Genomic DNA, 57,671 nt, shown 5'->3' with positions numbered 1-57,671 from the left:
ATCGCTTCTTGAAGTTCATCCGCCTGATCGAACGGTTTGCCGACCAACTCGGAGAGGCTCAGCACTTCACGCTCCGCGCGGGAGATTTGGGCTCGAACGCCTGCCTCGGCCTTTTCCACGCCCTCGCAGAAGTTCTCCATGCGCGTGACTGCGCCTGAGCGCGACAACGCTTCCATCCGGTGCTTGTCGCCGTCGGGCATGGTCATCACATAGAACTCCGCGTCCTGCCAATAAGCGAATTGGAACTCAAGGCCACGATAGGTCAGGCTCTTTGGCGTGCTCAACGCCGAGATATGAGCATCAATGCCGTCCATCGCCTCCATGACTTCCTCTTTGGTGTGCAGTTGTTTGCCATCAAACACACCCAGCACGGCTGCCGCGTCCCGCGCAGCTTTCAACGCCTCTTGCACGGCTAGATCCTTCGGGCCGTAGACGTTGACATAGTTGCGATTGGAGTTAAGCCGAGATTGCAGCAGGAACTGACCATCACGATGTGCGCGCTCCAGATTGCGCAGCTTCTTCACCTCATTGGCGAGCTGTGTTTCCTTCAGGATCAGCGGATTGCCGCTGGCCGCAGCTTTCATATCAGCAGAATTCGAGGCCTCGGTTGTGACGTCCTCGATCTCATTGACGCCCACCGTGTAGTTGCGCAGTTGCTCGATGCCTGAGGCCTTGTGCTCAAGCAATTGCCAGCGCCGCGTGTCATACGTCTGCGACGTGGCATACCGGTACACGCCCAACTCGAAGCCATCAGGATCACGTTCGTAGAGCATGTTGCCGCGTCGGATGCCTCTGCCTTCACGCTGTTCCAGGTCCGAGGGACGGTAGGGTGCGTCGATGTGATGCAGGCCTACGATGCGCTTCTGTACGTTGGTGCCGGCGCCCATCTTCGGCGTGGAGCCAAAGAGAAAACGCACGTCGCCCGCGTTCGTGCGCTTGAACAGCGCATCCTTTGCCTGCGGCGTGTCGTGATCGTGAATAAACTCGATCTGCGACTCAGGTACGCCGCGTGCGATCAGCTTGGCCTTCATGTCGTCGTAGACCGAAAAGCCCGTGACACCCGTGGCGCCTTCGATGTCAGTCAGTGAGAACTCCACATCGGCGGCATCGCCCTCCACGTCCAGCGAGTGTTCGTTCTTGTACTCCTCGATCTCGTCCTCGCCGATCGGGCGCGACTGCTCGCGCATGTCCAGCCAGCGCTCCGTGCCGCCTTCCTGCTGCACCAGGCGCGCAAAGAACTCGTGCGCGTCTTGCTTGCTGTCCAGGCCTTCCTTCATGAGCTGGCCCGTGGTCGGGTCGTACATTGAGAAAGTCCGCTCATTCTTGCGCCCGCTGGAGGTAAGAAAGTACGCCAGACCCTCATAGTCTTTGGGCGCGTGGAACGTGCCCTTCTTATGCGTGAGCGCTCCTGCCTCGTCGCGCACGTAGATGCGCTTCTCCTTGCTGGCCATCTTCGCCTTGGCCGACAGCGGCACCGACAGATCGCAGAAGACGAGCTGCGTGCCTTTGTCCGCCTCCCATTGCTTCCACAGGTCCATCATGTTGTCGATGGCGTGGTTGATCTTGCTGTTGGGATCGTCCGGCGCCGCTGGATCGATGAGGCGATAGTCCAGGCCTGCCTTGTTGGCCAAGCCCGTCAGTGAAAGCGCATTGACCTTGCCCTTTGTCTCCCGCGTGAGTTGCCGCAGGTTCTCGAACTGGCCAATGATCGACTTCGGGTCGATATGCATGACCGGAGTGATTGCCGAGAGCGCCGTCATGTAGGCGGCTTCCTCTGCCGTCTCGTAGCGCCGGCTGCCACGGCGAACGATGTCACCGTCTTGCTGCTGCATCTCGAACTTACCGTCCTCGACTGCGACGATGTTAACCGGCATGTCTGGATCAAGGCTCAGCTCGAAACGGATGTTGCCGTCCTTATTGCGGGCGATCTCCGGGACGCCAAAGAATGCCTCTTGCAGCTTGGAGCGCGGCACCACGATGTTCTTGGGCTTGCCACCCGCGAGCTTGGGCACCGGGAAGACTTTGCCGCGCGCAAGCTCTTGCGCCTTGAGATCGTTGAGCGTGACCACATCGGCGAAGCTGCGATACTCGCCCATGAGCGAGCCCAGGTTCTTGAACTTCGCGAAGCGCTGCGACAACCGATAGCCCGTGCCTGAGGGCGCGACCTCGTAGACGTTCTGCACATCGCCGTACTGCTTGGCCCACGCATCAAAGACGTGCAGGCCTTCGGCCTTGAGCTTGTTGTACTGCAGATACCGCTGCACCGTGAACATCTCGGCCAACGAGTTGGACACTGGCGTGCCCGTCGCATGAATCAGCGGAACGTCCTCGCCGTAGGTGTTCTGCAGCCATCGGGTCTTGACGAACAGATCGAAGGCCTTGCCGGAGCCTGCCGGATTGCCCAGTCCCGCCACGCGGTTCATCTGCGTATTGAAAAACAGATTCTTGAACTCGTGGGCTTCGTCGACCTCAAGACCGTCAATGCCCAAATCGGCCATATCCACGACCTTAGTCTTGTCGCCGGCTTTCTCCTTGAGCCGTGCGACCTTGGCTTCGAGATTGGCCTTGATCTTTTCCATGTCGCGGATCACGTGGCGATCGCCACGCTCGCGCTTCATGTCCTCAATGGCGCCGCTGATGTCGTCAACCTGTTCGCCGATGACCTGCATCTCGGCACCGGGCGGCAGGGGAATCTTCTTCAACGCGGAATGGCCAATAATCACTGCGTCCCAGTTCCCCGTCACGATCTTGGAAAACAGTCGCTCGCGATTCTCCTTCTCGAAGTCCTGAGGCGTGGCCGCCAGCACGTTCGCGCCGGGATAGAGGCGATAGAAGTCACTGCGCCATTGCAGTGTCAGGTGGTTGGGCACCGCCAGCAGAGGCTTGTTGCAGATGCCAAGCCGGCGCATCTCCATGAACATGGCAATGCTCTCGTAGGTCTTGCCGGCGCCGACCACGTGGTCCAGCAACATGGTGCGGCTCTGCAGGCCGCGCCAGACCGCATTTTTCTGGTGGCCAAGTAGCTCGATGGCCGGGCTCATCCCAGGGAACGTTAGGTGCGAACCGTCGAACTTGCGCTCAACCGTCCGGTTGAAGCGTTCGTTGTAGATGCCGGCCAACTCCTGCGCCCGTTCTGGATCGCCCCACAGCCATGACTCCCAGTGTGATTTGATCTTGTCGGCCGCTTGCCGTGCCGCTTCGGTCTGCTCCTCGTCGGTCACGTACCGCGTCTGTCCATCTACTTCCACCGGCTTTTTGACCTCTGGAGCGCGGCTGTTCATCGCCAACCCTAGGATGTCGATGGCGCCCATCTTGGGTGTGCCGAACTCGTTGTTGTTCTTGGCAAAGTTGATACCCCGCTTCTCGCCCGTGAGCCACTGGCCCGTGGAGCGCACGTAGGTGAAAGCTGCCTCACCGCCTGAGATTTCGCGGGCGAAGGCCTGGTAATGCTTTACTGGGATCCAACTGGCACCGATTGCCGCGTGGATCTCCGAGGGCATCTTGTCGGCCGGAATGATGCTCTGTAGCGCTTGCACGTTGCGCTGCAGTTCCTGTTTCTCCTTGGCTGCCTCCAGCGCGTGTGCAAGTTTCGTCTTCACGTCGCCCGACAGGTATTCGTCGGCCGTGACCACGGCACCCGACTTCGGATCGAAATAGATCAGATCGCCCAGCTCGGCGACGATCTCTTTTTCCTCGCGGCCATAGGCTCGCTGCATATACTCCAGGTCAACACGGCCACGCTGATTGAGCGAGTGCAGCAGCGCATCCTTGGCCGTCTCCACCACCTCCAGCTCACCAGGTGGGAAAAGCACGCGCCGACTAAAGATGTCCGCCTTCACGGCGCGCGCAGGCCTCGGCTCTACGCCGTGCTCTTGCGCATAGGCAGGCGTGATGGCCTTTTCGTAATCGAACTCCAGCGCTTGCACCAAGGGCGACTCGGTGTCGTCCAGGAAGATGCGCCGGTTCACCGGATCATTGAGGAAACCGAACTTGCTGTTGAAGCCGTCGTAGATCCGGTTCAGCTCGCGACGATGGAATTCGATCTGAGGATCCGTAGCTTCCGGGCTGCGCTCCAGTCGCATCTGCGCGCGCAGGGCCTCGCGGATGCGGATCATCCCCACCATGCGCTCGCCAGCACGCTCGTTGGGTGCTTCCCATGGCACTGCGCGTTGCTCGCCACGCATGTCCGGTAAGCGCTGCCAGACGGCCGGGCCGTCCTTCGATTCCTTGAGAAAGAATGACCCTTCCTTGATGTGCTCCGGGATGTCGCTGGCTGCCGCTGACACCTCCACGTCATCCGTGCGCTCGATGCGCGAATAGATGCCCACGGGCAGGGTCTCGACCCAGCGAGCAAGTTGCTCCTGCAGGGTGCCCTTGGATTCGTCTGGCACCACCGTGTATTCGTTGGCGCGGTACATCGTGCCCTCGGCCGAGTGCTTGCCGAGGACGTTCTGCGGGTTCTTCAGGAAATAGTTGTTGACCGCGAGCGAGGCGATGTCGCCCGTCTTCGGATTCTCGATCTCGACGTCCGTCGTCTCCAACCAGTCCGGACGCTCGTCACGGCCGAGCGAGTTCTCGTGGTCAACGCGACGGAATATAAGGACGTCAGTCACCACTTCCGTGTTCGCGTTGCCCTTGAACGCGTTGTTGGGCAGGCGCACGCCCGACACCAGCTCCGCGCGGCGCGAAATCCACTGACGGACCTGGGGATCGAGCTTGTCGAGGAAGTAATGCGAGACCACCAGGGACATCAGGGCGCCTGGCCGCAGCAACTCGATGCTCTTGGCAAAGAAGTAGTTGTGAATGGACCAGCCCGAGTAGGCCGAGCCGCGCTCGTCCACAATGGGCTGGCTACCGAACGGCGGATTACCCACCACCAGGTCGAAGTAGCCTGCCGGCGCGTTGTACGCCTGAAAGCCCGTGGCCTTCGCGATCTTGGCCGTCGGGTACAGCGCGGCGGCAATACGGCTCGTGAGGATGTCCAGCTCAACGCCGTGAATGCTCGACTCGCGCCGCATCTCAGCCGGCATCATGCCGACAAAATTGCCGCTGCCCATGGCGGGGTCGATCATCCTGCCGCCGTTGTAGCCCATGCGTGAGAGGCCCGCGTACATGGCATCGACCACAACAGGCGCTGTGTAGAACGCATCAAGCTGTGAGCGGCTCGCCGCAGCCCATTCGGCGTCCGTCAGCAAGGCTTTCAGCTCAACATGCTGTTGCGCCCAATTCTTGTTCTGCGGGTCGAAAACGCCTTTCAAGCCGCCCCATCCCACGTACCTGGCCAGCACGCGCAGTTCGTCGGCCGTCGCGTTGCGGTTCTCCGCGTCAAGCGTGCGCACCAATTGAATTGCGCGGACGTTGTCCCGGTACTTCTCCATGAGGCCACCCTGCCCGATCTGGTCCGCGTCAGTAATAACGTGGTCCAGCCGCTCACCATAGCGCTCTTGGCCAGCGGGCTTGACGGCACGCACGGAGGCCAATGCTTCGGCTTGCGCCGCTTCAGCTTGGGCGGCAAGGGCGGCCTGCGCCTCTTGGGCACGCTTCTCAATCTGCAGTCGAATCGCTTGCGCTCGACTGCCCTCGGTGAAGAATTCCGAGGCCTGGCGCAACTGCTGGTCCGTCATCTGCGTGACGTAGATCGACTCCAATTGCTCGCGGGTGTACGTGATCGGGCCCACCATCGGTGGCCGGGGGCCGAGGGGGATTTGGGCGCTGGGCTTCTGGCGTACCGGCGGCACGATCTCGGAAGGCGGCGCCGAAGCTGGACGCCGTTCTGCGGCGGCCCGCGATTCAACAGGGGTAGTGGTGCCCGCCGTTGCGATCTGGACCCCTGCGGCGGGCGCCGGTTGCTCGGTGGCTTGCGGCTGGACGATGGCCTTGGATTCGGTGAGCTGGATCTCACCCTTGTTGTCCACCTCATCCTCACGTGCGCGCCAGTCCGGCAGGCCGAATTCATCCACCATCACTTCGGAGACTTCCTGCTCCAGGTCCGGTCGCTGCTGAGCGATGTAGCGGGCCAACGAAAATTTGCGCAGCGAGTTGGATTCCAGCACTCGCATGACGTCCACCCGGCGCAATTCCTCAACTGAGTCGGCCGCGACACGGATGAAGGCACCCAAGTCTTCAACGCCCTGTTCTCCTGGGGCCGGCGCCTTCTGCGCGCGTTGCGCGGCGGATTCCTCAGCCGTCATGAAGTCGCGCTTCAGTTCACCGCGTTCAATGCGCATGCCTTCGGGCGTGGGTCGCATGCTCACGCTTTCACTGATACGAACGCCACCCTCGGCATAGAAACGCACGCCGTTCTGATCCTGCCGGATCATGACGCCATCAGCACGGCGGCCCACGATGGTGTGGCCCTCGCTTGAGGGCTTCGCCAGGCTCTGGGCCCGCTCGCGAGTATCCTTCAGCGCTTCGGCAACTTCCTCAACGACTTGTGCTTGGGCAGGCCACTGCTTCATGAGGTCGCTGGACGCCTTTTCGAGCATGGCGGTCACACTGGCTACCGTTCTCGGGCGCTCCAGTTCCTGAATGACGAGGGCAATTGCAGCGCGGGCGTTGCCTTCAAGGGTATTGCGGCTTGGGTGGAAGGTTTCAATGACTTGCTTCAAGCGCTCCAGTTGAGGAGCATCACTTGGCAGACGATGGCGCGTTCCAGGCGCCTCGCGCGCTGCCGCTTTTGCTGCGTCTTGCGCGGTACCTGCGGTCGCACTCGTTGCACCTTGCGCATCGGTAGAGGTCTGCGGCGCCAGAGCATCGGCCGCCTTGTGTTGCTGGCGGATTTCACCTTGCGCCAGGTCTTGCGCGCCTAGCGGTGGCGTTGCTTGGGCGCCATCTTTCTGAGTCGTGGCGACGTCAGTGCCCAATTCCTCAGCCTGGAAAACGGCCTTGAACTCGTTGATCTGGATCTCACGCGCTTCGGGCGTCAGCGCCCAAAGGTTCCTCTGCCCTTCGCGGATCACCTCGCCTTCGCGCGTGAGCTTGTAGTAGTTGAATTGAGGGCCCAACTGGTTTTGCACCAGGGCTGTGAGGCGGAATGGGCCGGCGCCACTGGCCTTGCTGACGCCGAAACGGCGCGTCACACCGTTGAGGGTTGCCGTCGCTGGGTACAGGCGATTGAAGATGAAGCGACCATCTTCGGGGATGGCTTGGCGCCAGGCCGCTTCGATCTGACGCAGCAACGCAATGCCGTTGCTGTCGGGTGGGGTAGACGCTTGAGCTGCTGCGGGCGGGGGCTCGCTAGGCTGGGACTCGCTACGGGCCGTAGGTGGTGTGCTCAGCCCACCAGGTGCGTTGCTTCCGGCGGTTCCTGTTGCACTCCGTGCATCGCCAGGATCTCGTGGCGCGACAGATGGGTCATTTCCGTCTCGTTCGCCAGAACGTCCTTCTCCAGATCGGTCTGCGCGGTCAGCTTGTTCAGGTACTGGTTGGCGACCAACAGAGCGGTCACCCGATCCTGCCACCCCAGCGCCCAGCGGTTCGCGATGGAGACTGCCGTCGACCCCATCGACTCGATTTTGAGGGCGGTCGTCTCCCCGTACAGCTCGCGTTTGTAGAGTGCTTCCATGATCCTGATTCTCCGTCGCTTCCTGAGGCTGTTGCGAATTATTAATTAATGTACCAGATTCCCAAGCCTCTTGGGCTGTAGCGCGATCGATCTGTGCCTTGCGATGGTCGTGCAGTTCGTGGCCCGTCATCCTGAGGCGCACGGCCGCCATGAGCTGCGGCTGCACGTCCTTCATAAGTTGGGCGCGGTCCTTCATCGTGGTGATAGCAAAGCCTGACGCCAACAGGACTTTGGCAGCCGCGTCAGTCTTCAGCTTGTTGAGAATCGCAACAACATTGATTAATGAACCCGTCCGCAAGGCGACATCGAAGGCTTCAGCTTCAGGGTGGCGCCACGCCCCCGTGTTTGTGATGATGGGGGGCGCCGTTTCCTGAGTCGCCTCCTCCCGAGTGGCGCCGAACAGGTCGAGTTGCATCAATCTCTCCAAACGAATGACAACTAAATGATGTAATTTTCGCACGGCCAGCCCGCGCGATTAACAGTTGATTAACACTTTATCGCAAGCCGAGGGGCGCCTCTGCCCACAATAGTTAGCAACACTGCATTGGCGGACGGTTTTTTTTGCAGCAAAAGTGGGAGCGGCAAAGAAAAACGGGCCCGCCGGCCCGTTTCCGATGTGCGTTGCCGCTACCTTCAGGTGCGCCGCCACTCCGGCAGCTCAGGGAACGTGCTGCGCGTTGACGTCTTCGCGTTGCTACGCAACTGGCTCTTCATGGCCGTGGTGACGATTGTGCGCTTAGACGAACGGCGCACCACGACCTTCGGCGCGGCCGCAGTCGCCAGCTTCTTGGTGTTGCCGGGTGCACTCATATCAGCTCCTTGACTTGCAAGTAGTCTAGCAGCATTTGCCAACCTGGACCTTGTGCGGCCAGGTCGAATTCCATCCAGCGCTGCGTGCCGTCGCGCTCCCACCAAGCCGCGTCGATCGCGAGCACGTCTTGCACAGTACGGCAGTTGGCCAAGTGCGGTGCTCCTTCGGTTTCCCCTTCGTCCAACGGCGCGTCAAAACCCAGCTTGGGCCAGAAGCGATAGCCGATCATGTTCGCATCGTATCCCCTGCCGCCCCCAGCAATTAGCGAGATCCGCCGGTATCCTAGGCAGTGCGCGGTGATCGCGCACAGTGCAAAGGCCACGGTCCCGAGCCCGTCGGGCGCCTGATGGCGCAGGTAGAAGTGGTCGACGTGCACCCCCATGCCGCCAGCCTGCGTCTCCTCTGCGTCGTCTTGGTCGTTCTCGCTCGCCAGCATGTCCTCTAGGAACAGTCCCGGACCGTCCTCCTCGTCGTAGATCCCGACGCGGTTCTTGTGTCCTTCGTGGACGACGTCGGCGTTGACAGTGGTGAAGTACGTGCCAGGCGGCGCATCGTCGAGCCCATCGTTGTACTGCTCCTGCGCATGCACGCGGGAGCCATCGAACACCATGAGCAAGTGGGCCGCCTCTTCGCTGGAAAGGAGGGCATCGAATAACTCGATCTCATCGGCTGAGTCCAGGTCCTTGCCGTCATAGCGAAAGACGCCGGACAGATGCTGGCGCGCTTGCGCCGAGCGGCGCAGCGCCTGGTAGGGCGCGCGTAGCGTGCGCTCAAAAAAGTCAGTGGTGGGCAGCGGCATGGAGAACGGCGTGTAGAAGGCTCAGCATTCTAGCGTGGTGCCCTATCTGGCAAGGGCGGACTGTGTTCCGCTGATCTACCGCCCGATACCGCGATCGACGCCCAACTCGTTGACCCGCCCGAGGCCATCGCTGTAGCTGATCTCCACCAACGTCCCAGGCGTTACGGGACTGGCCAGCGCTTCAAGGCTGTGCATCACAACTTCACCTTGACGGTTGATCCGTTGCATCGCCACGCGGCCCTCAATGCCAAGGATTGGGCCGACGAAGGTGCCCTCGCAGAACTGATCGTTGTCACGGACCGGGAAAATTTGCTGCCGGCGTTCTCTCCGGTGCAGCCCATCTGCCACCAGCGTGGCGATGTCCACCAGGTCTTGGGCAGTCATCGGGCGCGCACGCTCCTGACAGACTTCCGCAAAGGCCGCTTGGCCAGCGGGGGCACGGTGGAAGCGCTCCGGTGTGATTACCTCGCATACGGAGGCGAATACTTCTTCAGCCTGCCGGTCGACGGAGTCACGCGGATACTCGCGTTCCACGTTGCGCCACAACTCTGTTAGCCCTGGTTGCTCTCGGGCTTCGGCGATGCGGGCGAGCAAGGCGCGTTTGTCACGTGCCGCAAAAGTGTTGATTCCAAGGTGTCCGAGGAGTTCGTGGCGAAGCGTTCGCTCAACGTTTTGCGCGTCACGAAGGTTGGAAACTGCGAGGGCGACTCGGCGTCGTGCAGGAAAGTAGGCTCCTGCGACGTTTCCGACTCGCTCTTTGGTAGCTTCTGGGATTCCAAGTGCATCCTCCTGCTTGTCCCTGATCACGTATGCTATTTTGAGCGCAATAGGGTATTGCTGGCAAAAGTCGATGACTGCCTGCTTGCACTCATCGATCGTAAGCGCCTCATGCGTACCCATTTCTGCGTACCACATGAAGGGCAACCGTCAGCCGTTCACACCCGTTGCGCGACCGCACTCTGGTCCGCGAACGGGGCCATGTCGAGCAGCTCTGCGTCACGCTGCGCTCAACGATCGAGCCCATGCACTTGACCGCGCTCCAGGTTCCGAACGGTACCCTTGCCGTCCTTGTAGGCGATCTCGGCGATGTCCCCGGTCGCTACCGGCTCGGTCAAGTTCGCCATCGAGTGCACCACCGTCTCGCCGGCACGGCCAACCTTCTGCGTCACCACTCCATCCGCAACGCCCAAGATCTTGCCGACGAAGAGGCCGCTGAGATTGCCAACGACCTTCTGCGGCAGGGTCTGCTCGCGGCGGCCGGCCTCAAGGCCTGTGCCGTTCTTTGCCCACTCGCCACCCTTGTGCAGAATGCCCTGCAGTTCGACGTTGGTGAACGGCACCGCGATGCCGTGATCGCGGAGCCAGGAGGTCATGCCGGCAAACACACCCTTCATGAACCCGTATTGCACGCGCACGTTGCCCTGCTCATCCAAGCATTGCTCCCCTGCCCGGGCCACAATCTCCTTGGTCTCGATATCCGGAGGAAGCTCGCCGTAGCGCGAACGCACGTTCTCTGCGATCGAACACACTGTCTCGTCGCCCTTAGCCTTCAGCGATTGGATACCGTGGTGGAGTTTCGAGAAGCCGTAGTTGCCCAGCATTTCCTCTAGGCTGTGGTGCATGATGCATTCGTGCGCCATCACCTTCTGCATCTGCCGCATATCGGCGATGTTGCCCGCAACCACGTAGACCTTGCCGTCGTGATAGGCGCCGTCGGCATTGGCAGGCGCATCGAAAGGCAAGTCGCGAGGCGAGCCCACGACCAGCACGGGAGGCATCCCCTTCCACTGGCCGCGAAGACGCTCGATCTCCGCGTGGATCTCTGGCACCGGTAGCGTGGAGCTGGGGCCCGGCGCCGTCGAAAACAACGCCGGCCCCAGCTCCGACTCACGCACCACAAACTCGCCGATGAGCGTGTTGAATGCCGCGTTGACGGACTCACGCTCGTGGCCAACCGGCACCGTCTCGGTCTCTCGCACGCCGAAGGACAGATAGCTGTTTTTCGCCTGCTTGGCTTCGAGCTTGTCAGCCACAAACGAATCGAAGGCGCGGGCGAACAGTTCGCACTTCGTTGACCAGTAGGCCTTACCGCCCTTGTCCTTATCCAGCCTCGCAGCGTTCAGTACGTAGTCGGTGCTAACCTGGCGGCGCTCGGGCATTGCTTCGGCGTCAGCCGCCATTGCTTGCTCGTGCGCGGCTTTTTCGCGTCGATAGGCCAGTGAATCCAGATTGCTCTGCAACCCCTTCAGTTGATCAATCGAATAGACGCGGCCGTGCTTAGCCTTATAGAGATCCCGCATCTCGGCAACCACTGGATGCACCAATGTGCTCTGGCCGATCGCTACCCGCTCACCCCCGAAATCGCCAGCTCGCACGCGCTTGGCCAGCACATTGAACTCCGCCTCCATGCCTTTGAAGTCGCGGCCGATGGAGCCGAGCCAGCCGTCGACGTTCCTCTCCAACTTTTGCTGATACTTGGCGTCTTCAGATCGAGCCTCTTCCGCAGTCTGCTGACGCTTGGTCATGGTCTGCACCAGGGCTTTGAAGGCGCCCACGATCTCGGGTCGTACATCGCCAAAGCGGGGCGACTTAACAGCCACGAACTTGTTGCCCACCAACTCATGACGGGTTTTTGTGTCACCCAGCGTTGCATGTTCGCTAAGGTAGGGCTCCTCCGCCGTATCGAGCCCAGCCTGCCGGGCGAAGTAGTGATCGACCGCGTGCGCCCATTCGTGGGCGAGGGCGCCGGCACCAGTGGTGCGCGTCAGGTTGATTTCGTTCACACCGGGCACGAAATGCGCCGCAAATCTGCCACCGTGGCCCTGAGCGCCGATGGCCAGGCCAAGCATGCCACCCAATGACAAGGCCTTAGGCGGTACATCCAGGATCTCGGCAAGGTCATGAAAAGCGTCGAAAGCATGGTTCAGATGCATCTGCGCCTCGGCGCGCGCTGCCGGCGTCTTCATCCAATTGCCGAAGTTCACGCCGCGCAATCCGAACTCCTCCATCAGCCGCTCGCTGCTGATGTCCTCGCCTTCCATGCGGCGACTGGCCCCGATGCGCTCGGCGTCCGCGACGTTGTAGCCCTTGTCGATGATCTGGGCGTCCTTGCCCTTGGCGCCACGAGTGCGCTCTTTCGCGGATTCCACCGCCAGCTCGCGAGTGTCAAATGATCCGATAAAGCCGCGCTTGCCGACCAGAACGTAAGGCTTGATGCTCGCGGCTGCAGCCATGGCCGCGTCCTCGGTGTCGAATGCTTCGAGGTAGTAGCGATCAACGGACAGCGAGAACTGTTTGTCGCGCGGATGGGCATCGACGCGAACGCTCGCCTGCTCAAGCACTTTGTAACCTCGGACCTCCCATGATTCGCGCTTGTTTGGCCAGCCGTCGTCAATAGCCTTGCCCGCACGCTTGATCTCTTCGTAGCCGGGCTGCAGGGCACCAAGGAGCTTGTTGCCGCCCACGAGGCGAATCTCGTCGCGGTGATTGCGCCATCCATCCGGATAGACATACTCCAGAAGCGAGTTTGTAGGCTTGAGATCCGACAGAGCGACCTGTCGTCCCAGCGTGGCGCCTGCGACGCGCATATTCTGGCTGGCCCAGGCCTTCAGGGCTGCAGTGTCTTGCGTCCATTTCATCAAGCCCTGCTCGACGCGCTGCAGACCCGCGATGTACTCCTTCAGGTGCGTGTCTGCCAACGTGCCCCCGGCTCTGACCGCAGGCTTGGCCGCGACACTGTCATAGACCTGCTTGAAGACATGGGCAACCATGGGCTGCATGCCGTCATCAATGAGCTGCTGATAGTCCGGCTTGGGCCACACGTTGCCTTTGACTGCTTCCTTGACCTTCAGTGTGTCGTTAAGCCCTTCGATATCCGCCCAGGTCGTGGCCACCTTTCCGCGATTGCGTCGATTGGCTACCAGTTCCTCGCCCGCGTCGGAAATGCCACCGACTGTGTCCGCAGTCGACACGGCCGTTGCAGCCACCGGGGGCGACACAGCGGCTGCATCCGTGGTCTCCTGGAACAGATCCTCTACCTCAACGACAGGCCCCGGGCTGGCGTCAACGCGCTCTACGAATCGATCTTGCGGCGCACCGTCGCTGAACAGATCCATTTGCAGCGATGCCGCTGCGAGATTGCCGTCTTCTTTGGCCATGATTTCAGCGCCCAAGGGCCTGTGAGATCAGTGAATGTGGGGAGGCCAACCCGCATTGCCACACTGGCTGGGTTAGCCTTCGGTTGACCAGGGGTGGCACCAAGCGCGCCCCCCCGGCGCAGCTCGATCAGCGCGAATTGCCTTCGCGGCCCATATCTTTGGAGCTGACGCTCAGGACGCCTGCCTTGAATCCGATCCGCAGCAGCTCGCCGACGCGCGGTTGAACTCCGGACGCCTCCGCAAAGGGCAGTTCAATCGCTTCCTCGCGGTTGATCTTGATGAGGCTGGATCGATGGTCTTGCGCGACCACGGTGCCAAAATACTGGCCTCGCTCGCGATCCGGCTCCTTGATTCGCAGACCCATCTCATCAGCTTGCTCGCCGATGGTCGGAGCATCGGCATCGAGCCCCTGGGCCCGCAGCAGCCCGGCAATCCCGTGAATACCAAACTCCTGCGCGTGTCGCGCAATGCTGCCGCTTTGCAGGCCGCTCACAACGATTTCAGCGGCGTCCTTGGAGACACTGCCGTGCAAGAGTCGCTGCACGCTATCGGGCACCCACTCGCTCAGATCCGCCACCTTCGCGCCGGACACCCAAGCCGCCAGACCTGCGCGGGTCGATTGCGTTGCCACTTCAATAGCGGCTTGCCGATGCAAATCGACCACCTCAGACATCGGCGCCGGCACCGAGAATTTTCCAGGCAGGCCATCGAACCCGAATCCGAGTACGCCCTTCTTCAGCGCTTGCGCCGCGACCATCTGCAGCGAGGCCCGTTGGGAGAACGGCTGTTCCCCGAGCGGGGCGACTCGCACTCCGGATGCCTTCAAAACTCCCTGAATCATTTCCGCCGCCTGCTGGTTGCCCGGATATTCCTCGGTAACCGCAACTTGTGAGCGCTGGGCAGCTACCGGGCCCTGACCACTCATTCCCCGCACTGCCCTGCCTTTCTGCAATCCGAATCCGTCAACACCCTGCACCAACGCCGCTTGCAGATCGCCCTTCACACCCTCATACACGGCACCCCGGCCTTGGCCAACCAAGCGCTCATCCACCTTGAAGCCGGTTTCGCGGAGAATCGCTGCCATGCCACTCGCGTCCATCGACTTCAGCAGGTCCATCACCCCACGGGCCGACTGTCGGCGCAAGACGCCACGCAGCGCATGCGCACCCGCAGACGCCCATACCCCGTCTTCGCCCACGGTCGGGCTCACGTAGTTGGGCCGACCGCCCAAGTACCGCGCCTCACTCATCTCCATAGGACCCTCGCCGACACTTACAATTAACACATAATTAACAGTTTTGATTATTGCATGACTGTCGATCGAACGCCATACCGACCTGCATCACGCACGTGCTTCCACTCAGCTCTTGTCAACGGGACATGGCAGGGTCCACGAAAACCGGGAGGGTCCCCTCTGCCCCAGAGAGCGCCGCCATGATCTTTCGCACGGTCTCCTCCAGAGCGGCCAGGTTGACCACGCCTACTACCTCGAAGTTGGGAAAGGCAGCAGGCAGGAATTGGTACAGCGCGGTTTCATTGGCCGCACACACGACTCGCTGCAGCAGTTCCCCACGTGCCTCGGGACCGGATGGCGTCGCCTCGGACACTCGGCCTGTCACCAAAAAGACGTTTCCCTTGCGCATACGTCAGGCTCCGAACTCGTCAGGCGCTGCCGCTAGAACCATCTAATGATGACGGGCCTTGCGACGTTGGATCCAGCATGCCGGCCATATCGCTAGCATTCAGTCTGTCAAGAACCGCCTGAAGCTGATCGATCAGGCTCTTGCGCTCACTGGGCCGCGCGCTCTGCAGTCGAATTGTGATCTGCAGAAGGCTGTAGACGTGTGCCCGCCACGAGGTCTGAGTGGATGTCGGCTGGGGGAAAACGACCTTATTCAAAAAGCGCTGAACCGACGACATACTCTGCGCCTGCGCATTCGATCGAGGGGTCAACAGGTTGCGCTCGATCCTTTCCCACTTTCGAAATTCAGCATCGAACGCGCGCCAATCGCTTGCCGAATCCATGCCCTTCAGTTCCTTTTGCGCGCTCCAGTATTCCTGCTTGGCAAGCGGATCGTACTTGGCCAACAAGTCACAGAATTCGCCAAAAAAGACCCCATTCCTCACCTTCAAAAGTCCGTCAATGCCCCACACAATCAGCGCCAATAGCATCGAACCGAAGACTGCAACCTTCCCGGTCAAAAACATCAAGGCCATCAGAATCATCCCTACACACTGAAACAACTCTGTCCTTGTCTGAACGTCAGTTTCCTCTACCTTGCTATACGCATTGGCAATATTTTTTAGCGCCTTTCGCCGAACGGCTGGCTGAATAACACCAGTTACTTCCATACGCACCTCCTCCGGTATTTTTTCCACATCAACCCGCCGACTAGCGGTTTCAAAACTCATCTCTCGACACCACTACCCGTCCGGTGGTCAGACAGCGGTGGCCATTGAACGGTGTGCCGCACTTCTCGCTGCTGTGAATTCCCCAGCACCGCCATCACTTGCTTGTGGACTGCCTGGGGACCTTCCGCCGCAGCCAAGTCGTTCCAGTCGGTTGGACGCCCGCCCAGTGACTTGAATTCGGGCACGAGCATGACGGCTCGCGACGGTGCCTCTTGTTCGCCCTCTTGGGCTTGCCCAGCAAAGGCCTCCAGCGCAACTCGTCCTGCCTCCACTCCCCGGTTGCTGAAAACCAGCCGCGCGGGGCGCTGGCCTTCTTCCGCGACCATGTCGACCGTGATGGATCGGACTTCCGTCGAATCCGGCTCGCGCTCCAGGCTCATGCAATACCGCCCTTTGGCCGCTTGGTGCCACTGCCCGTCAGCAACGGCGTCGCCCAGCGACACCATGCGCGAAGACGACTTCCCACTGAGCACCTCCACCATGCTGCCGCGCTGCGAGTTGGGGTTGACTCCGAGTTTGTCAGCCAAATACCCAAGGGCTCGCTCAACGTGGAACTGATCGTTGTCCACAGCAAGGACCGGCAGAAGGCTGTCGGGCCACTTCCCTGCTGCCTCGGCGGCCACCGCTTCCAGGTTGCCAGCGTCAAAGCAAACGATGACGGGCAGGCCCGTGGGTTGCCTGAGTGAAGCCCCAGTGGCAAAGCCCTCGACGAAAAACGCCGCCGCAGGTGCTTGATCTGGAGAGGCGGCAGCATGGGCACACAGCGCGTCGAGAGACGGGGCCCCCAACACAGCCATCGTTCCCTTCTTCTGCGCCCCACGCATGAACGACTTGACCTTGCCGTCCTCGCTGATGGCCTGCACCGCCCGGATCACGCCCGCCGCGTTGCGCATGGGCACGATCAAGTAGTTCTGCTCTTCCCGGATCGCCGACTTGCCGTTCTCGCCGACGAACTCGTCATAGCCGAGTAGAACCTTGCCTGAGACCTGGACCAGGCCTTCGGCGGAGATTCCCTTCTTCCGCACGTATCCGTGACCGGCCGCAGGCAGTCCCTGAGCAACGATTTCTGCGGCATGCTCCGCCGCAACACCTTGCGCCCGTTGCATCGCTCGGTCGGCTTCCTCTGCTCGGCGCATGGCTTCGGCGCGCATACGCGCCTTCTGCTCCGGCGTCAGCAGAGGGCCATCGAACGTCCAAGCGTGCCGCTCGCCCGTGTATTTGTCGCTGATCGACCCTTTCGGCGTTCCATCACGCCCGCCATGAAGGTCCAGAATGTAGGCGCCCGCCTTGTTCGGTCCTTTCTTGCTGAAGGTCCGAACGTTATGCCACTTCCCATCCGCCTTGATGTCTCCTGAGACATCAAGATTCATGGCCTTCATTGCTGAGCGGAAGTCGTCGATCACCTCGCTTTCGGCGGCCGTTTTACCGAGGCAATGGTCACGCGGATCCCACTCCTTAAACTTGGCCAACTCCAAGCCCTTTGGGACGAACCACACCAGTTGCGGCTTGTACCAGACGGCGCCTAGCTCTTTGGCGCGCTCCTTCTCCTCGAAGGGGACGGCCAGCACCGCTTCACGTTCCGCAAACATGGCCTCCAGCCGAGCGCTGTATGCAGCGTTTCTGGCTTGCGCGTCGCTGCCGCCGTGCGATTGGCCTGGCTGACTTTTTTCCATCGTGGACTCGCTCACGCCTTTCCCCTGCTCCCCCTGCGGTAGTTGCTCCGCTTGCTGCTCCAGTGTTTGCTCCTGGCGAGCAACGGAGATTTCGTCTGCAATTCGTAGCTCTTGTTGCGCAACGCGCGCTTGAGTGACGATTTGCGCAGCAACAAGCTCCGAGACGCGCACGGCATCGAAGAACGCTGATGGATCTGCATCGATAAGCGCCGCCACATTGCTCATCCACTGAGCGTTGGACCAGCGCGCCACCTGTTCCTGCAAAGCCTTCTCGTGAGACGTGCCGTGCTGCACGTCACGCCAGTCAATCTCCGGAAAGACCGCTGACATGGCCAGCGCTTGCGCAAGGGCTTGATACGCCGACTCATCCCGGCCGCCGAAGTCCCGATACTGGGCATCCACCCAGGCCGCGAGCGCATCAACGACTTGTGTGCCCGGCTCGAAATCCGCCGCAACCATCGCGGCTTCCAGCGCCTTACTGGGGATCTTCTGTGTTGGCTCAAAAGGCGGCACGCCGTCAATATGCGCCGCATTCACGACCGAAAACCGCTGCACCTCCGGAATCGCCAAGGCCGTGCCCGTGCTGTCCGTTGCGTTCACGAACTGGAGAACCACGGGCTGTGCGTTCTCGCGCAATTTCCAGCCCGAGGCCTCGATCTGTTGGTCCGTGAAGAACCTCGCATCCGACCACGCCCGGTCCTGCATCACCTGCATCAGCATCCAGCGATTGAATCCAGTGATCGGTCGCTTCTCGCCAGCGCTGACCGTGTGGGGCATCTCCATGGTCGCCGGCTGTCCGGTCATGAACACTGCGTCCCCAGCCTCAACTCGTTGCGCGAATCGCTTGGCGATCGCCAAACGATGCGCGTAGCCCGCAGCTCGCGCATCCACCTTTGCTTGTGCCGTAACCTGTGCCGCGACTTGCGTCGGCATGGCTTCTTGAACTTCGTCCATCACAGACCGCCCTCAACGGCAGCAACGTCGGACGAAGGTGCTGCAACTTCCAACGACAGCAGATAACTGTCCGCCAGACCCAATGCTGTGAACTCGCCGACGGCAAGTTGCCCCCGTCGCTTGGCCGTCTCAACTAGGTCCCTCAAGCTGGCTTCATCGACCTCCGGGAAATCGATCGGGAGGATCGACCGTCGCTCCATAGCAAGCAGCCGCGAACCGTGGATGCGAAGCGTGTCGGCCTGCTTCAAGCCACACCCCAGCGGGACTGTCATCATGATTCCCTGCAAAGCTCCGGACGGATCTTTTGCAGCAAAAACCTCAATCGAGATCATTGTTCTGCTCGTCTATGAGAACGCAACAGCATCAAATAATGTGGGAATGATACAGGAGCAGTGCACTATTGGCACGCGCTAGTCGGCCTGGCCGTGCCGATAGCGCTGCAGCAGCGCACCGTAACGCCGGTAAGCGGCAATCCAGTTCGACGCGAACGCCCGGCGCGCCTCCTCAAGCGTGACCTCTCCGTGGCACAAGCCCTTGTAGAGCGCGAACTCTAGGTCATCCTTGCGATCGGCGTTCCATTCCGAGTTGCGAGGTTGAGGCCAGAGGTTTCGCGGGTCGGTGGGGTGTCCACCGACGCTCAGCGGAATCAGGTGGTCCTCTTCGAAGTCTCGGGGACTGGAATCCCCATAGCCGTATTCGCGGATCTGGCTCTTCTTGAGCCTGTTGGTGTAGAAGGCGGGCGGCCGGACCGTTTTGGTCCAGCCTTTCACGCAAACCGTGCTATGGATGTTGTCTTGGGTGACATCGAGGTTGATGGCACCAGGCGTCAACGCCCGATCGGGCAAGTCGCCGGCATGCGCACAAAGCGACAGGGCTGCGGCCACAACAGCAAGCCCAAGCTGCACAAATTGCTTATCCAAGATCGCCTCCTTTTGTCGTTGTCGGCCTATCAGCGCCCCACGCCGCGCTGCTCAACAGCCAAGTCATGATTGCTGAGCACGCCTTTCCCCAGCTCGTATTTGATGGTGACGACTTGCCCGACATCCACGGGATCGCCGCTCAATACGCTTCGATCGTGCACTACGACATTGCGAGGATCCCGTCCGACCTTTTGCTCCAGGTGGTTGTCGCTCAGCGCAGTGATCTTGCCAATATGGGTTCCGCTGACCGCTAACGGGTGCAGCGTGCTGGCAAGAGGTGGCCCCTCGTTGGGCACCTCGCGTGCGTGGTTTGCTGCCGTCAGATGGCGAGGTGTGTCTGCAAAAGCCTTAGAGAAACCTCGTTCCACCGCCGTCTCAAGGCGATCCAGATCCTTGGCAGTCGGCTCGTAACCGATGACATCCAGTCCGGCCAGGCGAGCCGAGAACCAGGCATCCGCGCAGAACTTCTCGCTGCCGGTCACCTGGATTGCCTGCCACTTCTTGGCACCAGCAAGTTCACCAGCCGCGTGGAACGTATCGGTCTGCTTGTCCACAAACCGAATCTTGTCCCCTTCATCCACCAGCGCGATTTGCTCCTCGCCAAGGCGGCGGTATTGCCCTGCGCCATCGCGAACATACCGACCTTGTAGGAGGGTCTCGGGCCCGTCTTGCGTCCCATGACCAACCGACAAGCCACCATCGTGCTCGATGCGGGAAATGTACTCGTTCAGGTTGATGGCATCCTGGCTGACAGTGCGTGCGATCCCAATGATCGCATTCTCCGGCGGCGCAGCGATTTGCTCGTGCGCCAGACCATCCCGCTGCTGGCTGATCAGGAAGAACGCATGCACCGCACTCCGATCGCGCGATGCAAGTTGTTGGTCGGCAAGATACGACTCCAAATCGCCTTCATCACTGAAGCGAGTGACCGGAAGAGACATCGAACGGGGCACCACGGCGAATTGGGAGCCCTCCCCCAGCACATCCTTGCCATTCAGGTAAAGGAACTCGCCATGGTCCAAAGACAACTTGTCTCCCACCGTGTACTCGAAGCCGTTCAGTGCCTGCAGGAGTTCCTCCTCCGCTGCAGTTCCAAGCGCCAACCGGGCTAGCTTTGCAGGGCGCGCGGTTGCGCGCTGCTCCGTCGGCGGCACGGCCGACCGTACCGCTGCGCCTTGCTGGCGCAAGTCAACAGGCTTCAACTGCGGGGCCGCATCGTAGAAGGTCGGTGTCTTCCCGAATCGGTCCTCCGCCAGAAGATCTGCACCCGCCGCCAGTAGCTGTTTCGCAGCCACGCCGTTGCTGCGTGCGGCGTAGTGGAGCGCAGTCCTGCCAAAGCGGTCGACAGCATTGATGTCGGCACCCAGATCGATGAGCTTGGCCACCAACTTACCATCGTCTCGGTGTGCCGCCTTGATAAGCGCGGTGGCGCCCTGCACCAAGCCAAGAGAGCTGGAGTCCCGTTTGATGGGTGCATTGACATCTGCGCCGGCTCTCGCAAGTTGCTCGGCACATTCGGCGTTCGCCAACGCGATCAGCGGAATGTCGCCGAATGCGAATCCATTCACGTCGGCGCCGGCTTCAATCAACTCGGCCACAAATTCGGCGTCGTTTCGACGCACAGCATACGCAAGCGGCGACATGTTCGAGCGCGTCCAGTCGCGCACCGTCACCGAGATCTTCTGCGTCGACATGATCTCTTTGGCGGTTTTGAGATCATCCGCCGCGAGCGCGTCCATCAAGGCCACTTCACCGCTTTCATTCACATGGTTCGGCATTCTCTTTTCCCCGAAATTTTCGTTAGTGGAATCGCCAACGCGTGGTGGCTTAGCGCCCAACGCCGCGCTGTTCAACAGCCAGGTCTTGATTGCGTAGGCGGCCCTTGCCCATCTCATAGCTGATCGTGACTATGTGGCCGACGGAGACATCGTCTCCGTTCAATGCATGTCTGGCATGGACCATGACATCGTGTGGATTGCGTCCGACCTTCTGCGCCAGATAAGTGTCATTGAGTGCAGTGATCTTGCCGATAAAGGTTCCACTGATCGTCTGCTGTTCTGCGTGGGAGATCTCCCGCGCTAGGGCTGGAAACGCTTTCTCCAAGGCGCCGAGGTATGCTGGGTTCGCCTTGGAGTACATGCGCATGTCGGCGAGCCGGTAGTGCAGCTCAACGCCCGGCACGTCATTCAAGCTCGTCTGCTGGTCATGCAGCGCACGCGCATAATCGGCTACGTCGCTCAACGCTTGTTTCGAGGCCTCTTCAGGGGACCAGCTTTTGGCGCTCTCTTGGCGACTTGCGAGCATGGCATCATAAGCACGCGCCTTGCGCTCTTCTTTCGCTGCGACCAGGGCGTTGTTAGCTGCGTTGCGTTCTGCAACCCTTGCAACCATATCCGCGCCTCCGCGCTCGAACTCGGCCTTGTAGGCGGGGTTCTCCATGTTGCCGGCAATCGTGACGGCAGCAAATCGCGCAAGTTCTTTGTCCTGGATCTTGCCGAAGTCATCCACGTCCAGCTTCGCCCACTCACGGGCGGTCTTTTCATCCATCCCGTCAAAGGCAGCTTCCCAGCGCTCCTCGATGCGTCGTTCGGCTTCCATCTCGGCTTGATTGCCCGCCGGATCGGCGACACCTTCATTCTCGTTCATGATCCACCTCACACGTTGATCGACTTAGCTGACGCTTTGGCCAGCCTCTCAGGCGTGCGCACGGATACGCGAGCCACCTCGATGCGGGCTTTTTCCTCCACAAAGGCCACATGCGATTCGTCTAGACGCCCCGCCTTGGCTGCGGAATTGATGCCACCGAGGATCGCGTCATGCATCCCTCGTGCGGGCTCGCCGGCATCGACAAGCTTGCCCAACAGCCCGTCAATACGCTCGGAAAACTCCCCACCCTTCCATGCAGCCGTATCAGCCAGAATCCGCGCCTTGTTCGCTTCGAACCGCGCTTGGCGCTCGCGGTGGTATGCCTCCTCTCGTGCGCGTAGTTGCTCGCGCACTTGCTCCAGCTCTTCATCAAACAGCCCAAGCTGGGGGCGAGCTTGTTGGGCATAGAGGCCGCCGGTTGTCATCGGCCCAGCTCCTGGCCAAGCGCTTGCTCCTTGATCTTGCCAACACCGTGGGCGTAGTTGATCTCGGCAATTTCTCCGACTGCGGGCACCTTGCCCTGCAGCTTGGATACGTCATGCCAAATCAGCTTATTGGGATCACGGCCTGCTTTCTGGGCGATGCGGCCCTCTTCGACTCGAACAACAGGTCCGATGAACATGCCGCTGCTGGCAACTTCCGCCGCTGGCGCTACCTCGGCCGCCCGGGACAGCACTGCCGTAGTCCAATTGACACGGTGCGTCATCTTGAAGCTCTTGGAGCCGTCCGGCTCTTCGACCTCGACTTCCACGGGCTCGCGGCCACCTTCGACAAGCGAAATGGTGTCGCCTGGCTCTGCGCCGGCTGCGGAGAGGCTGCGCGGCAGATCCACGCCCCAGACCGTTCTTGACTGGCCGCTGTCGTTCTCGACGGTGACGAAGTAGCTCGCCTTGTTCTTCGGGTTATGGTCATAGGGAGCGGGACCATGGGCTACCAACTTGGCCCCCTTCTCCAGATCCACCAGCGCGGATTGCTCGCGCTTCACTTCGCCCAGCGCCGTGTTCACTTCGTGATCAACCACAGAAGCTACGGCCTCAGGCTGCAGTTGCCGCCCCTGCTCAGGGGCATGCGCCATAGCAACCCCAGCAACCACGTCGTCCCTGACAACGCCTTCGACACGCGTAACGGTGCGCGTGACAACCGGCTCTTCGAACGGTTCAGCCGCCAGCGCATTGCTAGGCGCTCCCTTCGACGAGGCAAGCTGCTCGGCGGGGGTGTCTGTGCGCTCCACCGTGTAAGTGACCGTGGCCATGACTTGCTTGCCGTTGGCGTCCACCACCGGACGCACCTCGACGTTCTCGGGCGCCAGCGCTTCGGCTCTGGCCGCAGCAGCCTCGCGCTTCCTGACTTCCTCGGCCATGCGCTGTGCGAGCTTCTCGCGGTCCTGCTCGGTCGGCGTGAAGTTCACAACCTCCAAGCCCATCATCTTGGCTTCCAGCCAAGCTTGCGCGAGCATCTTGGGCTTGCCCTTGAGTTCGATGGCCTTCCAGCCCTTGGCCAAGGCCAGCTCCATCGCACCGCGATAGGCCTCTTCGGACTTGTTCTTGAGCAAGAGCGATGAGCCCTTGTCCTGCAACACAGCCATCCCCCCAGCCTTTGGCCGGTAGGCGCCTTCCTTGTCCCGAATAAGCTCACCTCCGAGAAGGTGGGCCGGCTCGGCCAGGTTCGCCTTGCGATGCGGGTCGTTCAGGTACTTCGATTGCGGGACGATGTCCAATCCAAACCGGCGATTGTCCGGGTAGGAGTTGAGCAACGTGGCAATCGCCGCTTTGTTTCTGGCCAGCTTCTCGGCGGCGATCAGCCGATTTACCTGCTCGGCCATCTCGATGCCTTCATGGTTGTGCAAGCCATCGAGCCAGTACGGCGCCATTACCGCAAAGTCCGTCTCGACGGCAGGCTCTGCAGCCTGATCCAGATTTGGCTGGCCAGCCACAGCCGGCGTGCCCGATTCCTTCACTGAATTGTCCAGATCGGCCGCTGACTCACCCTGGGCGAGATCCTTCGCGTCTTGCGCCTGTGCATCGAGACTCGCAGCCACCTGCTGCTCATGCACGCGGGCGGGACCAATAACAATATCGTCCTCGACATCGCTCACCCCCGCGTCGGTAGATGGCACGTCTTGCGCGACACCAGCCGGCGTTCCGGCGGACGCAGCCACTTCCGCCTCTTCACCCCGCATCTTCAACATGGCCTCTTCTGACATGGCCAACATCGCTTCCAATGACGGTATGCCTCGCACGTTCGACGCGTTGTAGAGCACCTTCTCACTTATGGAGCCATTGCTGGCGTCGCGTTCCTGAATCCGAACGCTGCTCGCCTTGCCGGCGATGGTCCAGCCATTCGCACGGGCTTGGTCTGCAGTCACAAAGCGATAGTCCTTCCAGCCGAACGTCTCCATCCCAGCCTTCAGCCGGTCCACGTTCGCACCCGTGATGTCCTTGCTATCCAACGGGTTGAACGGGATTCGGGCCCGCGCTTGTTGCGCGAAGCGCTCCTTCAACTGCTCGAACTTGGACTTGCCAGCCATGACCACACCTCACTATTTAATGACTTTCGGCCTTGCTTTTGCCGCAAAAGATGCCGTACCGAAGATGAGAACGCGCAGTGCCTTATGGTTAGAAGACCCAAACGTCGCGTGGACGTATCCTACATCGTACGGGTCGCAATTAACACAAAATTAACACTTTCGTCAGCGCTCGGGCCCCTTGCCTCTCTCTTGCTCTGGAAGCAGCGCCCAGACCTTGGCCAAGCCACCGGCCTTGCCGTAAGCAATCCGCAAGTCTTCGTTGAGAGGGGGGAGTTTGCTGAAGCGCGCCAAGTCGTGGAGCACGCCAACACGGCCGACCTTTTGGACGAGGTAGCCTTTCGATTGGGCAATGACTTGCCCATCATATGTCTGTCCAGCCTCGGCGAGCACGCACTGAAAGTCTTTACCCTGCAGTGCCTTGGCTACTTCTGAGGCCACGTACTGCAGCATTTCATCCGACTCTTTGCTGACCGAACTGATCTCGATCACCTCGGCATGTTTCTCGCGCAGCGTGGTAAGCGCCCGCGATATTTGCGAGGGAAACATCTTATGTTTGTTGGCTGCGTCAACGCCAAGCATGCCCCCGACCAGCACGTCCCTGCATGCGTCAAGGGTCCGTTCGCTGATACGCGTATCCAGGGCAATGCGCCGGAATTCGTCTTCTGTCCAGCGTTCCATGATGTGAAGAGAGTGGGGTAACTCTCTATCTTACAAGAACGACCGCCTGCCTAGGAAGGCAGACAATCGTTACTCGGCGTTGACGACCGCAGCGACATAGCGACCGAGTGCCGGCACGCTCGCTTCACGCGGAACACTTCGCTTCTCCCAACCGAATGCATCACCGTACATACCGATGAAATCATCGCGCTGCTCTTCGATCACCTGAGCATAGGCCTGCATGCGTTCGCCTTCGGTCTGTGCGTCGTCCAATCCACGCACTTGGGGCAGTGCGCGCCGGGCTTCTGCCTCCAAGCGATCTGCTAACGGACCTTCCGGATAGTCGATGGAGGAAAGTGGAATTGGGCGAACAATGGTGACCGTCATATTGATTACCGCAAAGGTTACATTTGGTTACCAGTGACCCGCCTAGGGTGTGGTAGGGAATACATGCCGCAACGACAGATTAACACATAATTAACGGTTGGATACCCCCTAGTGGGAGGTATCTAGCACTTCCTGTTGTCAGCGCGCGACCTCGGTCGAAGCCGATCCGTGACCACAATAGTTGGCAACATAGGCGCAATCTGGATGTCATCGTCCGAATGACCGCGAACTTAACCCCACATGAGAGGGGTTATCGCCTAAATATCGCGAATTAAGCGACGTTTATATCTGACATAAAATGTGTAACACTCTCTAACGGAAATTATTACCTGCCGGCCGTTTCGCGGCGCCCAATTCAAACGAGGCTTACTATCTGGAAGCCAGCCGACAACGTCCCCTTGCTCTTCATCTGCACCAGCGCTGATTGCTGCGGCACTACTGAAGACAGCAGACTCTCATCGACTCCGAGTTTCCGGGCCGCGAGGTTCGTGTCGGCCTCGGCCAGCCCCAACACCAGGATCGTGCCCGTGGCCTTGATAAAGTCGTCGGGGAAGTGATCGGGAGTTTGGGACATGATCCACAGACCGAGGCCGAACTTGCGGGCTTCGTTGCTGATGGTGCTCAGAATGTCCCCCTCCGACTCTCCCACAAAGCGTTTGCCTTCATCGAGCACCAGCAACTCGACAACATCGTTTTGCACACCGCGTTGCATGGCGCGCTCGAAGATCCTTGCGCAGACCAGGTCGACGAACATGCGCTGCACCGGGATCTCCAACGGCTTGATCTGGTAGTGCCAGATGGGCTTGTGCGGATCAAATGGCGGTGGCACCGGATTGTAGATGCCGATTGCCCGCACATTCTGGAAGCGCTCGTAGACACTTGTGAGCACGTCTGGGGAGCTGTTATAGCGGATCATGTCGTCCAGCTCGCGCCCTGTCACGATGGCGTCGAGGTAGCTCTTGTATGCGTCTTCCGCCTTATCCTTGGCCTTGTTCAGCGCCTTGGTCAGCTCAGCTTTCTCCGCTTCGTCCAGCGCCGCGTTGCGCTTGGACATTTCTGCGACCTTGCGGTGATACGCCCTGGCCACCCGGTTCACGTCCTTGAGCAGCGCCATTGCGGCGCTGTTGGACCCGCAGAACTGGGCCTTGAGCTTTCGCTCAGTGAAACGCACCAGGTCATCCAATGTCGGTGCGGTCTTAAACAGATTGCGCGGCTCCCACATGAGGAAGTCGCCTTCATAGTAGTCACGCTCGACCCACCAGCACTTCTTCGTGCGCATCGCTGGGTCGTTGGTGAAATCGTCGAATCCCCCCCGATACCGGCCAGACGTGGGATCTTTCAGGAGCTTCTTGAACCGTTCCTGGTGCTCATATGCCACGTCCAGGTACACACGATTCTCCCGCCCTTTCATCACCTCCCGGATCATCCGAGGATCATCAGGCCACCAGGTCTGCTGATCGTCCGCCTTGAAGCCGTGTGCCGCGTACAAGTCCTCCAGCAGGTAGCGCATCACCGCTTCCTGCTTCGTGCCCAACGCCTTGTGCTTCTTGATCGCCGCGATGAATTTCTGAATAGCCCGACGGACGCCGCCGTAGTCAGGATCTGGGTTCACTTCCAGCGGGTTATAGCCGTAGTTTGTCGCCTCCGAGAACTTCACCACCGAGGCGTAGGGCAGTTGGATGTCTCCGTGCGGATCGAAGACGTGGACGCGAACAGGTCGCCTGAGGTCGGCCGCGCTCTCCACAAAGTTTGTCACCAGCTCTTGCAGCGCATAGGTCTTCCCAATGCCGGTAATACCCGACACCTGGAGGTGCGGGTTGATCACTTTTGTGGTGTCCAAAACGACAGGCTCTCCCGTCTTCGCGTTTCGGCCAATCCTAATTTGCATTTTTTAATATCCCGTTCGCACCTGGCCGCAATTCGTCCGACGGCATCGAGCTACGCGCGACGCAAAATGACCGCACCCCCAACGAGATGCGGTCACCCAAACAGATTACTGCAACTTCACGAGTTCGTTTTGCACCACGGCAGGCACCTCGCTCGGGTCCACCACTACGCCGGTCAGCGCATTGGCGATCCGCTCAGCCAGCGGCCCCGGCAAATTGAGGCTCAGTTGCATGCCCGCCAAGGCCTCTTGGTCAGCCGGCTCAAGCTTCAGCAACAACGCTTGCAAGCTGGCCATCGGCACCCGAATACTCACCGGAGGTTGCGCAGCCGCCTTCTCCGAATTGCTCAACGTGACACTGGCCGTGCTCAGAATCTTGGCGCGGTCGCCTTCCGACAGTTTGTATCCCGACCCGCTGGTCGCCGCGCTCGACGACGTTTGTTGCGCGCCCGCCTGAGCCTGCTGTGCCGGCTCGCGCCCATGCTCGGCCATCTCTGCAAAAGCGCGCGACACCGGGTCATTGGGAATTCCGTCGCCAGGGAAGGCGGAAGGAGCGGCGGATCGCACCTCACTCGGCTGCGCAGCAGCGCTCGATGCCCCGGAGGGTGTCGCCGAAACCGGAGGCGTTTGCACGCCCTTTTTGGCCATCTTCGCCTGCCGCGAGAAGTCGTCAATGACCGCACGACTCAGCGGCTTCGCCAAGTGCTCAGGATCGTCTTCAGGCAGTTGTACCCGGCGCTGGATCTCAGCATGCATGGGCATCGGCAGGATCGAAAGCCGGTAGAGATTTTCCACCGTGTCGGCGATCCCCGTTTGAACCCACAGGCGTTGCTGCTCGTCATCCCCGAATCGAACATACCGACTCACCCAGCCCTCACTCTTGCCAAGTGCCTTGGCGATCTGTGTCTGCGTCATCGGCTCAACCGCATCCGTCCCCTCCATGAGGCTGCGGATGGACTTCGCCATGTCCGCATCCGTCAGGTCCTTGCGGTTGACGTTCTCCGCAACCTGATAGATCAGGCGCTTTTTCGGATTGGTCAGGTCATCGCGAATCTTGGCTTCGATGGTCGTGCGGCCGAGCTTGAGGTAGGCACGCGTGCGCCGTTCACCCACCACCACTCGGTACGTGCCATCGCCAATTGGCTCGACCGTGATCGGATGAATCAACCCTTGCGATTCGATCGACTGCGCCAGCTCATCCAGACTTGCCTCGTCATCCTCCGCAATGCGGCCATCGGGATGATGGAATGCCTGGCGCGGCTGTGTCGGGTCGAAACGGATCTTGTCCAGCGGGATAGCGACTGCCTTTCCTTCATCAACCGCCACAGGCTTGGCGCGAGCGCTCAGCTTTTCAAGCGCCGACAATTTCTTCGTGGTGCTGCTCATTCGTTTCTCCAAATACTCTCGACGCAGAACGTGCAATACACGCCCCGAAGATTCACTACCCGACGATTTTCGTGCACACGTCGCGCCATTGCGCACGCAGCTCACGGGGCGCGCCACGGTGCGCCCACACGGGCTTGGCCGGGCTGTCTTCAATGGCCTCGGCCACGGCGCCGCGCGATGACAGGGTGGGCATGATCTTCGAGCCGTAGTTATCCCGCAACCAAGCATCCTTTTGCCGCTGCGCCTTCAATCGCAAATTCGCGCGGTTGACCAACCCGACCCATTGAAGATTCGGGTTGAGGCTCAGGATGGACTCATCAATGTTTTTCACGACTTCCTGGAAGCCAGCGATGTGGGTCATCGAGGGCTCCATGGGGATCACCGCCAGGTCGGCCCAGAACAGCGAAGCCAAGTGCCGCAGACCGACTGCAGGAGGTGTGTCAATGATGATCACGTCGTAGTCAAGGCTGCGAAGCTGAACACGCATTTCCTCGGAATATGCGCGCTCTTCTGCAGCCTCATCGTGATCCACCCGATCCAGATCCGAATGCCCATGGAGCAGATCGATCTGAGGGTGATTGGTCTTGCGGGGAGCCAGCGGCACGCCGTCAAACAGATCGCTAACGCCACTGCTTGTCTCACGCACGATCTCCAGATCGTCGGTGAGATACTGGCTCAGGTTCCCTTGGGAATCCAAATCCAGGCACAAGACGCGCGCATGCTCGTCCTTCAGCAGCGCGGCGTGCGCCAGATTGAACGATACGGTCGTCTTGCCTGGCCCGCCCTTCCGATTGATGACCACAATGACCTTGGTCTTGCGGTTTGTTCGCGTCTTCTTCGTTTGCATCGGTTTTTGCCCTCGCTTTCACCTGTAGCAATGCGCGCGCATCAGCGCATACAATAATGCGCATTCTATGCCCCCACCGGGGGTCTCGCAAGGGGACGGGACAAAAACTTTTGCTGCAAAAGACGAACTCATCGACCGTGGACCGCAATCAACTGCGCCCAGTCAACTGTTGATGAGTCCTGGCCCTTCGTACGGATACACAGCAATGCACCACCAGCAGACCGCCGTGTAAAGGAACGTCCGCAAGGAAAGCGACCTCGGCAGTGCCGAAGCATAGTTCGCATTGATTAAATCGATGGCAAGCTTAGACCGATCCACGAGTGCGGTCGGCAACACCATGTTCATCGGCACCCACCCTGCGTCGGTGTCTCGCCGCACGGCCGCACCCCCTGTCGTCCGATGAATACGCGCCACACGCCATTCGAATGGCGGATTCGCTTTCCACGGTTCATACGCCAGGAAACTCTCAAGCATATGAACGTACATCTTGTTCAGCTTGCGTTGATAGTGAACGTCGGCTAGCTGACGACAGTACGTCATCAGCCAGTTCGGGACTGAAGTCTGGGCGGGAGCGAACTCCGTGTTCATAATGCCTAGGTTAATATTTTCTGAATCCAGAAGCATACACTGTTCGCCAGTTGCAGGATATTTTCCCAGTGGGGGGTGCACTAAGCACTTCCGTCCCTTCAAGTCCCTCCTACGCAGCGGTTTCGCCACACTTTCTTGAAGACAATGGTCAGCGGAAGCATGACCATGAAGCGCTCGCCTGCATAGTTGCGCAGCGTAGGCTGGACCTGCAGATACTTCCCAATGAGCTGGGCTCCGAGCTGACCGTACTGTTGAGTCAACGCATTCGCGATGCTCTGCTGCGGCGTCTGTGCTGTCGTGCCAGATGGCGTCGGCGGTACCGACATTTGAACCCCAGCGGTGATCAGCGACATGCCGAACGTCGCGCCGAACAATCGCAGGTAATGGTTGTCCACATCCGCCTCGATGCCAGCCGCGCCTGTGCTGTCATAGCCTTGCATTCCACCCAGCGTCAAATCGGAGCCGTCCTCAAAGCGCATGTAGTTCCACACCACCAAGTTGCGCGTCTGACCAATGGCCACCTTCGAGTCGTACGCTCCCTGCAATACCGACATGGCCGGGACAAGCAAGCGGCAGCCTGTGACTGTGTCATAAACGTCCTCGGTCACCCGCGCCAACACCATGCCAGGTTGCCCGGAGTTGACGCTACCCTCAAGGCGCAGTGGTAAGTACGACCCGCGTTTCAATTCGTTCTTCGAGACAGCGGGCTGCGGCGAATAGGGCAAGTAGTTACGGTCATCCTTGCCCGAGTTCTTGATGAAGCTCATCTTCTCGTCTTGCTCGGAGTCGACCTTCTGCCCGTTCTGTCCTTCAAGGGACGCGGGCACCATTCCACCGCCCTGTTGCGGCAAACTACCCAGCAAGCCCGCTGGCAGCGCGCCGGCTCCGCTCTTCTTGTCGTCGCCCGCGTAGTTCTTCGCGCTCAAGCCATTGGCTCGTGCCTGCGAGAGCCGCTTCTGCCTGTCCTGTTTCGCCAGTCGTTCTGCCTGCTCCTCCGGCGTCAAGGGGGCGGGCCCGACCGGTGCATTGTTGGCCGCTGGAGAACCAGAGCCCAAGCCATCGTCCCCTGTACCCCCAGGCAAAGCGCCTGCGCCCGCTTGCACGCGACCCCGTGCTGTCCCCACAGAGGGAACGGAGGCAGGTAGACCCGCTGGAGCGGAGGCCGGGTTGAGCACTGCTCCACCCGACAAGGACGGCGCGCCTGTCCCACCACCCAAGAGATCGTCTTGCGCTTTAGGGAGCGAGCCAACCAAACTTGCAGGCGCAGCATGCCCCTTTGAGCCATCACTGTCTGGAGCGTCGGTCAGTTCCTTTGGGACCACGGCGTCAGCGACCTTTGCAGGCTGCGACTTCTTCTTCTCGGTCTCGACCGCTTCCTGGCGCCCTTTCTTCTTGTGATCCATCGCTTCGAGAGATGCGAAGAAGATGCCCACCATCAGAACGGCGACCGCAAGCGCGACCGCGATAATCCGCTTGGAAATTCGATCTGCGTATTTCGGCTTCGGCTGGATCTCGCCCTCGATCTTTGGTACGCCAGCTTCCAGTGAAAACGCATCGACCTTCTTGCCGTCCTGGGACATTAGCCACGCCCCCAGAACGCGAACCGCGACTTCTCCTTGCGCTTCCAAATGATCTGGACCTTTTCGGAATCCCTGATCAACTGAGCCTTCGTGAAGAGCTTGTCCACCACGAAGTAAATCGTGCCGGCCTTGTCGTCGACGGTGCGTCGATAGTTGACGACCATCCCATCACCCTTCTCGTCAATGAGCTGAAGAGTCGGATACTCACCGTGGCGAATGTCATCCGGCATGGCGATGTACACGCGCTCACCATCGTTGAACACGCGGATGGGACGGAAGTCAGCGTCGCCATCGATCCGATAGTCGAACGCCATCTTGTCCGGAGCAACCGGCGCCGGCATCACGTTTGACTCCTCGTCCTTGGCCTTCGCTGCGGCCGCGCTACCCATCTTGGCTTCCCACGAAGAAACCAGTTGCTCGGGGTAATAGAAGGCGATTCGGTTCAGGTACACGCCCTCGGTCTTGGGCGCATACAGTTTGATATGGTAGGTGCGTCGGTCTGTCGTGATGATGGCGTTCGATTCGAGGTCATTGTCCTTCGGCTGAAACACAACGTGGTTGACCGTCTTCCCTTTTTCGATCGAGTCAGCGCCCTCCCACGTCCAGTTCGCTTGATCGCCCAGGATGACTTTTCGTGGCGTCTCACCCGGTTCCATCTCGACGTCACAAGCGCGACTCGGCGAACACGTGAGCTTCGGCATCGCCTGGCCAAACGGGAAGACGACCTTTCCATCGGAGGACATCAGCGGCTTCGCCTTTTCACCCGACTGCCATCGCTTAGCCTGCGCCATGACTGCATCGTCCAATTCGTTGTACCGCTGACCCGCATAGGAGACAGACATCGCGCCCAACGCATAGACCGCTACACTCGCAGCGAGAATCCATTTTTTGCTCATTTCGGCTTCCTCTCTCCCACACGCATTACTGCACAATTCGCTGCCAGCTCAATTCCGGAACAGTGAAACCAATTGGATTTCTCCGAATTGCCTTTTCATCGCCAGCCGGATTGAGTTCGTATTGCACGGTGGCTCTCCAGCGTTCCACCCCCATCTCTTCGCCGGCCAGGCTGAACGAATGCTCTTCCCAGTCAACTTGCCAGCTCTTACCTGTCAGCTTCAGTGCCGATCGCACGATGACCTGAACCGTCTTCGTGGCACCAACCTCATTCGGAGGCGCCTTGCGCAGTTCCGTTCGCACATACCGCTCGGCCGCTCCGCTCAAGCGCGAGAAACCCTTGGTGAGCCGATCATTGTTGGCTTGGCGATCCGTTGTCACAGTGCGCAAGTTCTCGATCAAATCGAACATCTCGCGGTACACCAGACGCTGCGTATCAGATACCGCTTCGTCGCCATAAAGCGCTTTGACCGCCACCGTCTGCCCCAGCTTGTCCACCTCAAAAACCATGGGGATGAACTTGGATTTCAACGCGACCCAAATCAGTCCGGCGACCGCGGCTGCAGCGATGGCAAGGCAAAAGAACGCGAACATGCGCCAGTTGGCTACCTGAGCTTGAACCCGAAGAATCCGGTCCTCATGAGCAGCCGCAGCCTTCGCCCAGGGCGTATCGTCGTCTGCCGTTACTTCGTCAACCTGGTCAGGTTGCGTCAGCTCAATATCGCTCGTCTTTTTCCTGAATTTGAACATTCTTTGATGTAGTCAGTACGTGAGAAACGCGCCCAGCGGGGACAAGGGACGCTTTTGCTGCAAAAGTCCCCCGCCCGCGAAGATCAATCCGCGTGATGAGCGTTGATGGAAACGTGCGTAGCTGCCTGTTCTTGCGCGAGGTGCTTGTTGGCTTCGCCTAGGCGCTCGCCCAGGGTCGGCTTCCTCGGTCCTTGCTGCGTGAGGTGGTCTACCAGGCGAGTCAGATCCTGCTCCAAGCCTGGCTTGCCGCCGATGCCTGCGGTACGTGCCGAGCCAGGATCAGCGGTTTGCTGCCCGGGCTCAGGGGCTGCCTTCGTCGCTTCGGCCCCTTTGCCCTTTGTGCCGGCCGACATACGGGCTCCAGACACGTCCGGCGTGGCAGCTACGCCATCACCCTTCGAGTTGGCTGACCTGCTTGCACCAGGCGCAGCACTCGTTGCAGCCGCCGCTTTACCCTGCGAGCCAGCCGGCGTGACCGTGACACCTTGAGATGCTGCCGCGTCCACACCGGCCGCACCTCCGATTGCAGCCGGTTTTCCGGCGCCCGGCTGGTTCGTCGTATCGGCCACCGCATCACCCATGGCGCTGGCTGGCGTGACGGTAACAGGATCGCTTACTGCCTCGTCCGCACTGGCCCCTTCACCGGTTCCGTCACTTTGCTCTGCACCCGGCTCATTCTGCACAGCATCCTGCATTTTCTCTTCGTTCGCCAAATCAGCCCCGTAGCGCCCGGACGCAACGCTGGGCTTGGCAGGCCCCGCCACCGGGCCCGATTGTGCTCCTCTTGGCGACGACGAAACCGGTGCGCCATCTGCGACCGGCCCACCGACAGACAAAGCCGGGCTAGCCGTAGGCGGTGCAACCGGAGGCGTGAACGACGGCGCCTCGCCACCACTCCCCATGGAGGAGGCGTTCGAGACCGAGCCACGCCCCATGAGCTTGTCCATGAAGGACGACATCGCAGTAGGCGCTTTCCCAGCGGAGCCGGCCAAAGCAGCGCCGCCCGTGGCAACGGCTGCGCCCACTGCGGCACCGGCCGCCGCCGCTTGCGCCACGTCGCCCGCACCCATTGACGTCGAACCGTTCGCCAAAGTGGCTGCAATCGCGTCGGACTTAAACGTGAGGTAAGCAAGCAGCATGTATGAAGCCAGGGCAGACAACATTATGTCCGCCACCTCCCCAATGCCGCTGCTCTTGAACGTATCCACGGTAATTTCAGATAGCTTTCCCGAAACAATATCGCTTACCTGGTTAAACGCAGCAAGAATTACAGTCAACAGAATCACTCTATAAGCCAGCGAAAGCAGGCCTTTAAACGGAGCAATACCTTGATCTTTTAGTGTATTGAGGCCCAGGAAAGAGAAGCTCAACGGCGATAGCATTGCGATTAATCCAAGCTCCAGTTGGAGCATGAAAATTTTAAACGCAAAGTACATTCCAACCGCCAACACCGCGAGTGCAACATAAAGGAGCAACTGACCAGCAGTGTTACCAACGAACGGAATAGAGCCGACAGCAAGAGCAAGCACGGACACTGTCGCGGATACGCCGATGGTCTTTCCGATGATGCTTCCTGGGCTTGGCAAATCCAAACCGACTACACCAAACATCTGGTCGCCAACTGCCTGAATAAACTGCGGTCCGTGATTGATGATGTAGAGGACAACGCCGACCCACCCTACAGCAGCAAACATCTTGGCGACCACGGACTGAATATCGCCGTCCGTTTTGAGGAGATTGTAGTTGGTGATAAAGAATTGGAGTGTTGCGAACACTCCAAGCCAAGAAATTGCCTGAGACGTCAGCTTGTTGATGGCCGGCGCCATCGCCTGTTTGATGATGCCCAAGACGTCATTGGCACCGAGCGCCTGAGCTTGTGCCAGTGCCACCTGAGCCGCAACAAGCAGCAGAACTGCAATCAACAGTTGACGTCGTTTCATGAACAGCCTCAGGCTTAATCGGTTTTCTTATAGTTGATGTTCGAATCCGAGGTAAGGGAACCATCGGAATTCAAAGACATGGAGATCGGATACCCCTGCGGGAACTTGAAAGTCACCTTCCCGCCTTCGATGGAATACGTCGTCACCTTGTCGGCAAAATTGGGGTTCTTTGCCGTCACCTTGCCGTCAGCCGAAAAAACAAAGGTATCTTTCCCGGAAGTGAACGTCCCTGCCAAACTGGACGGTGTGACCACGCTCCCTTCCTTTTTGCCTTCGCCCTGGCTTTTGTCCTGACTCTGGTTGCAGGCGGCCAAAGCCAGCGACAGCAATACGAGCACGATGCACTTTTTCATTTCAATCTCTCCTTGGTTCACTGATAGCCAAAGCCCTTCCACTTCGGCGCCGGAGCAGATTGTGCCGCAGGTATTGCCTTTTGGTAGGGCTGCGACAGCGCGCCGGCATCATCCAGGCCTTTCTGATCCTTGGCATTCTGGGTGGCCATGTACGTAGTCGCAGCTTGCGACTGCGTCGCCATCAGCTCCTGCAGAGACTGCAACTCCTGGATCTGGCGAATGTTGATTTGGGAAAGCGTCTGCAGGGAGTCGAGATTGCCGTTGGTGGCTTGACTGCGGTTGTACAGATCGGTCAGGGCCGCCTGGCTTGACGCATAGTTGTCGCGCTGCGTTCCAATGGCGCGGAGCGCGGACTGCAGAGTGTCCGTATTGGTCTGGTGCCAGGAGGTGAACATCTTGGCGAGATTGCCGGCAGTGGGACTCTTGAACGTCCGCGCAAAGTTCTGGTCGATCTGCGCGAGGTTGTAGCCAATGGACTGCCCGCCATTCCAGATCGACCCAATGGTGTTGATCATTTTGCCGACGTCGTCACCCAGTATCGATGTCGGGTTGGACATCAAGTTCCGCAACTCGTTTTGGACCTGAACGCCTTGGCGCACATAAGCCTGCACCTGCTGTTCGTAGCTTTGGATGAGTTGCAGATTGTTCAGAATCTGCGTGACTTCGGTCGATCCGCCAGTCCCGGCGATCGTGCCCGCGTTCGCCCCGCTTTGCCCGCAAAGCAGCAACACACAAACGATCAACTCTCGCGTCAGCAGCTTCATGTTCCCTCCAAAGTCTTTTGCGGCAAAACTCCGCACGAATTAATGCACATTGTACAGACACCAAGGTCCGAGTCAAGGCGGTGAGACGAGGCAGCGTGCTCCAGGATTTCCGCGATGAATTTCCAGGCCATCGACGGCATGTTTCTGAAATCAGAAGTACCGTGGCGGGCCATCCACTTCTCCAATCCGGTCGTCGACACCCCGATTCGTCGAGCGAACTCCTCCTTGGTCATTTTCAACCGCCGCATGGCGTCCTTCACGAACAGCCCCTGCGCCAAGGGAGCGAGTTCCTCGAAGTCAGCCCTTGCGACGAATTGTGGCCAATCTCGCTCTGCCGACACCTTGCCTGCCTCTAAACTCATGACGCCTGATTCTTCTTGAGTTGCTGGGTCGGCTGCTGCACCCCGTCGAGAAAGGCGCAGGCCTGGCCTTCTTGGGGATCTTTTGTCGATTCGACGTTCCCCACCTCTTCGGCCGTGAACGCCGTCTCCACAAATTCGCTGTTGCTTGGCGAGTTGATCATTCAACCTCCCCCACCTGTCTCGGCCGGCGTGCAATCCACGAAGGGGATGGTCAAGATCGGCCCATACTTGTTGTTGTCCTTCATGTCTTTCTGAATCAAGGACCAGATGTAGGTGTCATCCGAGTCGAACTCGGGCCGCCAGCGCCCCTTCGCAACCATATCCGGCTTCACGTTGTTCAACGCTGTGCGACGATCGGCCACCTTTTGACGCATGGCAGATGAATAGACACCTTGTCCGGCGTAGACGCTGTAGCCAACATATGCACCCGTGGTTTGATTCCCATCGGGAAATGGAAGCGTCAGCGTGATGGTCGGCGGCAGACCATTGTCGTAGCGCGCCTGAAACGGGTAGAGCCCCCCCGTGTAGGTCTGCCAGCCTTTTGGCGTCAACACCGAGCCCAGCGTCATGTCCTGGGAAATCACACCGAACCAGAAGAGCCCCGGCGTTCCCGCGTCCGGCCCCGTGCTGTAGGCAACCTGCAAGAGCGGAACCGGGTTCGCAGTCTTACTGCATACGACAGTGGCCGTGCCTGCAGCATGGGCCGATACCACTGACCCCAGCAGACACAGCGTCAGCGCTAATTGCTTCTTTCCAATCACGATTAATACCTCCCTTGAAAGTCACATGTTCTTGGCGGAAAACACCGGAACACCGAACAGGCGCGCAAACGCGTGAACGCTTTGAAATTGGATTTGTGGAATGTTGGTGGCTCGCGCCCACCAGACATTACTCACGGCAGCGATAAGGTCGGGCTTGTCCGCCATCAGCCGTAACAGTGAGTACGTCAAAAGTTGCTCATAGCAGATAGCTACGCCGACGCGACGCCCTTCAACCGTGATCGTGTTACCGCGCGCCAGCAAGTCCGCCTCTGCACCGTCGGCGGCCCAAGGTTTCCACATGGAGATTGGCACCGGAATGCCTTGTATTGCGGCCCGATCATCACCCCGCTGCGCGCCCAAGACCACAACCGCGTTCTTGTACCGCCCGTTGTCCTCAGGCAACTCAGCGCCAACCAACACCCTGGAGTTCTTAGCGACCAGCTCGCCTTCGGCCTCGCTGAGCATGGATTGCGCCACGCCGTCGAAGCGGCCAATTACCGTCTCAGGTAGCACGAGGGTCGCGCCGGGCGGCATGTCGGCGATGACACCACGCAACCACTGAATGCGGTCCATGGCGGAGAGGTACTGCGTCGCTTGGTCTGAACCGGCGCTTGAGAGTTTCGGGAAACTAGTGTCGAAGCCGAGCCAGCGTAGATGGATCACCGAATCCGCGTGCAACGCCGCTGCATTCGCAACGGCCGCTGCCACGACCAAGCCTGCTATCAACCGGCCCCTCCGTAGCACCAGGGCGATGAACAGTCCGACGGTCAGCGCCAAGCCCAACCACCCTGCAAAAGGGAACAAGATGCCGGCGACCGACAGCGGATTGAGCCACCCAACAATGCCGAGCGGTGGCGCTAGGCACAGAAGCAATGCAAGTGCGAAGCCGATCGCTCGCTTGCTGGGGACACTTGACCAACATAGCGCAAAGGGCATGCTCAACAACATGCTCGCGCCCAGCCACATTCCGAGTCCCCACCAGTGCGGAGCCGTGTCGCCAAAGAAGGCCACCGCTCCCCCCGGTAGACCTCTTGCACCTCCCGCGTAGTACGTCAGCATGAGCGCCAGGCCTTCCCATCGCGATCGCAATGCCCCCCACAGGAGAGGCAATAGGAGCAGACCAACAAGGCCCCACGTGCTCTCGCCGTGGCCCCATGCAATCCAACCGATCACCGCACCGACAGCAGCGGACATCATGAGGCGCAGCACACCCTGCAGCTTGCCTTCAGGGCGCTCTTGCAGCGGCCGAAGGAATCGGCCAACCCACGCGGCCCCCACCGAAGAAGCACCTGTGCCGATCATGCGGCCTCCCGATATAGATTGGCGTTGCTTGCCAGCTCCGGGTCAAGGCCACGTTGCTGCAGCCAGAATCCAACCCACTTGTCTCCGTGGATGCGGTGCAGTTCTTTGATTGCCTTGCGGTCTTCAACGCCTGAAGCGCCAACGAACGCCAAGGCCACCGGGCCAAGTTCGAGCTGGAAGAGACGGCGGCCGGCCGGGCTCGTGAAGAAGTAGTCGCGCTTCGGCGCAGCATTGACCAGCAACTCAATCTCGCGATCGGTAAGACGCATCGACTTGTAGAGCTTGAGGTTTTCTTCGGACTGCGCCTCGGGATTGGGCAGCAGGATCTTCGTCTGGCAAGCCGAGAAAATCGTCGACGCGATGGGCGAATTCGCGATGTCTTGCAGCTCTTGCGTTGCAAACACTACGAAGGCATTGGCTTTACGTAGAACCTTGAACCACTCCTTCAGTTTTTCGGCGAACAGTTCATGAGCCAACATCAACCAAGCTTCGTCCAGGATGATCATCGTGGGCGAACCGTCCAGCGAACGCTCGATCATTCGGAAGATGTACATCAAGACCGGTGCGACGTGCTTGTTGTTCATCTCCATCAGCTTCTCCATCTCGAAGACGGTGAATCGACTGGAAGTGATGGTGTCTTGGCGGGCGTTGAGCATGCCACCGGCCAGCGACGTCTCGTAGCCCATCAGGACATCCTTCACCTGACGGAGCTGCACAAGCTGGTTGAACTCAGTGAAGGAGCGCATGTGCACCGGACGCGTCTGCAGAAGCTCCAGGCAGCGATTAATCTCGGCCGTAACGTCGTGATCGACCTTGATGTTGTTGAGCGCAAGAATCGTCTCGACATAGCCCAGCGCCCAAGTGCGATCAGATTGCCGGTCGATGTGTACAAACGGCGCCAGCCCAATCTTCAGCGATTCCGGCGAATCCTCGTCCATGAAGTTGTAGTGGCTGCCTCCCGCCCCCAGGCATAGACCCAACAGCGACTCACCCTTCTCAAAGGCGACGACCTTCGCACCCGGATACCGAAAATGAGAGGCTGCCATCAACCCCAAGAGGGTCGATTTACCAGCGCCGGTCGGGCCGCAGACCAGTGTGTGGCCCACATCTCCGTTGTGCAAAACAACGCGAAACGGGGTGCCACCGCTGGCCGAACCCTGGAATAGCGGCGGCACTGGGCGATTGGGGAAGTACTTCTTGTAAAACGCGCACGGGTTCGATACCGGCCCCTGCCACGTCGACGTCAGCGGCAGGCAGTCAGCAAGGTTCATGCTGTGGATTTCCGGCTGGCGCACATTCTCATAGCCGTGGCCAGGCAGTGAGCCAAGGAATGCCTCTACGCAATTCACGTCCTCGTCGCGGCAAGGGAATCCGAGACCACCGACGTGCTTGATGAAGAAGCGGACGACGCCCTCCAGGTAACCCGCGTCATCGCCCATCAGCACAACGGTTGAGGCCCAAAACCCGTAGCTCACGTTGCCAGATTCGAGGTCCGTGAGCACCTCTTCCGCGTCGAGCGACATGTTCGCCGCGTCCTTATTGACAGGGCCATTCGTCTTCCCCGTCATATCGGCCACGAAGCCACGAATCTTCTGCCGCCATTTGCTACGGATTTTCTTTGTGCTCGCCTTCGCCTTCTCGGGGTCGCGCGCAATCCATCGAGTAGTCCAGCGGAACTTTACGTTGAATCGATTGAGCAACTCCAGAACACCGAATTGCGTCCCCTCGTCAGGCAGTCCTTCGATGGCCACAACGCGGATGTTCGTGCCGTTGATCTTCGGCCGAATGCCTGGAAGGAAGCTATAGCTCCCAATGGCATAGTCAACCCCACAGGGAATCGCCTTGCGTGGCACCCTCACCGGATTGGAAATGCCGGTCAGGCATTCATGAAAGAAGGCAAGCTGGTCTTCGTACCACACCATTCGGTGTGTAACAGGGTCGCGCTCTTGCCTCGGCATTAGGCGCACCAAGCTGGTTTTCATGCCCGATTCAAGGATCGAGACATAGTCGGCCAGGGTGCGCTCGAAATAGTCGAGACCCTTTTTCGAGATCTTTACCGGATCATTAACGCCCTTGTCGCTCGTTTCAAAAGCAAACGACTTGATCCGATTCACAAGAATTGGATCGGGAAGATACGTGAACGTGATGTAATAGTCGTTCTCGTAGTGGGCGCCCTCGGTGCGATACTGCTTTACGCGCTCATTCTCGATTGCGCGGGTGACTGGATCAGGAAAGGCGCCATTGTCCTCGTACTCGACGGACTCGGTGCGCAGCGTGGTCGAATGGATCATCCACCCACCCGCCAGCTTCTTCACCATCTCGTTCACGCGCTTGCGCAGAAAGGTCACGTCGGCCACGCTCGCGCACTGCATATCGGGACCTCGATACCGATACGTGGCCATAAGCTCACCGCCCTTTCCCAATACGACGCCAGGACGAGTGCATGAGTCGTAGCGAAGGAGGTCAGGTAGGCCTCCGCGCTTATCGCGAAACTCTTTATGAAAGAAGTCAACAGCTCCCAATCGGTCCTCCCGCAATTCTCAAAAAATGGGCGTCAATGTGGGCCCGCTTCAGCGGGCCCGCTGCTTAGTTTTTAAAATCGCGAATGTTGGGATGCTCTTTGCCAAGGTGCGACTTGGGGGCGTAATACTTGCCGTATTTAAGGTGCCGCAGGCCCACATCGATCATCCACGGATCTGCCGCATACATCTTTCGCGCGACCCAAACCACGCCCAGGAAAATGCCCCCTGGTACGAGAATGAATAGCCCGAAAGACAGGCCAAAACCCACGAACATGGTCCACCCGAGCGCTGCGCAGATAATGCCCACTCCGCCAACCAGGCGGCGGTCCCCTCCGAACCATGCGATTCGGCGCAGAAGGGACAGACGAACTGGAGCCTTTTCCATGGTCAGCCGTTGCTCATTACGAGCACGATGCGCTGCTCAAGGCGTTGTAGGCCATCGACAGGACGCCACCGAAGGAAAGGATCATCCCCACGATGGTCACGATCGTCACCATCTTCTTGACGCCATCGGTCAGCTCGGCCCCGAAAAGCAAGGCAAGTCCACCAGCCACCATGGCCAATACCGCTGTCCCGAAGAGGTACTTCCCGGTCAGCAAGTTCACGAGCGTGCAAACGCCTCCGCCCAACTCGTCGCCCCCGGCAGCAAAGGCGACGTTAACCGCCGCCATGAGCAACACACCGACCACGGTCGGAAGGTGCTTCTTGAACGCCTGCGCATTGAGCATTGATTGATGATTCGAGTACATCGAGATTCTCCGTTGTGGGTAAAGTCAAACCGGGTTGGGTTGCGGCTGGGTTCGGATGTACCGTCGCCAGACATAAACTCCGCCAATCGCAATCGCGAGTGACGATGCAAAGAGCACATAGAGCAAGGCCTGCGAAGGCGCGCTGCACTGCAATGTGCTGTGCGGCCACCGGACAAGCCCTTGGACCAGGCCATTTGCGGCGCTGGTCACGGTATCCAGAATGTCCATCTGTTCTCCGTAAGAAACTGCTTACTGGATGTTCTCGACCTTGAACCGCTGAGAGACTTCGTCGTAGCCCATCACGCGGACGATTTCTTTGACCTTTCGCTTGCCCTTCTCCTTTTGCAAAAAGACCACCACATTGACTGCCTCACCGATCAGAACTCGCTGCGGGTAAGCCGAGACTTCCTGAATGAGTTGGTCCATTCGCGTTAGTCCCTCATAGGCTGAGTTCGCGTGCGCGGTACCCATACCGCCCGGGTGCCCTGTGTTCCATAACTTCAACAACGCCAGTGCCGCCGCTCCGGCGCGCACCTCACCCACGGTGATCGAGTCTGGCCGCAGCCGGTTGACCGCCAGCGAGATGTCGGCCATGGTCGTCCACGGCGACGTACGCAAGAACAATCGGTTTTTCAGCGTGCATTGAAGCTCCTTGGTGTCTTCAAGCAGAAGCATCCGCACGTCAGGCACCAGCTCAGCCAGTTCAGCCAACATCGCGTTGCAGAAGGTGGTCTTCCCCGACCCCGTGCCACCAATAACCAAGACGTTCTTGCGCGCAATGAGCGCCTCGCGAATCAACTCGGCCTGGGTGAATGTCATCACCCCGGATCGGATGTAGTCAGCGAGTTGGTACACCTTTGTCGCTTTCTTACGAATGGCGAAGACCGCTCGCTCCACGACAGGCGGAGCTACACCTTCGAAACGCTCGCCGTTGAAAAGCACCAACTCCCCCTCAACGAAGGGATTCTGTTTTGACAACTCGCCATTGAGTGCCGACGACACCTGGCTGAGGATCGCCAACGCGTCGTTCGCCGAAATGGAGCCCACACAGACCATTTCACCGCGCGCCTCGACCCAGAGCGTTCCGTCGTCGTTGAGCATGACTTCGACGACATCGGGGTCCGCGAGAGCGCCCATGACTTTCTCTCCGAACGCGTAGGCCAACGCCTCCCTGCGCCGCTCGGCAAGCTCATCGTCCAGTTCTATTGCCACCTGATCCTTCCCATCGCTTTACATTCTTTTGCCGCAAAAGATGCCGGGGTTGCTGGCCCCACGCCTGCTTGCGCGGTTGCGGCGAATTATGCATGTACATTATCTTTTGCACAATGTTGCGCGGGTAGTGTACCATCGCACCACAAATAATGCACTTCGCTCCAAAGAGCGGTATTCCCAGGCCTCGGATCCAAACATGCGACCAAAGCTTTTCTCTGTGCGCCACTCCGTCGCCCCCCTCGTCGGGGCGCTGGCATTGATCACCAATGCACATGCCACCTACACGGTGATTGACGACGACCTCTATCCGACCGCAGCCATTCAGGCCCGTGATCGGTCGGGGGATGACCGGTCGGCAGAGAAATTCAAAGTCACCTTCAACAGAGGTTCATCGGTGGTGGGCCCGATGGCCCGCTCTTTCGTCGATGACTTGATCCCCCGCATGCAAGCAGCCTCCCGCATCCGTATCGTCGGCCGAACAGACTACGCATCAGCCACCGAAAACAAGAAGCAACATTCTCTCGGCATGGCTCGCGCCTCTGCGCTGCGCTCATATCTCATTCAGGCAGGGATCCCTTCAAACATCATCCAGGTCGACCTGGACGCAACGGGCAATCCGCTGGCTTCCAGTGGCATCTCGCCAGCCGAAATCATCATCTCGAACTCGCGCGATTCCGGACCATCCGTTGTCGATCAGGTCCGCGCACAATACCGCGCGCAACAGGATCAGGCGATCCCGCACGCTTACCAGTATCTGAATCAAGCCCCCGAAGCCGCAATGCGATCGGCGACATTGGCACCGGTCAACGTCGCCGCACAAGCCCAGGCTCCCGCCACTCGTTCGCCGACTGACGAACGGCTGATCCAGTACATCAACCAGGCAGTCCAGACGGGCCAAATGCTCCCGTCGGTCGCTGCACAGATACTGCGCAGCCTCGCCGAGGCAAGCACGAGCGCGCAACCGCCCCAACCCACGGCCGCACCACAAGCACAGGCCCTGCTCGCCGCATATCCCTCAACTACAACCGTCAATCGTGCACCGGTCCGCGTTGAGCGCTGGGTGCTCGACGCACGCCTGACGCTGAAGGACAACCTCGACGAGTGGTCCAAGTCCTCAGGCTGGAAACCGACCGTTTGGGACGCCGGCAACTTCTATCAGGTCACGAACACAACGACTCTCGACGGCGCGTTCCCGGATGTGTTGAAGCGAATCGCCGACAGCACGGGCCTGAACATTTGCGCCATCACCCGTGACAAGTTCGTGCGCGTGACGGACCCCAACGTTCCTTGCAGCAAATAAAGGACACACCTATGCAAGTCAGCAAGTCCATCGGGATTCTTTTGGCCGCTGCCGGTTCGCTTGGGCATGTCGCCGCATCGCAAGCGCAAGAACTCTCCATTCGCCCGCTGCCGATCGCCCCGGCAGCTCAGCCGGCACCGACTGAACCGCTCGCGCTCGCTGTTCCCGTCGCTGAGACGGCAAACCAGTTGAAGACCGAAGCACTCGCGCTTGCGGTCCCCGCGACAGCGAACCCTCCCAAGACCGAAGCACTCGCTGTTCCCGCCGCAGCGACAACAGCGCCCGTTGCAGCGGCATTGCCCATTCAGCAGATCTGGACGCTGACAGCAGGCGTCACGATCAAGGAAAACTTGGAAACCTGGGCCGAAAAAGTCCAATGGCACATCGTCTGGCCCGAGACCCTGAAGACTTGGGTCGTGCCCAACGAAACGTCTTTCACAGGCAGCTTCGCCGACGCAGCCGAGAAGGTCATCAAGACCCTCGCAGAAAACGGCGCGCTCGTGCGAGCCATTACCTACGAGGGCAACAAAACCTTCGTGGTGTCTGGTCCTGGCCTCGCTCAACAGTAACGACGCACACGCTCATGCAGACTTCCAACACTCAATCGCCTGGCTTGTCCGCCCTTCCGCGCAAGCATCTGGCCATCACGATCAGTGCCCTGCTGAGCGTGGCTCCTCTCGCTGGCTGCGGTACGGTCAAGAATGACGTGATCGCCATGAAGGCTCAAGCTTCCGGCAGGATCGCCGAGGAGACTGAAAAGCAAGCGCAACCCTTGCCGGTTGTCACCCGCACGCAAGCAGCTTGGCTGCTCGGCGAGGCGGTGCCCGTTGTTGCTCCACCCCCAGCCTTCCTATCGCGGACCATTACCTACAACCCGCGCCAGCTTGTCACGCTGACAGACATCGCGGCCTATATCAGCCAGACGCTCGGTATCCGCATCGACACGTCCGAAGTGTGGAGCGGCGCCGCCGGAATGCCCTTTGGTGGCAGCATGGCAGGCGCGACCTCCCCAACTGTGCCGGCGATCAGCGGCGCGCCCAGCGGCAATTCGGCTCTCAGCATTAATGGCTCGCCTGCAGCGCCACAGCCAGGCGCAGTACTTCCCGGCGCGGCATCTGCTAGCGCAGCCATGGGCATGTACTCGGGCTCGCAATACTTCTCGGTCGACTACAGCGGCAAGCTGCGCGGGCTGCTCGACATCGCCGCGAGCAAATCGGGAGTCTGGTGGAAATATGTCGACGGTCGCGGAATCATCTTCTATCGGTCCGAGACCAAAACGTTCTATCTCCCAGCTCTTGCAAACAAGTCCACTGGCGGCGGCAAGATTTCCGCGAACTCGAACAGTTCCGGAGCCGGCACTTCGAGCAGCTCCCCGTCTAGCAGCAGTAGCAGTGGCGGCGGCGGTGGCATCTCGTCGATGGGAGGCTCCAACGCGAGCACCGAGTTCGAAGTGGACATCTGGGGCGATCTGAAGAAGACCGCCGAAACGGTTGCAGCAGGCGGCAAGGTTGATGTGAACCCCTCCGCAGGAAGCGTCACTGTCACCGGCACACCGACGCAAGTTCGCAACATCGAAGAGTGGATCAAGCCGCTCACCGACAACCTGAGCCAGCAGGTCCAAATTACGTTGGATGTCTTCACGGTCAAGGTCAAGGCAGAAGAGAACTACAACTGGAATCCGAGCGTCGTCTTCAAGTCGCTCTCTGGCAAATGGGGCGTCAACCTGACCGGCCCGCAAGCACCGGCCATCGTCTCGGGCACGAACCCGCTCAACCTGACTGCCAGCATCCTCAGTACCGCCACAGGCGGCCTGGCACAGTTCAGCGGATCACAGTTCGCCTACAACGCCCTGTCTTCGCTCGGAGATGTCGCACAGGTCATGCACCAAACGGTCGTGACCCTCAATGGTCGCCCGGCACCAATGCAAATGGCCGACATCGAAGGCTACCTGGCATCCCAAACACCCTCGGCTTCCGTCGCAGTCGGCGCCACTCCGCTGCCCCCAAGCCTGACGCCCGGGTCGCTGACCACGGGCTTCACCGCCACGTTCATCCCGAAAGTCGTCAACGGGAAGATCTTCCTAGCGATGGATATGACGAGCAGCAACAACAACGGTTTCGGCCAAGCAGGCACGTCCACGTCCTTCATCCAGACGCCGAACTACAGCCAAAACACCTTCCAGCAAAGCGCCATGCTGACGCCGGGCGCCTCGCTCATGCTGACAAGCGTGCAGCAGCACAACGGCAAATCCAATCGCAATGGTGTGGGCACCCCAAGCAACTTTGCCTTCGGTGGCGGCCTGGATGACTCCACCAGCAAGCAACTCACCGCCATCGTCATCACCGCGAAGGTTCTCTGATGAACACCATTTCCAGTCTCCGCGTCGGCCTGATCGTTCTCTGCACATCCAGCTCTCTGCTGGCTCACGCAGATCTTTTGCCCGATCCGCTGAGCGCGCTGCCAGCAGACGTCGCACGGTCGACGAAGGCAAGTATGCCCAATGCCCCCGCACCGGCGAACGCCGGAAATGCCAAGCCAACATCCGGCCCGACTCCCGCTCCCGCCGCTCCCGCCGCTCCCGCCGCGCCTGCGGCGCCCGCGCCCGCGCCCGCACCTGTAGCGTCAGCTCCTGCGGCTCCCGCACCTCTTGCCGCCTCGCAGCCGAATCCTTCCCCTGCGCCGGCCAGCGCCAAGCCGGCAGCACCCTCTGCCCCAGTTGCCGCGCCCAAGCCAACCCAGGCACAGAACGACATGGACCAGGCCACACATGAGCGCCGGATTTTCACGCAGACGACGAGCGAGACCTTTCGCCAGCTCGACGAATTGCGTACGCGCAATGCAGTGCTTGCCGAGTTGGTGAAAGAAGCAGAGCAGAAGGCGAAGCTCTCCACCCAAGGCGGAGGCGTAGCCCCGGGTAGCTCCACCGTCAATATCACACGCACTGTTCAAGTTCTTGCCATCTACGGTCTCGATGACAAGCTCACTGCAGTGGTTTCTCTTAGCAATGGCAGCACGATGAAGGCTCACGAAGGCTCGCCCATTCCCGGGGTTGGCAAAGTGAAGTCGATCTCTCGCGATGAAGTTCTCGTTGCCACCAAGACGGGCATTCGCCCCCTCGACATGGTGCCGGTCAACGCCTTTCCTGGCGCACGCTGAGCATGGCTAACGTCATCCAAATCGGCAAGCGCCGTTGGCTCGCTGGCATGACTTGGGCCTCTTATGAAGACACCCCCGACAAAGGCGAGCTTCGCGACGATGCAAAGCGATTGAACTCAACCTGGTCGGCCGTGCGCATCGGAGAAGATTGCATCCAAGCAGGGTTTTGCAGCGCTGTGGAAGGCGCCAACGTGGGCAAGCTATACAGCCTTGCCGCCATGCTCGCTGACTCGCGCAAACAGCCATGGCTTGGCATCTTCAAGATCGAAGAGGATCTCTGGTGGTACATCGCCGTTCGCGACGGCCACGCCATCCTCCCCGATGGCGACGTGCTCGGTGACAGGGATGAAATCTTCGCCGCACGCGAGAAGCACTCGGGTTACACGGACTGGAACTACGTCGAAGGCGACGTGGCGCTACTCGAAGACTTAATCAAAGACATTGACGAGCGCCCGACACGCATCAAGTCCCTGGAAGGCATTCCCCTCAAGCACAAGTTGCTTGTCGGCGCCGGGGTTGTTGCATTGGCCGGTTCGGCAGTAGGTAGCTACTGGTGGTACCAAGCTGCTAAGCAGCGCGAGGAAATGGAACGCATTCGCGCGCAAATCGCCAACGCCGTGCCGGAAGTTAAGCCAGTCACTTCCACGCCGGCGACAACCATACCGCTTCCGACTGCTCTGCTGCATGCTTGCGGCAAGGCTGTGACGCTGCCGATCTCTCAGTACGGTTGGCTCATCGACAACGTCAGTTGCGCAGTCAACTCGGCAACTGTTGTCTGGGCCCGCAAGGATGGTGCGACGGTTGATTTCCGACCGGACGGAGAACTGTCGGCCGACGGCCAGAAGGTCACGCAGACGATTGACTTGCGCCTGACCCAACAATCCACCGACGACCGCATTGCACTCAGCGAAGCGTGGGAACAACTACTTGCTTGGTCCCAGGCTGCTGGCTTCACTGCTACTGCCACCGTCGCCAGCGCCGACAAGAACGCTTCCGCGTTGCCCGGCGCCACCCCCAACGCTGCGCCATTGCCGACCGAGAAGAACGTGGCAATCAGTGTCAACGTTTCGCCGTTCGATCTCGATTTCTCTGAAATCCCCGGTCTGCGCCTCACAGCCATCAAGATGTCTGCAAGCGGCTGGGACCTGACAGGAGTGCTCTATGGACGTTGACTTCAAAGACGAATCCAGCGCACTGCCGTTGCCTGAGAGCTTTGTCGAAAAGACTGCCATCGACACGCTCAAGCGCACGGTCTACGTGGAACGCACCTCTGCTGGAGACCCGGTCCTTCTCACCTGGGTCGACCGTAACCGCTCCCGTGGCATCGTCTTCACGGTAAAGCCGGTCGAATTCGACGAGGTAGTCCGTCTTCGGAACTCGGGTCTGCGTCAAGCCGAAGAGTCCGACGTGGACATGAAGGTTAAGGCAGAGGCCATTGAGATCATCAAGACCGCTGCACGCTATCGTGCTCACGACCTTCACTTCAATTTACGCGGCTCACACACCGAGATCCAGATCGGTGTCAACGGCGGCCTGCGTGTGCTCGCGCAAAAGACTCAGCAAGATGGGGAGGCGCTGACTCGCGCAATTTACCAAGGCATCGCAAAGGTCCGCGACGCCAGCTACAACATTCTCGACTTTCAGAACGCCCAAATTCCGGGCGAGGCACTTCCGCCAGAAACGCTGCTTACGTCGGTGCGCATCATACGTGGCCCGAGCTTTCCGCAAGCCCAAGGCGGTGCGTTCATGACGCTCCGCCTGCAGTATGCGACTGCCCAAGTCGAGCAGGTTCAACTCAAGGCCCTGGAACTTCCGCGCCGGCCTGAAGGCTCTTTCCAACTAGGCGGCATGGGATTCAGGCCAAAGAGCCTTGAGAAGGTACGGTTGCTCATGGATGCGCCCAACGGCATCGTGATCTTCACTGGTCCGACAGCGTCTGGGAAGACTACCAGCCTGTACGAGGTGCTCAAGGAGCAGGCCCGCAAGAAGCCGCAGAGCCGCCAGGTCACCATCGAGGATCCGGTCGAATACCCGATGACCTGGGGCGTGCAAATGGCCGTGACGAATGCTCGCAATGAGGCAGAGGCCGGCGCGGCATTTCTTGATCGCGTTCGCGTCGCGCTTCGCATGGCACCCAAGATCATGCTGTTTGGCGAGCTGCGCGGCCCTGACGTGACCGCTGCGGCGATCGAGGCCGCCGTGACTGGCCACCAAGTCTGGACGACGCTGCACGTCACCGACCCTTTCCTGTTCGTTGACCGCATCGAGATCATGGACAGCCGGCGCTTGGCGCGCAAGGTCTTCTGTGACCACAAGATTGTCCGAGGTGTGATCGCCCAGCGTCTGCTGCCTCAACTCTGCCGGCGCTGCAGCCAGCCGTTGCACAAGGCCCCTGACGCGCTCTCCGCACGTATCGTCAATGCACTGCGAACCTGGGGCGACCTCAAACTCGTGCGCCTCAAGGGCGCAGGCTGTGAGCACTGCAACTATGACGGCACCACGGTGCGCTTTGCAGTGGCGGAAGTTGTGGTGATGGACGCCAAGGTCATGAAGGATTTTGTCTTGCACGGCAGCGAAGCGGCTCGCGATAACTATTACGCTCGCCCAGACGCGGACCCTTCAATGCTCGCCTCCGCGATCCATTACGCGCTGTCGGGTACCGTGGATCCGCGCGACGTTGAAACGGAAGTGGATCTCATCGAGCCGAAGTCCGCGGCGCACGTCGGAGCCAAGCATGTACAGCATTAAGTCTGCGCTCGGCCTGGCCAAGGGCAAAAAGTACCGTGCTGCAAAGCGTGCTCGCCCGCAAAAGCGTCGAGGCGTCTGGACCAGGATTACGCACTTTGCCGACAAGCTCGCCTTCTCTTGGCCAGTGCGTCAGGGCCTGTATCGCCACCTGGCCGCGCAGGTTGGCAACACCATACCCGTCGAGACGGCGCTGGATAACTACCGGCTGCGACTGCAGCGGCGAAACCGCGTCAGCTCGGACAAGATCGTCGCCGACATTTCTCGGCGCATGCGCGATGGTTCGTCGCTAGCTGCTGCCATGTCGAAATGGATCCCGGCTGACGAGGTCAGCATGATCAACAGCGGCGAGCTATCTGGCAATCTTTCCAATGCGCTAGACCTCCTGGTCGAGTCGAAGCGCAGCGTGGCCAACGTAATGAAAACTGCCAAGTCCGCTCTGACTCGACCGCTGATCTACACCATCGCCATCTACGCATTCATCTGGGCACTGGGCACCTTCATCATTCCCGATCTGGAGTACGTGCTTCCCGCAGACCGCGCAAGGGGTCTAGCCCGGGGGATGTTCCAAGCTGCCCATTTGGCCAATAGCTGGGTCGCGTTCATTCCGCCGGTAATCGGCAACATCATCTACCGACTGGTCGCCTATTCGCTTCCCCGCTGGAAGGGACGCTATCGCGTGGCCGCAGAGCGTTACCTCCCTTACAGCTTTTACCGCGACATCGAGGGCTATCGCTGGTTGATGGGGTTCACGGCACTGCTCGGCGCCGGCATGCCCGACGTCGAGATCCTGAAGAACCAATACAAATACGCTACCCCTTGGCTGCACGAACGCCTGTACGCCCTCTGGTGGCGCATGGACAACGGCGCAACCCTGCCTGAGGCCCTCTTGGCCAAAGGAAAAGGCGGCATGCCTCCGTTCGGCTTCCCTAACCCCGACATCGTTGATGACATCGCATCGTTGGCCGGCTTCTCGGACTTTCCTGTGCGCATCAAGAAGGTCGCCAGTACTTGGGCAGCAGATCTCGAAGAGGACATGAAAGAGAAGGCCAACCGCTTTGGCTTCTACGCCGAAGCGGTGATGTATGGGGTGATTACCCTGCTCATCGTCGCCGTCAACGCCATGTCGAACCAAATGGGCTCGTTCTCGGGGTAAAGCTCGATCCCTGTCTTTTATTCACCCCCCCACCTTCAATTTGGAGCATTGTCATCATGAGTGAAATCCTCGGCACCCTGTTCAAGTACCTCGGCCAGATGATCGGCGTCGCAGCAGTTGGCCTGGTTCTGTGGGCCGTTTTCGGCTCGTCCAAGACCTCCAACGCGATTAGCGATCTCAGTCAGTTGCAGGGCAACATCCAGACCTTGTACAACACCCAATCCACGTTCACAACGGTGACCACAGCCGTAGCCCTCACCCAAGCTCCGGCGCGAATGATCAATGGCACCAACCTGGTCAATCCCTGGTCCGGTGCGGTCACGGTCAACGTCAATGCCTCTGACGCATTGAAATTCGACGTGACCGAAGCCGGTGTGCCGACCGATGCCTGCAGCAAGATGGCCACCAACACCCCGACCGCTGTTGGCCTGAAGATCAATGGTGCGGCCCAAACCTTGCCCATCGATGCAGGTACGGCGGTTACAGCCTGCAATACCGCAACCAACACGCTGATTTTCACTTACAGCCATTAATCCATGATGTTGCAAGACCTGGAGTTCTCGGATCTGTACGTTGCGGAAGCGCCCGGCGACTGCTGGTTCAAGCCCACGCCCGACTCGATGAACGTTGTGCCTGTTGCCAGCGCCTGCGCGGAGGAGCTTGTCGCTCTGCGCAAGTTCCTTCAAGCCCAAGCACAAAGCCGAGGCCCTTCGTTCCGCGTTAATTGGCCGCAGAAGGGTGGGCCGCGCATGCGCGTTGGCCAGATGCAGCTTGCTACAGGTCAGAGCCTCTTTGTCTGTCGTCGGTATCGCATGCCCCCGGGCAATCTCACTGCCCTGGGGGTGCCCCCGACCTTCGCCAGGAAGCTCAACGACGTAGCGCTAACAGAAGGCCTTGTGGTTTTCATGGGAAAGGCTGGCAGCGGAAAGACGACTACCGCTGCGTCATTCATCTCTGAGCGCCTGACCATGCACGGCGGCGTTTGCTGGACCGTCGAGAATCCCATCGAAATTCCGCTGCAAGGTAAGCACGGCAAAGGATGGTGCTACCAGACAGAGGTGGGCTCGGATGAAGACATCGGGCCGGCGATCCGCAACATGCTGCGTGCCAGCCCCAACATCATCTTCATCGGCGAGCTGCGTGAGAGCGTGGCGGTGCGCGAGGCAATCACTGCCAGCGTCAGCGGCCATCTCGTGGTCGCAACTTTTCATGCCGGTGACCTGGTCACCGGGCTGTCGCGCCTTGCCATGCTTGCCAACAACGACAAAATTTCCGCTGCTTTGGCCGACGCCCTCCGTGTTGCCGCTCATCTGACTTTGCATATCGCGGAGCCAGGGAAGTTGCCGCCACCATCAGTGCAGCCCTTCACACTGCCTGATTCGAAGGGCACGGGGACCCCTCCCCGCATACTTTCTTTCGAGCCTCTGTGGATGGGCAACGAACTGAAAGAGAGCCTGCAGTCCATCGTGCGCGACGGCACCTTCAAATTGCTCAATAGCGAGGTTGAACGCCAACGTCGTCTCGCGATGCGCTCCCCCCATCTGCCATGACGAAGGAACAGCCATGCGATTGATGCCTGTGGTGGTTTTCGCTTTCTTCACTGGCCTCTTGGCAATCTACCGCCTCCAAAGCACAACGATCACCCCGCAGACGCAAGTGCTGCAGGCGGTCCAATCAGGCCAAACGTTCATCGCCTACGCCAATGCGGTCGCTGTTTTCTTGAAAAGCAACCCATCATTCGTCGGCACAGTCTCGGCCCCGCAACTTGCCGCGCAGGGGACGCCGTTCTCAGCACCGTTTCTTGCGAGCGCCGGCAATGCCGTCACGCCGTTCGGCGCAGCCGGCCGGACCATCACGACCTACGCTCTGCTGCCAGCCGGCGCGATCAACACCATCGTGTCTGCAACTGGGGGCGATGCGGCCTATGGCCTCTCGTCAGGCACCACATGGACCAGCGTAGCCCCGGGCTCAAGCGCCCAAGCACTCGCGACGAGCGTACCCAACGGTAGCGTCGTCTCCGTCATCCAAATCGGCCTGTAATCAGGATCGGACAGAAATCATGAGCGAAGTCCTTGGCGTCCTCTTTGCGATCATCGTCGGCCTGACGTTTATTCCCAAGCTGTCGACGATCTCTCAAACCGCGAGCGACAACACGCGAGCAGCCTCAACAGCTCAGCAGCAACTCAAGCTGATTGACGTTGGCTCGGACTACATCAAGAAGTACAGCACGAACCTGCAAAGCGTCGCCACCTCCACGAGTCCGGCCATCATCACCGTGCCGATGCTGCAGGCGGTGAACCTCCTGGACGGGTCGTTCAACGCGACAAATCCGTATGGTCAGACCTGGCAGATAGCGGTACTGCAGCCCAGTCCTGGCAACCTACAGGCTCTGGTCATGAGCTACGGCGGCACGGCCATGAACGACATGACCGCATCGAAGATCGCTGGGCTCGTAGGTCAACCTGGCGGCATTATTCCGAAGAATGATTCAGGCATTTACCCGGGCGGAGCCGCTACAGCCTATGGCTCTTGGGGCGGTTGGACTCAGTCCACTGCCAACTATCCGTCCGTTTCTGGCGGCCACGTCGCGGCGCTCCTGAACTTCAACAATGGGCAATTGAGCAGCAACTACCTGTACCGCAATGCGGTACCTGGTCAGCAACAGCTCAACACGATGAACACCCCCGTGATCTACGGTCCTGGTGCCATCGGAACGCTGAACCAACCATGCTCGCCTGTTGGCGCCTTTGGGCGAGACTCGATGGGCGCAAGTCTGAGTTGCCAAGGCATTGACCCCAACGGGAAATGGCAAAAGGCGTCGACGAGCCCGAACATGTACCGCTACGTGTTCACAAGCAGCACTTCTTGGACTGTTCCGTCTGGCGTCAAATCCGCGCTGGTGACGATGGCTGGAGGGGGAGCGTCGGGGTTAGGCTGGCGATTCGCTAGCCAGTACATCACCGGATCCTCGGGCGGGTTCGTCTTTTCTGCCCCTGTCAATTTGACGGCAGGCGAAACATTAAGTGTTGTGGTGGGGAAAGGGGCACCTGGCTACGGTCCACTCGACTCAGGGAGGCTCGCCCCGCCCGAATACGTCTACCACATCATGGTTCCGCCATCGAATGACGATGGCCTTGGAGGCTATCCCGGTGAAAGGTCACAGTTGATCTCCCCGAGTCAGGGCGTTTTGCTGGAGTGCGATGGCGGTAGTGGCGCAACTACGGTCACGGCCGATACGATCAACGGCGGCGTTTTGATCCCCGGCCCAAATAACGGGGCATGGGCCTACAGCGGATTGGGGACGATTCCGGTCCCAAATCGTGTCGCTGCTGGTCCATATGCGAATGGGGGCGGTGGGCCGGGCGCTTGCGGCTACAGTGCCTATGGCATCGGCAATCCGGGACAGAACGCCTACACGCCGGACCCAGCTCATAACGCACTGAGCAGCGGTACTTATCCCGGTGGCTTGTCGCCCTTTGGATACGGGTCAGGGGGAAGCGTCTCTATATCCGGTTGCCGAGTAGATGGGCCACCCAACCAGGCCAACCAGGGAACTTGCGTCTGGAACAACGCTGGCCGAGACGGCGTTGTGATTATCGACGTGCTCTATTGACCCTACCCCGAACGTTTCGAGGTCTTCCGGAGTTCGTCAAAGGTCATCTTGATGAACTCCTCTTCACCGACGTTCAAAGCCTCGGCCAGCTTCGCGATGGTGTTAAGCGTCGGCGAACGTGCCCCTCTCTCAAGCAACGAAATGTAGTTCCTTGTGAGATTGCACTCAAAACTCAAAAACTCTTGTGTCCAGCCACGTTCTCTGCGCAACCTGGCCAGAACTCTGCCGAAGGCTGCATTAAGGTTTAAGGATTTCATGCCTTGGCACCCATCTGGGGGCCTGCATGATATGTATTGCTTCACACGCCGTCTTCACACAATAGTTTGCAATTACGGTGCGGCAGACGCAGCAACGGCCTTTTGCAGCAAAAGTTGCGTTTGCCGTCCATGAAGGAACATGACTTCACAGGCCACTCCCGCCCCGCTGCTGATCGTCGAGTCTCCTAGTAAGGCCGAGAAGATCGGAGAGATGTTTCAGGGCCAATTCAAGGTCATGGCGACCTATGGGCACATTTGCGATCTGAGGCGCAATCCCAGAGTCGGCGTCGGCATCTACCGCGACTCGATGCAAGGGGACTACGTGCTGACATCGGACGCAAACCGACGCATCGACGGCACGCGGGCAGTCGAAAGAATTCGCAAGTACCTGCGCGACAATCCGGGAACCACGGTCTATATCGGGACCGATGACGATCGCGAGGGTGAGTCGATTGCTGCATTCGTGACGAAGTACCTGCAGCTCAAGAACCCGAAACGCATGCGCTTCAGCGCGATCACCCGCGAGCAGATCGAGCACGCGTTTCAGCATGCCGACCGTATCGACTGGAACGCAGTTGCCTCTCGTGAAGCGCGCCGGCTGCTCGACCGAATCATCGAATATGTGGCCTCGCCGGTTCTGACCCCCCAGTTCAACAAGAAGGGCATCGCCGCTGACCGCGTGCAAACTGCTGTTGAGGCGCTCGTGATCGAGCGCGAGCGCAAGATCCGCAACTACGTGGCGCAGACCTATTACACCGTTCACGTGGATCTCCGAGGCTGGCAAGCCGAGTGGCAGTACCGCGCGCCCAGCATCCCGGGAAAGGGTCCAAAGCCCAACAGCGAATACGACATAGATGATGCTACCCAGCGATGCTTCGATGCCGAGTTGGCCAAGGCTGTCAGCAAGCAGCGCGGACTCGCCATCGAGTCGCTCGAAGACCAGGTCGAGCAATGCCTACCGCCCCCTCCGTTCAACACGTACAGTCTGCTGCAGGCGGCCAATCGCATTTTCGGGTGGGACGCGGAAACGACCATGCATGTCGCCCAGAAGCTCTTTGAAGGAGACGGATCCGGCCACGGCCACATCACGTACCACCGAACTAGCAGCCTCAACATCGACGCCGGAACGGTCGAAGAGATTCGCGCCCTGCTGCGAGCGCAGGGCGAGGTAGTACCCACCACCCTCAACCGCTCGACAATCAAGACTAGGAACGCACAGGAAGGCCGCGAGGCCATTCGGCCCGCGTACATCGACGTAGAAGAAGCCGGAGCATCGGACGAGCAGCGTGCTCTCTATAAGCTGATCCGTGAGCGAGCCCTCTACAGTCAACTGGCGCCGGCACGGTTTGTCGTCAGGCGCATCACTCTCATCGACGCACGGAACACGAATCGATTTGTCGCGAAGGACCGGGCTCTTCTGGAGGCTGGATGGCTGGAAAGTCCCGTAGCAAATTCCCCCGTCTTGCAGGACGACGATGGAAGCCGCTGGGAAGATAGGGCGACTATTCGTCTACCTCGGCTGGCTCCAGGCAGCGCGGTCAATGTCGGTTACGCCGAGGTGCGCAGCCACACCACCCAGACGCCTCCTCGTTACACGCTGATAAGCCTGGCCGCCAAACTTGAGAAGCTTGGTATCGGACGCCCTGCAACGCTGGCCGCGATCCTCAAGGGGGTGCCGACCAAGGGCACCGTCAAGCTACGAATGGACGGGACACTCGAAGCGTCGCCATTGGCCGAGAAGTGTTACGACGTCCTGTATCCGTGCTTTGGCTTCTCGCACATTGGCTATACGGCCGAGCTGGAAGCCGCCTTGGACCAGATCGCCAAGGGGACGCTGGACGGCCCGCGCCTGGTAGGACACGTGTGGGATCGGCTCGATGCAGATTGCGCGGCCCTAAGGCACCAAGAGGCCGGTGCGACCTCCTAGCGCAGCCATACCGCCTCACTCACGAGATCCGCGTCGAACCCCGGCGGTCGGTCAAATTCCTCCGGGTATGGTCACTTCAAATTCCCCCACCTGACGACCGTCGGCTGAGCCACTA

Annotated in this window: 50 protein-coding genes (1 of these 50 running past the window's edge); 12 read left to right on the top strand and 38 right to left on the bottom strand. The window is 59.8% G+C overall.

Going from position 1 to position 57,671, the window contains the following annotated elements:
* The 37 genes from BDO18943_RS23140 to trbB all read right to left on the bottom strand — a co-directional run.
* Positions 1–7,178, bottom strand: the 5' portion of a protein-coding gene (locus BDO18943_RS23140) for a KfrB domain-containing protein (protein ID WP_175024188.1). The gene continues 454 nt to the left of window position 1, outside the view; the window shows 7,178 of its 7,632 coding nt (coding positions 1–7,178); the start codon lies at positions 7,176–7,178; its stop codon lies off the left edge, out of view.
* A gap of 95 nt (positions 7,179–7,273) precedes the next feature.
* The gene (locus BDO18943_RS23135) at positions 7,274–7,564 is read right to left on the bottom strand and encodes a hypothetical protein (RefSeq protein WP_175024187.1); all 291 of its coding nucleotides are present in this window, start codon (positions 7,562–7,564) and stop codon (positions 7,274–7,276) included.
* Between the two features lie 633 nt (positions 7,565–8,197).
* On the bottom strand, positions 8,198–8,374 hold the full coding sequence (locus BDO18943_RS23130; RefSeq protein ID WP_175024186.1) for a hypothetical protein: 177 nt from the start codon (positions 8,372–8,374) through the stop codon (positions 8,198–8,200).
* A complete protein-coding gene (locus tag BDO18943_RS23125) occupies positions 8,371–9,174 on the bottom strand; it encodes a hypothetical protein (RefSeq protein WP_175024185.1) in 804 nt (267 codons plus the stop codon). The genes BDO18943_RS23130 and BDO18943_RS23125 overlap by 4 nt, the downstream gene beginning before the upstream one ends.
* Positions 9,175–9,249: 75 nt before the next feature.
* Positions 9,250–10,089 (bottom strand): KfrB domain-containing protein, encoded by an 840-nt coding sequence (locus BDO18943_RS23120; RefSeq protein WP_175024184.1) that lies wholly within the window; start codon positions 10,087–10,089, stop codon positions 9,250–9,252.
* A 92-nt stretch (positions 10,090–10,181) separates the two neighbouring features.
* A complete protein-coding gene (locus BDO18943_RS23115; protein WP_175024183.1) occupies positions 10,182–13,331 on the bottom strand; it encodes an LPD1 domain-containing protein in 3,150 nt (1,049 codons plus the stop codon).
* 127 nt (positions 13,332–13,458) lie between these two features.
* A complete protein-coding gene (locus BDO18943_RS23110) occupies positions 13,459–14,448 on the bottom strand; it encodes a hypothetical protein (protein WP_175024182.1) in 990 nt (329 codons plus the stop codon).
* Positions 14,449–14,701: 253 nt separating this feature from the next.
* A complete protein-coding gene (locus BDO18943_RS23105; protein WP_175024181.1) occupies positions 14,702–14,974 on the bottom strand; it encodes a hypothetical protein in 273 nt (90 codons plus the stop codon).
* 19 nt (positions 14,975–14,993) lie between these two features.
* Entirely contained in the window at positions 14,994–15,743 is a 750-nt protein-coding gene (locus BDO18943_RS23100) for a hypothetical protein (protein ID WP_175024180.1), read from the bottom strand.
* Positions 15,740–18,370: a DUF5710 domain-containing protein gene (locus BDO18943_RS23095; protein ID WP_175024179.1), complete on the bottom strand. Its 2,631-nt coding sequence runs from the start codon at positions 18,368–18,370 to the stop codon at positions 15,740–15,742. The genes BDO18943_RS23100 and BDO18943_RS23095 overlap by 4 nt, the downstream gene beginning before the upstream one ends.
* Positions 18,370–18,702, bottom strand: coding sequence for a hypothetical protein (locus BDO18943_RS23090; protein WP_175024178.1), 333 nt, complete (start codon positions 18,700–18,702; stop codon positions 18,370–18,372). The genes BDO18943_RS23095 and BDO18943_RS23090 overlap by 1 nt, the downstream gene beginning before the upstream one ends.
* Positions 18,703–18,780: 78 nt before the next feature.
* The gene (locus tag BDO18943_RS23085; RefSeq protein ID WP_175024177.1) at positions 18,781–19,290 is read right to left on the bottom strand and encodes a hypothetical protein; all 510 of its coding nucleotides are present in this window, start codon (positions 19,288–19,290) and stop codon (positions 18,781–18,783) included.
* Positions 19,291–19,319: 29 nt separating this feature from the next.
* Positions 19,320–21,068, bottom strand: coding sequence for an ankyrin repeat domain-containing protein (locus tag BDO18943_RS23080; RefSeq protein WP_175024176.1), 1,749 nt, complete (start codon positions 21,066–21,068; stop codon positions 19,320–19,322).
* Between the two features lie 49 nt (positions 21,069–21,117).
* Positions 21,118–21,936: a KfrB domain-containing protein gene (locus BDO18943_RS23075; protein WP_175024175.1), complete on the bottom strand. Its 819-nt coding sequence runs from the start codon at positions 21,934–21,936 to the stop codon at positions 21,118–21,120.
* Between the two features lie 8 nt (positions 21,937–21,944).
* Positions 21,945–22,361: a hypothetical protein gene (locus BDO18943_RS23070; RefSeq protein ID WP_175024174.1), complete on the bottom strand. Its 417-nt coding sequence runs from the start codon at positions 22,359–22,361 to the stop codon at positions 21,945–21,947.
* Positions 22,358–24,463, bottom strand: coding sequence for an LPD7 domain-containing protein (locus BDO18943_RS23065; protein ID WP_175024173.1), 2,106 nt, complete (start codon positions 24,461–24,463; stop codon positions 22,358–22,360). Before BDO18943_RS23065 ends, BDO18943_RS23070 begins: the two co-directional genes overlap by 4 nt.
* A 162-nt stretch (positions 24,464–24,625) precedes the next feature.
* The gene (locus tag BDO18943_RS23060) at positions 24,626–25,141 is read right to left on the bottom strand and encodes a KfrB domain-containing protein (protein ID WP_175024172.1); all 516 of its coding nucleotides are present in this window, start codon (positions 25,139–25,141) and stop codon (positions 24,626–24,628) included.
* 69 nt (positions 25,142–25,210) lie between these two features.
* A complete protein-coding gene (locus BDO18943_RS23055) occupies positions 25,211–25,507 on the bottom strand; it encodes a hypothetical protein (protein ID WP_175024171.1) in 297 nt (98 codons plus the stop codon).
* 355 nt (positions 25,508–25,862) lie between these two features.
* Positions 25,863–27,395, bottom strand: coding sequence for a helicase HerA domain-containing protein (locus BDO18943_RS23050; RefSeq protein ID WP_175024170.1), 1,533 nt, complete (start codon positions 27,393–27,395; stop codon positions 25,863–25,865).
* 105 nt (positions 27,396–27,500) lie between these two features.
* The gene (locus tag BDO18943_RS23045; protein ID WP_175024169.1) at positions 27,501–28,778 is read right to left on the bottom strand and encodes a ParB/RepB/Spo0J family partition protein; all 1,278 of its coding nucleotides are present in this window, start codon (positions 28,776–28,778) and stop codon (positions 27,501–27,503) included.
* Positions 28,779–28,833: 55 nt separating this feature from the next.
* A complete protein-coding gene (locus tag BDO18943_RS23040; protein WP_175024168.1) occupies positions 28,834–29,625 on the bottom strand; it encodes a ParA family protein in 792 nt (263 codons plus the stop codon).
* Between the two features lie 162 nt (positions 29,626–29,787).
* The gene (locus tag BDO18943_RS23035; RefSeq protein ID WP_175024167.1) at positions 29,788–30,249 is read right to left on the bottom strand and encodes a hypothetical protein; all 462 of its coding nucleotides are present in this window, start codon (positions 30,247–30,249) and stop codon (positions 29,788–29,790) included.
* A 62-nt stretch (positions 30,250–30,311) separates the two neighbouring features.
* On the bottom strand, positions 30,312–31,793 hold the full coding sequence (locus BDO18943_RS23030) for a TrbI/VirB10 family protein (protein ID WP_175024166.1): 1,482 nt from the start codon (positions 31,791–31,793) through the stop codon (positions 30,312–30,314).
* Complete coding sequence (locus tag BDO18943_RS23025; RefSeq protein ID WP_175024165.1) at positions 31,793–32,689, bottom strand: TrbG/VirB9 family P-type conjugative transfer protein; 897 nt, start codon at positions 32,687–32,689, stop codon at positions 31,793–31,795. The genes BDO18943_RS23030 and BDO18943_RS23025 overlap by 1 nt, the downstream gene beginning before the upstream one ends.
* A 25-nt stretch (positions 32,690–32,714) precedes the next feature.
* A complete protein-coding gene (locus BDO18943_RS23020) occupies positions 32,715–33,437 on the bottom strand; it encodes a type IV secretion system protein (RefSeq protein ID WP_175024164.1) in 723 nt (240 codons plus the stop codon).
* A gap of 83 nt (positions 33,438–33,520) precedes the next feature.
* The gene (locus BDO18943_RS23015; protein WP_175024163.1) at positions 33,521–35,377 is read right to left on the bottom strand and encodes a hypothetical protein; all 1,857 of its coding nucleotides are present in this window, start codon (positions 35,375–35,377) and stop codon (positions 33,521–33,523) included.
* Between the two features lie 14 nt (positions 35,378–35,391).
* Positions 35,392–35,730, bottom strand: coding sequence for a hypothetical protein (locus BDO18943_RS23010; protein ID WP_175024162.1), 339 nt, complete (start codon positions 35,728–35,730; stop codon positions 35,392–35,394).
* A gap of 17 nt (positions 35,731–35,747) precedes the next feature.
* On the bottom strand, positions 35,748–36,494 hold the full coding sequence (locus tag BDO18943_RS23005; protein ID WP_175024161.1) for a conjugal transfer protein TrbJ: 747 nt from the start codon (positions 36,492–36,494) through the stop codon (positions 35,748–35,750).
* A complete protein-coding gene (locus BDO18943_RS23000) occupies positions 36,491–36,856 on the bottom strand; it encodes a hypothetical protein (protein WP_175024160.1) in 366 nt (121 codons plus the stop codon). The genes BDO18943_RS23005 and BDO18943_RS23000 overlap by 4 nt, the downstream gene beginning before the upstream one ends.
* Positions 36,853–37,017: a hypothetical protein gene (locus BDO18943_RS22995; RefSeq protein WP_175024159.1), complete on the bottom strand. Its 165-nt coding sequence runs from the start codon at positions 37,015–37,017 to the stop codon at positions 36,853–36,855. Before BDO18943_RS22995 ends, BDO18943_RS23000 begins: the two co-directional genes overlap by 4 nt.
* Entirely contained in the window at positions 37,018–37,617 is a 600-nt protein-coding gene (locus tag BDO18943_RS22990) for a hypothetical protein (RefSeq protein WP_175024158.1), read from the bottom strand.
* Positions 37,618–37,638: 21 nt separating this feature from the next.
* A complete protein-coding gene (locus tag BDO18943_RS22985; protein ID WP_175024157.1) occupies positions 37,639–38,919 on the bottom strand; it encodes a carbon-nitrogen hydrolase family protein in 1,281 nt (426 codons plus the stop codon).
* A complete protein-coding gene (locus BDO18943_RS22980; protein WP_175024156.1) occupies positions 38,916–41,276 on the bottom strand; it encodes a TraG/VirB4 family ATPase in 2,361 nt (786 codons plus the stop codon). The genes BDO18943_RS22985 and BDO18943_RS22980 overlap by 4 nt, the downstream gene beginning before the upstream one ends.
* 229 nt (positions 41,277–41,505) lie before the next feature.
* Positions 41,506–41,826, bottom strand: a complete 321-nt coding sequence (locus tag BDO18943_RS22975; protein ID WP_175024155.1) for a VirB3 family type IV secretion system protein — start codon at positions 41,824–41,826, stop codon at positions 41,506–41,508.
* Positions 41,827–41,842: 16 nt separating this feature from the next.
* Positions 41,843–42,190, bottom strand: coding sequence for a TrbC/VirB2 family protein (locus BDO18943_RS22970; RefSeq protein ID WP_175024154.1), 348 nt, complete (start codon positions 42,188–42,190; stop codon positions 41,843–41,845).
* Between the two features lie 24 nt (positions 42,191–42,214).
* A complete protein-coding gene (locus BDO18943_RS22965) occupies positions 42,215–42,418 on the bottom strand; it encodes a hypothetical protein (RefSeq protein ID WP_175024153.1) in 204 nt (67 codons plus the stop codon).
* A 21-nt stretch (positions 42,419–42,439) separates the two neighbouring features.
* The gene (gene trbB / locus BDO18943_RS22960) at positions 42,440–43,402 is read right to left on the bottom strand and encodes a P-type conjugative transfer ATPase TrbB (RefSeq protein ID WP_235996164.1); all 963 of its coding nucleotides are present in this window, start codon (positions 43,400–43,402) and stop codon (positions 42,440–42,442) included.
* A gap of 196 nt (positions 43,403–43,598) precedes the next feature.
* On the opposite strand from trbB, the gene BDO18943_RS22955 reads away from it, so the two are divergent.
* The 11 genes from BDO18943_RS22955 (at position 43,599) to pilV (ending at position 55,372) form a co-directional block, all read left to right on the top strand.
* Complete coding sequence (locus tag BDO18943_RS22955; RefSeq protein ID WP_175024152.1) at positions 43,599–44,702, top strand: TcpQ domain-containing protein; 1,104 nt, start codon at positions 43,599–43,601, stop codon at positions 44,700–44,702.
* Positions 44,703–44,713: 11 nt separating this feature from the next.
* Positions 44,714–45,271, top strand: coding sequence for a TcpQ domain-containing protein (locus BDO18943_RS22950; RefSeq protein WP_175024151.1), 558 nt, complete (start codon positions 44,714–44,716; stop codon positions 45,269–45,271).
* Positions 45,272–45,285: 14 nt separating this feature from the next.
* Complete coding sequence (locus BDO18943_RS22945) at positions 45,286–47,061, top strand: secretin N-terminal domain-containing protein (RefSeq protein WP_175024150.1); 1,776 nt, start codon at positions 45,286–45,288, stop codon at positions 47,059–47,061.
* Between the two features lie 392 nt (positions 47,062–47,453).
* Positions 47,454–47,858, top strand: a complete 405-nt coding sequence (gene pilP, locus BDO18943_RS22940; protein ID WP_175024149.1) for a type IV pilus biogenesis protein PilP — start codon at positions 47,454–47,456, stop codon at positions 47,856–47,858.
* Positions 47,859–47,860: 2 nt separating this feature from the next.
* On the top strand, positions 47,861–49,030 hold the full coding sequence (gene pilO2, locus BDO18943_RS22935; protein ID WP_175024148.1) for a type 4b pilus protein PilO2: 1,170 nt from the start codon (positions 47,861–47,863) through the stop codon (positions 49,028–49,030).
* Positions 49,020–50,606 carry an ATPase, T2SS/T4P/T4SS family gene (locus tag BDO18943_RS22930; RefSeq protein WP_175024147.1) on the top strand — a complete coding sequence of 529 codons (1,587 nt, stop codon included), beginning with the start codon at positions 49,020–49,022 and terminating at the stop codon, positions 50,604–50,606. The genes pilO2 and BDO18943_RS22930 overlap by 11 nt, the downstream gene beginning before the upstream one ends.
* Complete coding sequence (locus tag BDO18943_RS22925) at positions 50,593–51,759, top strand: type II secretion system F family protein (protein WP_175024146.1); 1,167 nt, start codon at positions 50,593–50,595, stop codon at positions 51,757–51,759. The genes BDO18943_RS22930 and BDO18943_RS22925 overlap by 14 nt, the downstream gene beginning before the upstream one ends.
* 56 nt (positions 51,760–51,815) lie before the next feature.
* A complete protein-coding gene (locus BDO18943_RS22920) occupies positions 51,816–52,292 on the top strand; it encodes a type 4 pilus major pilin (protein ID WP_175024145.1) in 477 nt (158 codons plus the stop codon).
* A 3-nt stretch (positions 52,293–52,295) separates the two neighbouring features.
* Positions 52,296–53,309 (top strand): ATPase, T2SS/T4P/T4SS family, encoded by a 1,014-nt coding sequence (locus BDO18943_RS22915; protein WP_175024144.1) that lies wholly within the window; start codon positions 52,296–52,298, stop codon positions 53,307–53,309.
* Positions 53,310–53,322: 13 nt separating this feature from the next.
* Positions 53,323–53,799 (top strand): type IV pilus biogenesis protein PilM, encoded by a 477-nt coding sequence (locus tag BDO18943_RS22910; RefSeq protein ID WP_175024143.1) that lies wholly within the window; start codon positions 53,323–53,325, stop codon positions 53,797–53,799.
* A gap of 19 nt (positions 53,800–53,818) precedes the next feature.
* Positions 53,819–55,372, top strand: coding sequence for a shufflon system plasmid conjugative transfer pilus tip adhesin PilV (gene pilV, locus BDO18943_RS22905; protein WP_175024142.1), 1,554 nt, complete (start codon positions 53,819–53,821; stop codon positions 55,370–55,372).
* 2 nt (positions 55,373–55,374) lie between these two features.
* Here the strand turns inward: pilV and BDO18943_RS22900 are convergent, their stop codons facing one another.
* The gene (locus tag BDO18943_RS22900) at positions 55,375–55,629 is read right to left on the bottom strand and encodes a helix-turn-helix domain-containing protein (protein WP_175024141.1); all 255 of its coding nucleotides are present in this window, start codon (positions 55,627–55,629) and stop codon (positions 55,375–55,377) included.
* 139 nt (positions 55,630–55,768) lie between these two features.
* Between BDO18943_RS22900 and BDO18943_RS22895 the strand changes: the two genes are divergently transcribed.
* Complete coding sequence (locus BDO18943_RS22895) at positions 55,769–57,556, top strand: type IA DNA topoisomerase (RefSeq protein ID WP_175024140.1); 1,788 nt, start codon at positions 55,769–55,771, stop codon at positions 57,554–57,556.
* Positions 57,557–57,671: the final 115 nt, after the last annotated feature.

The organism is Burkholderia aenigmatica (assembly GCF_902499175.1).
In the GTDB taxonomy this organism is placed as follows: domain Bacteria; phylum Pseudomonadota; class Gammaproteobacteria; order Burkholderiales; family Burkholderiaceae; genus Burkholderia; species Burkholderia aenigmatica.
Note: the sequence above shows the minus strand (reverse complement) of the source record. Positions and strands in the feature narration are given on the sequence as shown.

Coding starts and splice junctions, on each gene's coding strand:
- BDO18943_RS23135 (WP_175024187.1), bottom strand. CDS start 7,564: ATGGAAGCACTCTACAAACGCGAGCTGTACGGGGAGACGACCGCCCTC.
- BDO18943_RS23130 (WP_175024186.1), bottom strand. CDS start 8,374: ATGAGTGCACCCGGCAACACCAAGAAGCTGGCGACTGCGGCCGCGCCG.
- BDO18943_RS23125 (WP_175024185.1), bottom strand. CDS start 9,174: ATGCCGCTGCCCACCACTGACTTTTTTGAGCGCACGCTACGCGCGCCC.
- BDO18943_RS23120 (WP_175024184.1), bottom strand. CDS start 10,089: ATGTGGTACGCAGAAATGGGTACGCATGAGGCGCTTACGATCGATGAG.
- BDO18943_RS23115 (WP_175024183.1), bottom strand. CDS start 13,331: ATGGCCAAAGAAGACGGCAATCTCGCAGCGGCATCGCTGCAAATGGAT.
- BDO18943_RS23110 (WP_175024182.1), bottom strand. CDS start 14,448: ATGGACCTGCTGAAGTCGATGGACGCGAGTGGCATGGCAGCGATTCTC.
- BDO18943_RS23105 (WP_175024181.1), bottom strand. CDS start 14,974: ATGCGCAAGGGAAACGTCTTTTTGGTGACAGGCCGAGTGTCCGAGGCG.
- BDO18943_RS23100 (WP_175024180.1), bottom strand. CDS start 15,743: ATGAGTTTTGAAACCGCTAGTCGGCGGGTTGATGTGGAAAAAATACCG.
- BDO18943_RS23095 (WP_175024179.1), bottom strand. CDS start 18,370: ATGGACGAAGTTCAAGAAGCCATGCCGACGCAAGTCGCGGCACAGGTT.
- BDO18943_RS23090 (WP_175024178.1), bottom strand. CDS start 18,702: ATGATCTCGATTGAGGTTTTTGCTGCAAAAGATCCGTCCGGAGCTTTG.
- BDO18943_RS23080 (WP_175024176.1), bottom strand. CDS start 21,068: ATGCCGAACCATGTGAATGAAAGCGGTGAAGTGGCCTTGATGGACGCG.
- BDO18943_RS23075 (WP_175024175.1), bottom strand. CDS start 21,936: ATGAACGAGAATGAAGGTGTCGCCGATCCGGCGGGCAATCAAGCCGAG.
- BDO18943_RS23070 (WP_175024174.1), bottom strand. CDS start 22,361: ATGACAACCGGCGGCCTCTATGCCCAACAAGCTCGCCCCCAGCTTGGG.
- BDO18943_RS23065 (WP_175024173.1), bottom strand. CDS start 24,463: ATGGCTGGCAAGTCCAAGTTCGAGCAGTTGAAGGAGCGCTTCGCGCAA.
- BDO18943_RS23060 (WP_175024172.1), bottom strand. CDS start 25,141: ATGGAACGCTGGACAGAAGACGAATTCCGGCGCATTGCCCTGGATACG.
- BDO18943_RS23055 (WP_175024171.1), bottom strand. CDS start 25,507: ATGACGGTCACCATTGTTCGCCCAATTCCACTTTCCTCCATCGACTAT.
- BDO18943_RS23050 (WP_175024170.1), bottom strand. CDS start 27,395: ATGCAAATTAGGATTGGCCGAAACGCGAAGACGGGAGAGCCTGTCGTT.
- BDO18943_RS23045 (WP_175024169.1), bottom strand. CDS start 28,778: ATGAGCAGCACCACGAAGAAATTGTCGGCGCTTGAAAAGCTGAGCGCT.
- BDO18943_RS23040 (WP_175024168.1), bottom strand. CDS start 29,625: ATGCAAACGAAGAAGACGCGAACAAACCGCAAGACCAAGGTCATTGTG.
- BDO18943_RS23035 (WP_175024167.1), bottom strand. CDS start 30,249: ATGCTTCTGGATTCAGAAAATATTAACCTAGGCATTATGAACACGGAG.
- BDO18943_RS23030 (WP_175024166.1), bottom strand. CDS start 31,793: ATGTCCCAGGACGGCAAGAAGGTCGATGCGTTTTCACTGGAAGCTGGC.
- BDO18943_RS23025 (WP_175024165.1), bottom strand. CDS start 32,689: ATGAGCAAAAAATGGATTCTCGCTGCGAGTGTAGCGGTCTATGCGTTG.
- BDO18943_RS23020 (WP_175024164.1), bottom strand. CDS start 33,437: ATGTTCAAATTCAGGAAAAAGACGAGCGATATTGAGCTGACGCAACCT.
- BDO18943_RS23015 (WP_175024163.1), bottom strand. CDS start 35,377: ATGAAACGACGTCAACTGTTGATTGCAGTTCTGCTGCTTGTTGCGGCT.
- BDO18943_RS23010 (WP_175024162.1), bottom strand. CDS start 35,730: ATGAAAAAGTGCATCGTGCTCGTATTGCTGTCGCTGGCTTTGGCCGCC.
- BDO18943_RS23005 (WP_175024161.1), bottom strand. CDS start 36,494: ATGAAGCTGCTGACGCGAGAGTTGATCGTTTGTGTGTTGCTGCTTTGC.
- BDO18943_RS23000 (WP_175024160.1), bottom strand. CDS start 36,856: ATGAGTTTAGAGGCAGGCAAGGTGTCGGCAGAGCGAGATTGGCCACAA.
- BDO18943_RS22995 (WP_175024159.1), bottom strand. CDS start 37,017: ATGATCAACTCGCCAAGCAACAGCGAATTTGTGGAGACGGCGTTCACG.
- BDO18943_RS22985 (WP_175024157.1), bottom strand. CDS start 38,919: ATGATCGGCACAGGTGCTTCTTCGGTGGGGGCCGCGTGGGTTGGCCGA.
- BDO18943_RS22975 (WP_175024155.1), bottom strand. CDS start 41,826: ATGGAAAAGGCTCCAGTTCGTCTGTCCCTTCTGCGCCGAATCGCATGG.
- BDO18943_RS22970 (WP_175024154.1), bottom strand. CDS start 42,190: ATGTACTCGAATCATCAATCAATGCTCAATGCGCAGGCGTTCAAGAAG.
- BDO18943_RS22965 (WP_175024153.1), bottom strand. CDS start 42,418: ATGGACATTCTGGATACCGTGACCAGCGCCGCAAATGGCCTGGTCCAA.
- BDO18943_RS22955 (WP_175024152.1), top strand. CDS start 43,599: ATGCGACCAAAGCTTTTCTCTGTGCGCCACTCCGTCGCCCCCCTCGTC.
- BDO18943_RS22950 (WP_175024151.1), top strand. CDS start 44,714: ATGCAAGTCAGCAAGTCCATCGGGATTCTTTTGGCCGCTGCCGGTTCG.
- BDO18943_RS22945 (WP_175024150.1), top strand. CDS start 45,286: ATGCAGACTTCCAACACTCAATCGCCTGGCTTGTCCGCCCTTCCGCGC.
- pilP (WP_175024149.1), top strand. CDS start 47,454: ATGGACCAGGCCACACATGAGCGCCGGATTTTCACGCAGACGACGAGC.
- pilO2 (WP_175024148.1), top strand. CDS start 47,861: ATGGCTAACGTCATCCAAATCGGCAAGCGCCGTTGGCTCGCTGGCATG.
- BDO18943_RS22930 (WP_175024147.1), top strand. CDS start 49,020: ATGGACGTTGACTTCAAAGACGAATCCAGCGCACTGCCGTTGCCTGAG.
- BDO18943_RS22925 (WP_175024146.1), top strand. CDS start 50,593: ATGTACAGCATTAAGTCTGCGCTCGGCCTGGCCAAGGGCAAAAAGTAC.
- BDO18943_RS22920 (WP_175024145.1), top strand. CDS start 51,816: ATGAGTGAAATCCTCGGCACCCTGTTCAAGTACCTCGGCCAGATGATC.
- BDO18943_RS22915 (WP_175024144.1), top strand. CDS start 52,296: ATGATGTTGCAAGACCTGGAGTTCTCGGATCTGTACGTTGCGGAAGCG.
- BDO18943_RS22910 (WP_175024143.1), top strand. CDS start 53,323: ATGCGATTGATGCCTGTGGTGGTTTTCGCTTTCTTCACTGGCCTCTTG.
- pilV (WP_175024142.1), top strand. CDS start 53,819: ATGAGCGAAGTCCTTGGCGTCCTCTTTGCGATCATCGTCGGCCTGACG.
- BDO18943_RS22900 (WP_175024141.1), bottom strand. CDS start 55,629: ATGAAATCCTTAAACCTTAATGCAGCCTTCGGCAGAGTTCTGGCCAGG.
- BDO18943_RS22895 (WP_175024140.1), top strand. CDS start 55,769: ATGACTTCACAGGCCACTCCCGCCCCGCTGCTGATCGTCGAGTCTCCT.